51 protein-coding genes and 1 pseudogene (2 of these 52 only partly in view) are annotated in these 57,671 nt (G+C 41.9%); 34 read left to right on the top strand and 18 right to left on the bottom strand.

The window, feature by feature from the left end; genetic code table 11:
* The 7 genes from AACQ38_RS06820 to dld all read left to right on the top strand — a co-directional run.
* Nucleotides 1–488: the final stretch of an ABC transporter substrate-binding protein gene (locus tag AACQ38_RS06820; protein ID WP_165577733.1), read on the top strand. 646 nt of this gene lie to the left of the window's left edge; only the last 488 of its 1,134 coding nucleotides appear in the window; the start codon falls outside the window, past its left edge; it ends in the stop codon at nt 486–488.
* A gap of 24 nt (nt 489–512) precedes the next feature.
* The gene (locus tag AACQ38_RS06815; protein ID WP_041380122.1) at nt 513–1,598 is read left to right on the top strand and encodes a FecCD family ABC transporter permease; all 1,086 of its coding nucleotides are present in this window, start codon (nt 513–515) and stop codon (nt 1,596–1,598) included.
* The gene (locus tag AACQ38_RS06810) at nt 1,595–2,395 is read left to right on the top strand and encodes an ABC transporter ATP-binding protein (protein ID WP_058588469.1); all 801 of its coding nucleotides are present in this window, start codon (nt 1,595–1,597) and stop codon (nt 2,393–2,395) included. Before AACQ38_RS06815 ends, AACQ38_RS06810 begins: the two co-directional genes overlap by 4 nt.
* Complete coding sequence (locus AACQ38_RS06805; protein WP_165577732.1) at nt 2,379–2,573, top strand: hypothetical protein; 195 nt, start codon at nt 2,379–2,381, stop codon at nt 2,571–2,573. Before AACQ38_RS06810 ends, AACQ38_RS06805 begins: the two co-directional genes overlap by 17 nt.
* 77 nt (nt 2,574–2,650) lie before the next feature.
* Nucleotides 2,651–4,630 (top strand): ligand-gated channel protein, encoded by a 1,980-nt coding sequence (locus AACQ38_RS06800; RefSeq protein ID WP_165577731.1) that lies wholly within the window; start codon nt 2,651–2,653, stop codon nt 4,628–4,630.
* 718 nt (nt 4,631–5,348) lie between these two features.
* Entirely contained in the window at nt 5,349–6,731 is a 1,383-nt protein-coding gene (locus AACQ38_RS06795) for an APC family permease (protein WP_011147069.1), read from the top strand.
* 194 nt (nt 6,732–6,925) lie between these two features.
* Nucleotides 6,926–8,641 (top strand): D-lactate dehydrogenase, encoded by a 1,716-nt coding sequence (gene dld / locus AACQ38_RS06790; RefSeq protein ID WP_165577730.1) that lies wholly within the window; start codon nt 6,926–6,928, stop codon nt 8,639–8,641.
* A gap of 127 nt (nt 8,642–8,768) precedes the next feature.
* On the opposite strand, the gene sbcB is transcribed toward dld, so the two are convergent.
* From sbcB to AACQ38_RS06775, 3 genes are all read right to left on the bottom strand, one after another.
* Nucleotides 8,769–10,199, bottom strand: coding sequence for an exodeoxyribonuclease I (sbcB, locus tag AACQ38_RS06785; protein ID WP_165577729.1), 1,431 nt, complete (start codon nt 10,197–10,199; stop codon nt 8,769–8,771).
* Nucleotides 10,200–10,953: 754 nt separating this feature from the next.
* On the bottom strand, nt 10,954–11,205 hold the full coding sequence (locus tag AACQ38_RS06780; RefSeq protein WP_207631798.1) for a hypothetical protein: 252 nt from the start codon (nt 11,203–11,205) through the stop codon (nt 10,954–10,956).
* Nucleotides 11,162–11,392 (bottom strand): hypothetical protein, encoded by a 231-nt coding sequence (locus AACQ38_RS06775; protein WP_207631797.1) that lies wholly within the window; start codon nt 11,390–11,392, stop codon nt 11,162–11,164. Before AACQ38_RS06775 ends, AACQ38_RS06780 begins: the two co-directional genes overlap by 44 nt.
* A gap of 1,026 nt (nt 11,393–12,418) precedes the next feature.
* On the opposite strand from AACQ38_RS06775, the gene tmaR reads away from it, so the two are divergent.
* Entirely contained in the window at nt 12,419–12,736 is a 318-nt protein-coding gene (gene tmaR / locus AACQ38_RS06770; protein WP_011147063.1) for a PTS system regulator TmaR, read from the top strand.
* A 44-nt stretch (nt 12,737–12,780) separates the two neighbouring features.
* Here tmaR and AACQ38_RS06765 read toward each other — a convergent pair whose 3' ends face one another.
* Nucleotides 12,781–13,413, bottom strand: a complete 633-nt coding sequence (locus AACQ38_RS06765; RefSeq protein ID WP_058588536.1) for an NAD(P)-binding oxidoreductase — start codon at nt 13,411–13,413, stop codon at nt 12,781–12,783.
* A gap of 184 nt (nt 13,414–13,597) precedes the next feature.
* On the bottom strand, nt 13,598–16,702 hold the full coding sequence (rne, locus tag AACQ38_RS06760) for a ribonuclease E (RefSeq protein ID WP_165577727.1): 3,105 nt from the start codon (nt 16,700–16,702) through the stop codon (nt 13,598–13,600).
* Nucleotides 16,703–17,261: 559 nt separating this feature from the next.
* Between rne and rluC the strand changes: the two genes are divergently transcribed.
* Nucleotides 17,262–18,221, top strand: a complete 960-nt coding sequence (gene rluC, locus AACQ38_RS06755) for a 23S rRNA pseudouridine(955/2504/2580) synthase RluC (RefSeq protein WP_165577726.1) — start codon at nt 17,262–17,264, stop codon at nt 18,219–18,221.
* Here rluC and AACQ38_RS06750 read toward each other — a convergent pair.
* The gene (locus tag AACQ38_RS06750; protein WP_011147059.1) at nt 18,218–18,808 is read right to left on the bottom strand and encodes a Maf family protein; all 591 of its coding nucleotides are present in this window, start codon (nt 18,806–18,808) and stop codon (nt 18,218–18,220) included. The two genes, rluC and AACQ38_RS06750, sit on opposite strands and share 4 nt — an antisense overlap.
* 142 nt (nt 18,809–18,950) lie before the next feature.
* On the opposite strand from AACQ38_RS06750, the gene yceD reads away from it, so the two are divergent.
* From yceD to AACQ38_RS06650, 20 genes are all read left to right on the top strand, one after another.
* Nucleotides 18,951–19,475, top strand: coding sequence for a 23S rRNA accumulation protein YceD (gene yceD / locus AACQ38_RS06745; protein WP_011147058.1), 525 nt, complete (start codon nt 18,951–18,953; stop codon nt 19,473–19,475).
* 12 nt (nt 19,476–19,487) lie between these two features.
* The gene (gene rpmF, locus AACQ38_RS06740) at nt 19,488–19,658 is read left to right on the top strand and encodes a 50S ribosomal protein L32 (RefSeq protein WP_011147057.1); all 171 of its coding nucleotides are present in this window, start codon (nt 19,488–19,490) and stop codon (nt 19,656–19,658) included.
* 28 nt (nt 19,659–19,686) lie between these two features.
* Nucleotides 19,687–20,724 (top strand): phosphate acyltransferase PlsX, encoded by a 1,038-nt coding sequence (gene plsX, locus AACQ38_RS06735; protein WP_011147056.1) that lies wholly within the window; start codon nt 19,687–19,689, stop codon nt 20,722–20,724.
* 6 nt (nt 20,725–20,730) lie between these two features.
* Nucleotides 20,731–21,684 (top strand): beta-ketoacyl-ACP synthase III, encoded by a 954-nt coding sequence (locus AACQ38_RS06730; protein ID WP_011147055.1) that lies wholly within the window; start codon nt 20,731–20,733, stop codon nt 21,682–21,684.
* 24 nt (nt 21,685–21,708) lie between these two features.
* Nucleotides 21,709–22,641, top strand: a complete 933-nt coding sequence (fabD, locus tag AACQ38_RS06725) for an ACP S-malonyltransferase (RefSeq protein WP_165577742.1) — start codon at nt 21,709–21,711, stop codon at nt 22,639–22,641.
* 7 nt (nt 22,642–22,648) lie between these two features.
* On the top strand, nt 22,649–23,383 hold the full coding sequence (gene fabG, locus AACQ38_RS06720) for a 3-oxoacyl-ACP reductase FabG (protein ID WP_011147053.1): 735 nt from the start codon (nt 22,649–22,651) through the stop codon (nt 23,381–23,383).
* Between the two features lie 154 nt (nt 23,384–23,537).
* The gene (gene acpP / locus AACQ38_RS06715) at nt 23,538–23,774 is read left to right on the top strand and encodes an acyl carrier protein (protein WP_011147052.1); all 237 of its coding nucleotides are present in this window, start codon (nt 23,538–23,540) and stop codon (nt 23,772–23,774) included.
* 73 nt (nt 23,775–23,847) lie between these two features.
* On the top strand, nt 23,848–25,098 hold the full coding sequence (fabF, locus tag AACQ38_RS06710; RefSeq protein WP_165577725.1) for a beta-ketoacyl-ACP synthase II: 1,251 nt from the start codon (nt 23,848–23,850) through the stop codon (nt 25,096–25,098).
* Between the two features lie 354 nt (nt 25,099–25,452).
* Nucleotides 25,453–26,277 carry an aminodeoxychorismate lyase gene (gene pabC / locus AACQ38_RS06705; RefSeq protein ID WP_011147050.1) on the top strand — a complete coding sequence of 275 codons (825 nt, stop codon included), beginning with the start codon at nt 25,453–25,455 and terminating at the stop codon, nt 26,275–26,277.
* 64 nt (nt 26,278–26,341) lie between these two features.
* Nucleotides 26,342–27,358, top strand: a complete 1,017-nt coding sequence (gene mltG, locus AACQ38_RS06700) for an endolytic transglycosylase MltG (RefSeq protein ID WP_011147049.1) — start codon at nt 26,342–26,344, stop codon at nt 27,356–27,358.
* 5 nt (nt 27,359–27,363) lie between these two features.
* Nucleotides 27,364–28,002: a dTMP kinase gene (gene tmk, locus AACQ38_RS06695; protein WP_011147048.1), complete on the top strand. Its 639-nt coding sequence runs from the start codon at nt 27,364–27,366 to the stop codon at nt 28,000–28,002.
* Nucleotides 28,002–28,991, top strand: a complete 990-nt coding sequence (gene holB / locus AACQ38_RS06690; protein WP_165577741.1) for a DNA polymerase III subunit delta' — start codon at nt 28,002–28,004, stop codon at nt 28,989–28,991. The genes tmk and holB overlap by 1 nt, the downstream gene beginning before the upstream one ends.
* 25 nt (nt 28,992–29,016) lie before the next feature.
* Nucleotides 29,017–29,802, top strand: a complete 786-nt coding sequence (locus AACQ38_RS06685; protein WP_165577724.1) for a metal-dependent hydrolase — start codon at nt 29,017–29,019, stop codon at nt 29,800–29,802.
* Between the two features lie 70 nt (nt 29,803–29,872).
* Nucleotides 29,873–30,229 (top strand): purine nucleoside phosphoramidase, encoded by a 357-nt coding sequence (gene hinT / locus AACQ38_RS06680; RefSeq protein WP_165577723.1) that lies wholly within the window; start codon nt 29,873–29,875, stop codon nt 30,227–30,229.
* Between the two features lie 149 nt (nt 30,230–30,378).
* A complete protein-coding gene (locus AACQ38_RS06675) occupies nt 30,379–30,513 on the top strand; it encodes a hypothetical protein (RefSeq protein WP_267479097.1) in 135 nt (44 codons plus the stop codon).
* Nucleotides 30,514–30,536: 23 nt separating this feature from the next.
* Entirely contained in the window at nt 30,537–31,106 is a 570-nt protein-coding gene (lpoB, locus tag AACQ38_RS06670) for a penicillin-binding protein activator LpoB (protein WP_011147044.1), read from the top strand.
* Nucleotides 31,093–31,956 carry a thiamine kinase gene (gene thiK / locus AACQ38_RS06665; RefSeq protein WP_011147043.1) on the top strand — a complete coding sequence of 288 codons (864 nt, stop codon included), beginning with the start codon at nt 31,093–31,095 and terminating at the stop codon, nt 31,954–31,956. Before lpoB ends, thiK begins: the two co-directional genes overlap by 14 nt.
* Before the next feature lie 122 nt (nt 31,957–32,078).
* Nucleotides 32,079–33,101, top strand: coding sequence for a beta-N-acetylhexosaminidase (gene nagZ, locus AACQ38_RS06660; protein WP_165577722.1), 1,023 nt, complete (start codon nt 32,079–32,081; stop codon nt 33,099–33,101).
* 405 nt (nt 33,102–33,506) lie between these two features.
* Nucleotides 33,507–34,811: an NAD(P)/FAD-dependent oxidoreductase gene (locus AACQ38_RS06655; protein ID WP_011147041.1), complete on the top strand. Its 1,305-nt coding sequence runs from the start codon at nt 33,507–33,509 to the stop codon at nt 34,809–34,811.
* Between the two features lie 8 nt (nt 34,812–34,819).
* Nucleotides 34,820–35,002 carry a hypothetical protein gene (locus AACQ38_RS06650; RefSeq protein WP_165577721.1) on the top strand — a complete coding sequence of 61 codons (183 nt, stop codon included), beginning with the start codon at nt 34,820–34,822 and terminating at the stop codon, nt 35,000–35,002.
* Between the two features lie 20 nt (nt 35,003–35,022).
* On the opposite strand, the gene AACQ38_RS06645 is transcribed toward AACQ38_RS06650, so the two are convergent.
* The 6 genes and pseudogenes from AACQ38_RS06645 to mfd all read right to left on the bottom strand — a co-directional run bounded on the left by AACQ38_RS06645 (nt 35,023) and on the right by mfd (nt 45,161).
* Nucleotides 35,023–36,699 (bottom strand): S8 family peptidase, encoded by a 1,677-nt coding sequence (locus AACQ38_RS06645; protein WP_165577720.1) that lies wholly within the window; start codon nt 36,697–36,699, stop codon nt 35,023–35,025.
* A 271-nt stretch (nt 36,700–36,970) separates the two neighbouring features.
* Nucleotides 36,971–37,165: pseudogene (locus AACQ38_RS06640) on the bottom strand (IS30 family transposase); the annotation flags it as partial.
* Nucleotides 37,166–37,495: 330 nt separating this feature from the next.
* A complete protein-coding gene (locus AACQ38_RS06635; RefSeq protein ID WP_011147039.1) occupies nt 37,496–38,083 on the bottom strand; it encodes a non-canonical purine NTP pyrophosphatase in 588 nt (195 codons plus the stop codon).
* A gap of 1,078 nt (nt 38,084–39,161) precedes the next feature.
* Nucleotides 39,162–40,007, bottom strand: a complete 846-nt coding sequence (locus tag AACQ38_RS06630) for a TauD/TfdA family dioxygenase (RefSeq protein WP_165577719.1) — start codon at nt 40,005–40,007, stop codon at nt 39,162–39,164.
* Nucleotides 40,008–40,018: 11 nt separating this feature from the next.
* A complete protein-coding gene (gene pvcA / locus AACQ38_RS06625; RefSeq protein ID WP_165577718.1) occupies nt 40,019–40,996 on the bottom strand; it encodes an L-tyrosine isonitrile synthase in 978 nt (325 codons plus the stop codon).
* Nucleotides 40,997–41,714: 718 nt separating this feature from the next.
* Complete coding sequence (gene mfd, locus AACQ38_RS06620; protein ID WP_165577717.1) at nt 41,715–45,161, bottom strand: transcription-repair coupling factor; 3,447 nt, start codon at nt 45,159–45,161, stop codon at nt 41,715–41,717.
* A 197-nt stretch (nt 45,162–45,358) separates the two neighbouring features.
* Between mfd and lolC the strand changes: the two genes are divergently transcribed.
* The 5 genes from lolC to pepT all read left to right on the top strand — a co-directional run bounded on the left by lolC (nt 45,359) and on the right by pepT (nt 50,769).
* Nucleotides 45,359–46,561, top strand: coding sequence for a lipoprotein-releasing ABC transporter permease subunit LolC (gene lolC / locus AACQ38_RS06615; RefSeq protein WP_165577716.1), 1,203 nt, complete (start codon nt 45,359–45,361; stop codon nt 46,559–46,561).
* Nucleotides 46,554–47,258, top strand: coding sequence for a lipoprotein-releasing ABC transporter ATP-binding protein LolD (gene lolD, locus AACQ38_RS06610; protein WP_011147033.1), 705 nt, complete (start codon nt 46,554–46,556; stop codon nt 47,256–47,258). Before lolC ends, lolD begins: the two co-directional genes overlap by 8 nt.
* A complete protein-coding gene (lolE, locus tag AACQ38_RS06605) occupies nt 47,258–48,505 on the top strand; it encodes a lipoprotein-releasing ABC transporter permease subunit LolE (RefSeq protein ID WP_165577715.1) in 1,248 nt (415 codons plus the stop codon). The genes lolD and lolE overlap by 1 nt, the downstream gene beginning before the upstream one ends.
* 91 nt (nt 48,506–48,596) lie before the next feature.
* Nucleotides 48,597–49,448 (top strand): Sir2 family NAD+-dependent deacetylase, encoded by an 852-nt coding sequence (gene cobB, locus AACQ38_RS06600; protein WP_011147031.1) that lies wholly within the window; start codon nt 48,597–48,599, stop codon nt 49,446–49,448.
* 55 nt (nt 49,449–49,503) lie between these two features.
* On the top strand, nt 49,504–50,769 hold the full coding sequence (gene pepT, locus AACQ38_RS06595; protein ID WP_011147030.1) for a peptidase T: 1,266 nt from the start codon (nt 49,504–49,506) through the stop codon (nt 50,767–50,769).
* Nucleotides 50,770–50,947: 178 nt separating this feature from the next.
* Here the strand turns inward: pepT and AACQ38_RS06590 are convergent, their stop codons facing one another.
* From AACQ38_RS06590 to mnmA, 6 genes are all read right to left on the bottom strand, one after another.
* Nucleotides 50,948–52,069: a ribosomal protein uL16 3-hydroxylase gene (locus tag AACQ38_RS06590; protein WP_011147029.1), complete on the bottom strand. Its 1,122-nt coding sequence runs from the start codon at nt 52,067–52,069 to the stop codon at nt 50,948–50,950.
* Between the two features lie 83 nt (nt 52,070–52,152).
* On the bottom strand, nt 52,153–53,616 hold the full coding sequence (gene phoQ, locus AACQ38_RS06585; RefSeq protein WP_011147028.1) for a two-component system sensor histidine kinase PhoQ: 1,464 nt from the start codon (nt 53,614–53,616) through the stop codon (nt 52,153–52,155).
* A gap of 19 nt (nt 53,617–53,635) precedes the next feature.
* Nucleotides 53,636–54,304: a two-component system response regulator PhoP gene (gene phoP, locus AACQ38_RS06580; RefSeq protein WP_011147027.1), complete on the bottom strand. Its 669-nt coding sequence runs from the start codon at nt 54,302–54,304 to the stop codon at nt 53,636–53,638.
* 357 nt (nt 54,305–54,661) lie between these two features.
* The gene (purB, locus tag AACQ38_RS06575; RefSeq protein ID WP_011147026.1) at nt 54,662–56,032 is read right to left on the bottom strand and encodes an adenylosuccinate lyase; all 1,371 of its coding nucleotides are present in this window, start codon (nt 56,030–56,032) and stop codon (nt 54,662–54,664) included.
* A gap of 23 nt (nt 56,033–56,055) precedes the next feature.
* On the bottom strand, nt 56,056–56,682 hold the full coding sequence (hflD, locus tag AACQ38_RS06570; RefSeq protein WP_011147025.1) for a high frequency lysogenization protein HflD: 627 nt from the start codon (nt 56,680–56,682) through the stop codon (nt 56,056–56,058).
* Nucleotides 56,683–56,684: 2 nt separating this feature from the next.
* On the bottom strand, nt 56,685–57,671 hold the 3' portion of the coding sequence (mnmA, locus tag AACQ38_RS06565) for a tRNA 2-thiouridine(34) synthase MnmA (RefSeq protein WP_165577714.1). Its footprint extends 117 nt past the window's final position; the window shows 987 of its 1,104 coding nt (coding positions 118–1,104); its start codon lies off the right edge, out of view — the gene reads right to left on this strand; it ends in the stop codon at nt 56,685–56,687.

Raw genomic sequence — 57,671 nt, 5'->3', positions numbered from 1 at the left:
CGGGTGCTTTTGAAGACTGCTGTGCGACTGCCGGTGATGGCAATATGGGTAACTTTATCGATTTGGCTGGCGGTAAAAACATTGCTAAAGGTGTTCTGCCAGGCGCACTTGGTAATATGAACCTCGAAAAAATTATTGCAGTTGACCCTTATATTTACATTGCTAGTGGGGCAAAAGCGCCAGACAATAATGAACCTGGTGTAAAACTGGGTGCGCAATCTACGTCTGAATTAGCAAAAGCCAGCCTGAAACAAATGACTGAACGTAAAGGTATTAGCACGTTGACTGCGGTCAAAGAGGGCAGAGACTATGCGATTTGGCATAACTACTACAACTCTCCCTATAATGTGGTAGCGACTCAGGTATTTGCTAAATGGTTCTATCCTGAGAAATTTACAGATTTAGATCCACAGAAGACACTGAATGAATTACACAGTAAATTCCTGGCAGTTGATCCATCAGGGGTTTATTGGGTCAGTGAAAAGTAATCAGTAAGTCAGGTAACGGGAATAATGAGTGCTACTACCGAGCCGATGCCAATGGTGAAACAGCAATTAGATGACAGCAGTGTAAAAGCCCATTACCAATATATTTTACGCCGCCGTATTGTGATGATGGTTTTCATCGTGCTGATTATCGGTGTTTCACTGGTATTAGATTTTACGATAGGTCCATCAGGTTTATCTTTGTCATCTCTCTGGCAGACTTTAGTGTCGCCAGAGAGTGTGGATGCGGGGACTCGGGTAATTGTTTGGGATATCCGTTTACCCTATGCCCTGATGGCGGTAGTGATTGGCCTGTCCCTTGGGCTGGCTGGCGCGGAAATGCAGACGATCTTAAATAACCCATTAGCCAGTCCCTCTACTTTAGGGGTTGCTCAAGCGGCTGCATTTGGTGCTGCGTTGGCGATTGTATCTGGTATTGGTATCCCAGGCGTGCCTGATCAGTGGTTCATCTCTGCGAATGCTTTCATTTTCGCTTTGTTGGCTGCATTGGTACTGGATACGATCACTCGTTGGACACGCGTTGCTACGTCTGGGGTCGTATTATTTGGTATTGCATTGGTCTTTACCTTTGAAGCATTGGTTTCCATGATGCAGTTTATCGCAACGGAAGATACCCTTCAGGGGCTGGTACTTTGGACAATGGGGAGCCTTGCCAGAGCAACCTGGATAAAACTGGGTGTGATGTTATTGGTGTTTGCAGCCATTTTTCCTATTTCAATGATGAATTCCTGGAGACTGACAGCGCTGCGTTTGGGTGAAGATCGTGCAATCAGTTTTGGTATTGATGTTCGTCGTCTGCGCTTGGGGACATTATTGCGTATCAGTATTCTTGCCGCTTTAGCAGTTGCATTTGTTGGGCCAATTGCTTTTATCGGTTTAATTGCGCCACATATTGCCCGGATGATGTTTGGTGAAGATCATCGTTTCTATTTACCAGCCAGTGCTCTAATTGGTGCATTGGTGTTGTCTATGGCGTCCATCGCCTCGAAGAACCTGATCCCAGGTGTTGTTATTCCTGTTGGGATCGTTACTGCGTTAGTTGGGGTTCCATTCTTCCTTAGCATAATTTTACGTCATAGGGCGAATATATGAATCCGGGATTAACCATTAACAATTTTTTTGCAGGTTATCCGAAACATTCGGTTATTGAAAATCTGAATATTGCTCCGTTGCCTCGTGGGAAAATTACGGTACTGTTGGGGCCAAATGGGAGTGGTAAATCAACACTTTTGCGTTCTTTGGCGGGCTTAAATCGTGCAAGAGGTCAGCTTTGGCTTGATGGTCAAGATTTGATGAAGATGAGTTTTGTCCAGCGATCGGAAAATGTGGTTTATTTACCACAGAGCTTACCTGCTGGTGTTCATTTGCATGTACTGGAGTCAATTATCGTTGCTCAACGGGCATCTGGAGGGCGTCATTCTGAAACCAGTGAAGAAGAAGTGATGTTGCTGTTACGTCAGTTGGGGATTGAGCACTTGGCGTTATGTTATTTAGATCAATTATCTGGCGGTCAAAAACAATTAGTCGGATTAGCACAATCATTAATTCGTAAACCAACATTATTATTATTAGATGAACCACTTAGTGCGCTGGATTTAAATTATCAATATCACGTAATGGCGTTGGTGGCACAAGAAACTTATCGGCGGAATATGATTACTGTGGTCGTTGTGCATGATATTAATATCGCTTTGCGTCATGGTGACCATGTATTAATGTTGCAAAAAGGGCATTTAATTGCCGAGGGAATTCCTGAGCAGGTTATTACGCCAGATAGTCTGGCACAGGTTTATGGTGTCAAAGGCAGAATTGAACGTTGTTCTCAGGGCATTCCTCAGGTATTAGTTGATGGGTTGGTTTCAAAGCTAGCGAGTGAGAATTCATTTTAACTTATATACCCTATTGATTTCAAGATGCATCGCGGCGGCAAGGGAACGAATCCCCGGGAGCATAGATAACTATGTGACCGGGGTGAGTGAGTGCAGCCAACAAAGAAGCAACTTGAAAGATGACGGGTATAAAATAATAAAACTACACAGAGGTAAATATTTTATCCTCGTTATTTGAGCACATGTTGATTATCCATTTTTATAGATAAATTTATAGATAAATAAAGTGTAATTATATCTCTTGGAGAATCGGGAATGGGTGTTTTTAATAAAAGAAAAATCGCGTTAGGTATTATTGCTACAATCTCATCTGGCTCAGTTTTTGCGGCTAGTAGCAGTAATGACACTATTCTTGTTACTACGGCAGCAGGTTTTCAACAGAAGATTGAAGATGCGCCAGCGTCTATTTCTGTGGTGAGCCGTGAGCAATTGGAAACTAAGGCTTATCGAGATGTGACTGATGCACTGAAAGATGTACCGGGTGTCGTTGTTACAGGTGGTGCTAGCAGCAGTGATATCAGTATTCGCGGTATGGCGTCTCAATATACAATGATTTTGGTTGATGGTAAGCGTGTTGATACCCGAGGTACTCGCCCAAACCGTGATAATTCGGGGATTGAACAGGGGTGGTTGCCGCCATTGGCCGCGATAGAACGTATCGAGGTTGTTCGTGGTCCTATGTCTTCTCTTTATGGTTCTGATGCGATGGGCGGGGTGATTAACATCATTACCCGTAAGGCACAAAAAGAGTGGAAAACCAGCTTCCGCGCTGATGGCACTTTGCAGGAGCGTTCTAAATCAGGTAATAGTCATCAGAGTAGTGTGTATACTTCAGGTCCAATTATTGATGGATTATTAGGGCTGAAAGTGAGCGGCCTGTATTCTCACCGTAATGAAGATAAATTTATCGGTGGTTTTAACAAACAGGAAATGCGTAATGGTTCAGCCACTTTCTCTTTCACTCCGGATGAGCAGAATACTTTTGATTTTGAAGCGGGACGTTATGAGCAAGATCGTGATTCTACTGTAGGGAAAACAAAGACAAGTAGTTGGCGATCTCCAGGTAATAGTGAAAGTCGATATAAAAGGAATAATTACTCTATCACCCATAATGGCGTTTACGATTTTGGAACGTCGACAACGTACTTCCAGCGTGATGAATCACGTAACCCTGGTCGTGATATGAAATATTACGATAATCTGTTCAATACTCATACCGTATTTATGTTGGATGATCATTCATTGAGTATAGGTGGTCAGTATCGTTATGAAGATTTACGCGATGAAGGGAATCAATTAGCTTCTGCTAAAAATATCAATAAGCTGAACCGTTGGAGTTGGGCGTTATTTGCTGAAGATGAATGGCAAATGACCAATGACTTTGCTCTGACCGGTGGTATCCGCATGGATAAAGACGAAAACTTCGGTGACCACTGGACTCCACGTTTGTACGGTGTATGGCATGTTGATGAACAATGGACGATTAAAGGTGGCGTTTCTACAGGATATCGTTCACCAGAATTACGTCAGGCGGCATCTAATTGGGGGCAGATTACGGGTGGCGGTGGTGATCCAGCGATTATCGTCGGTAATCCAGATTTGAAACCGGAGAAGAGCTTCAATCAGGAAATTGGTGTTATCTGGAACAATCGGGATAACTTTAATGTCGGTTTAACAATATTCAACACTGAATTTAAAGATAAAATTACTGAATTACGTCGTTGTACCGATCCAAGTGGTAAATCTCAGGGCAAATGTGTTATTGATGGCACTGCTTATAAATTTATCAGTGACCGTGTGAACATTGATAAAGCCAACATGCGTGGTGTAGAAGCGACAATGAACTGGGATATTGTTGATAACTGGGTATTGGCTGCAAACTATACGTATACTGATTCTGAGCAAAAGAGCGGTAACTTCAAAGGGAAGCCGTTGAATAAGATGCCTAAACATATGGCGAATGCCACCTTAAACTGGCAGGCTTCACCAGAAATGCAAGCTTGGACCCGTGTTAACTACCGTGGTAAAACGTCGAATTATTTATCACGTACCTCTATGGGGACGGGAACACCGTCTTATACCTTTGTGGATATCGGTGTCAGCTATTATCTGGCTGAAGGTTTACGCTTGGTAGGGGGGGTATATAACGTCTTTGAAAAACAAGTGACTGAAGACACCCATGATATAGTCTTGGATGGCCGTCGTTATAACATTGGTATCAATTACGACTTTTGATAATGCGTTCTAACTAACTATCCCCTATGGATTTCAAGATGCTTCGCGACGGCAAGGGAGTGAATCCCTGGGAGCATAGATAACGATGTGACCGGGGTGACCGAGTGCAGCCAACAAAGAGGCAACTTGAAAGATAACGGGTATATTTTATAATCCTCCTTGTTTGTCGCTGATAAGGGGGATTTTTGCTTTTTTGCTTATACCTGTAAAACTGAATAGAAATCCGTTTTGTGTTGTGTTAAAACTTAGCCATGTCAAAGAAATGTATATGACACCGTTAAATTCCATAGCGTCATCAATAAGTGTGGTAAAAAATAATGAACTTTTAGTGCGGCGAGTATTGCTATTTCAGGTCTTCAAGTGCAGAATTCGCCCACTGGAAAATAACTGATGCGTTTATATGTGTCGGTTATTTTTTTTGCTTTGACTTATTTTTTACTATACCAGAGGCCGGACTCTGAGCCGGATAGATAATTGGCCCACGATCAACCGCGACGAGAATCGGTTGCCGTAATGAGGAACGCTAATATGGAGCAATTATTTCCTTTCGCACTTGTGCCAATCGGCACATGCTGCTGCATCGATGACTATGGAGCATTGAGCTCTGCATATAATCCAGCCTCTAATTCTACTGCCTATAGGCAGAAGCGAAGTCTTCCCAGTAACTATCGATTAAGTAGTGTTATAACACGAATCGGAGTTATGGGAGGTTTCGCTCATGTCTCATAATACTGTAATCACTCTAGGCACCAACCAGACGGGTGCTAACAATCGTGTTCAGCTCAGAAAAACACTGACCTTGGTTCAGGTAGTGATGATGGGTCTCGCTTATCTGCAACCTATGACTATCTTTGATACTTTCGGCATTGTTTCTGGTTTGACTGACGGCCATGTAGCGACATCCTACGCGATTGCTTTGATCGCAATTCTGTTTACCGCTGTGAGCTACGGAAAGTTGGTAAAACGTTTCCCATCTGCTGGATCTGCATATACTTATGCGCAAAAATCCATTAGTCCGCATGTTGGCTTTATGGTGGGTTGGTCATCGCTATTGGACTATATGTTTATGCCGATGATTAATATCTTGTTAGCGAAAATTTATCTTCAGGCCATTTTTCCTAGCGTAGATCCGTGGATCTTCGTTGTGGGTTTTGCATTACTGATGACAGCTTTTAACCTGCGTGGCATTAACGTTGTTGCTAATCTCAACACGGCTATTGTCATTGTTCAGGTAACCGTTATGGTTGTATTTGTGGGTTTACTGATCCACGGTGTGTACAACGGAGAAGGAGTAGGAACTTTATGGAATGCGAAACCATTCGTTTCTGAAGATGCCCATTTAATCCCAATGATTACTGGGGCGACGATTTTGTGTTTTTCATTTCTAGGGTTTGACGGCATTAGTTCGTTGTCCGAAGAGACTCCGAATGCTGGTAAGGTGATTCCGAAAGCGATTTTCCTGACAGTATTAATTGGTGGTGTTATCTTCATTGCGGTTTCTTATTTCTTGCAGCTCTATTTTCCGGATATTTCTCGGTTCGAGAACCCGGATGAATCTCAGCCAGAAATTATGCTGTATGTAGCAGGTACTCTGTTCCAATCCATTATTTTGGTGTTCTCTTGTGTCACTGTTTTGGCTTCTGGTATGGCGGCTCACGCGGGGGTTTCCCGTTTGCTCTATGTTATGGGGCGCGATGGTGTATTTCCTGAGAAAATATTTGGCTATGTTCATCCAAAATGGCGGACTCCGGTAATCAACGTATCGCTGGTAGGCATCATCGGGTTATCTGCGATTACCTTTGATCTGGTTACTGCAACAGCTCTGATTAACTTTGGTGCGTTGATAGCGTTCACCTTTGTAAACTTATCAGTCATTTCTCAATTCTATATCCGTGAACGTCGTAACCGTACATTAAAAGATACCATTAATTTCTTGGTATTACCTGTGATAGGGGCTTGTACTGTTAGCGTGCTATGGATGAATCTGGAGCAAAGTTCTATGGAATTGGGGCTAACTTGGGGAGCAATTGGTCTGGTTTATATGGTATTCCTGACTCGTCGCTTCCGTCAGCCGATGCCTCAATGCTCTGAAATGGTTTAATATTTAGCAAAAGAATAATGGCGCCGAATTTGGCGCCATTATTTTTGCTATGCAGCTAATTTTACCGTAATAGTTAAGGAAAAGGAGCCCAAGAAAAAAAACAGCGAGGTCGCTTACAGATAAGAAAAATTTCAAGGTAAACGGAGAAAAACAATCTATGCTCTGAGAGGTGATTGTATATTAAGGAAGAGACTATGAATGATGCAAAGACCTCTCAAAATCAACAACTCATTACTACCCTGACCAATATTGTCGGTAAATCTCATATCCTGACTGCTCCCCATAAAACTGAACGTTATCGTAAAGGCTTTCGCTCCGGCCAGGGAGACGCTTTAGCCGTTGTATTTCCCGGCTCGTTGGTGGAACAGTGGCATGTGTTTAAGGTCTGCGTTGAAGCAGATAAAATCATCTTAATGCAGGCGGCCAACACGGGTATAACCGAAGGTTCTACCCCGAATGGTAAGGGTTACGATCGTGACATAGTTATTATTAGTACGCTGCGCATGAATAAAATTCAGATTTTAAAACAGCGTAATCAGGTAGTTGCGTTACCTGGCAGTACATTATGGCAACTTGAACGTGCGCTCAAGCCGCTGGGACGTGAACCTCATTCAGTTATCGGTTCTTCCTGCATTGGCGCTTCCGTGATTGGGGGCATCTGTAATAACTCAGGCGGTTCTTTAGTTCATCGTGGGCCGGCTTATACCGAAATGGCATTGTATGGGCGTGTTAATGAGTGTGGTAAGCCAGAATTGATTAATCACCTGGGTATCTATTTGGGAGAAACACCAGAAGAGATTCTCTCTTGTCTGGAAGAACAGCGTTACAGTGATCAGGATGTAGAACAGGGTCAGCGTAAAGCATCTGATCATGAATATACCCAACGAGTACGTGACGTCGATGCTGATACTCCATCTCGTTTCAATTCTGACGAGCGCCGTTTATTCGAAGCTTCAGGTTGTGCAGGTAAGTTGGTTGTGTTTGCTGTCCGGCTCGATACTTTTCCGGCAGAGCCTTTGTCTCAAGTATTTTATATTGGTACCAACCAAACGGGCGTATTGACGGAATTGCGTCGCCATATATTAGCAAATTTTCATAATTTACCGATGGCGGGTGAATATATGCACCGGGATATTTTCGATATTGCGGAAATTTATGGTAAAGATGCTTTCATCATGATTGATAAGCTTGGCACTGATAAGATGCCGACTTATTTTACTTTGAAAGGGAGAATGGACGCTATTTTCAACCGAGTTCCATTTTTACCTGTCAATCTTATCGATAGCATTATGCAGGGGTTAAGTCGTTTACTTCCTTCCCACCTGCCTAAACGTTTGAAAGAATATCGTAATCGTTTTGAGCACCATTTGATATTAAAAATGTCAGGTGATGGGGTGGAAGAGGCTAGAAGCTGGTTGGAAGACTATTTTAGCCGGGTGGAAGGGGATTTCTTTGCTTGTACGCCGGAGGAAGGTGCTAAAGCGTTCTTGCATCGTTTTTCCGCTGGTGGTTCAGCGATCCGTTATCAAGCGGTGCATAGCAACGAAGTAGGGAATATCCTGTCACTTGATATCGCTCTGCGCCGCAATGATCGTGAATGGTTTGAACAATTACCCCCAGAGTTTGATGATGTATTGGTACATAAACTTTATTGCGGACATTTTATGTGCTACGTGTTTCATCAGGATTACATTGTGAAAAAAGGGGTGGACGTACAGGCATTGAAAGCAAGAATGATAGAGCTGCTTGATAAACGAGGAGCGGAATATCCCGCAGAGCATAATGTGGGTCATCTATATCAGGCTAAACCTCAACTTAAGGCTTTTTATCGGATGTCTGACCCTACTAATACTCTCAACCCAGGAATTGGAAAAACATCCAAGCTGAAAAATTGGGGCGAAGGATCTTAATGTCAATATTCTCAGTAGTGACAATGCTATGCTAGTACTCAGTGTAAAGATTGATGAGAAAGTTACTCTTATCAAAAAGGCGAGTATATATGACTCGCCGTTTTATATTTATTCACGCCCCGCTTAATTATCCAGCCAGTTGCACTGCATATTCCATGAGTGCTTTAAGCTGACGACATTTTTCTTCGTTGCCTTGATATTCAGTAAAGAGCTGTTCAATTATAAAGAAATATTCACTGAGTTTATCCTGAGTGAATATATCTTGACGATGACGTAACCAGTGTTGTTGTTCATCATAAGTCAGAGTCGTAGGGTAGTTTCTGGCTCTATAGCGGAATAACAGCGTTTTAATCCGTGAGTCTTGAAAAGTCAGATCGAGTGCCGGTAAATTCTGAGGCAGAGTCTCACGGATAATATTCATTGCTGCTTTATCGGCACTGCTAAAAAAGCCATCATACAGCTTAGTGTCAACATTATTGGATTCAGGGAAAGGTTCTGCCTCTGCAAATAGCTCTACAACTTTTTCTCTGATTTGTGGATTATTTTGCAGAATAGCTAGATTTCTTCCACAATAATCACGATCCAAACCGATACGTTCAGCGTCTTCTGTGCGCAAAGTATTATCGGGGGCGACTATCGGGCACTTATTAATATGAACCAGTTTTATCGGGACTGGTGGTTGATCTGGTTGCAATTCATCATGGCGGGTATATAGACGTTCACGCAATGCATCTGCATCCAGTTCCAATAATGGTGAAATATCCCCAGCTAAATCGCACACAATAACGGCATTCTGATTGACTGGATGCCAGGCAAGAGGTGCAACCAAACTGAGGTTGCTGCGAGCAGCGCCAAACATCCCGGAAACATGAACCAGCGGTTTCATTTGGGGGATATCGATGAGAGCGTTAATTTTCTGCTTATTTCTTAACTGAAAGAAATAATTGAACATCCTTGGCTGTACTTCTTTGAGTAATTTTGCCATTGCAATTGTGGCGTAGACATCGGACATAGCATCGTGGGCATGTGAATGTTCAACGCCATTTGCCTTGGTCAGATGTTCTAGTTTAAAGCTGGGCAGACCCTCTTCATTCTCGGGCCAGACAATACCTTCGGGACGCAAGGCATAACAGGCACGTAATACATCAAGTAAATCCCAACGGGAATTACCTTTTTGCCAACTATAAGCGTATGGATCATAAAAATTACGGTAAAAAATATTCCGGCTGACTTCATCATCAAACCGAATGTTGTTATAACCGAGGATACAACTGTTCGGTACACTGAATGCATTATGAATCTGGCGGGCAAATTCCGCTTCATTGACCCCTTTTTCTAATGCAATTTGAGGTGTAATACCTGTAATCATGACAGCTTCTGGTTGTGGCAGATAATCATCAGCAGGTGAACAGTAAATAACTAATGGCTCTTCAATAATATTGAAATCCATATCAGTACGAACACCAGCAAACTGAGCTGGTCTGTCTAGGGCCGGATGTTGACCAAAAGTTTCGTAGTCGTGGATGTAGAAAGTGGGTTGTTCGCTACTATTTTTCACTGTTGTTCAATGTCCAATGATGTTAATTGTTTGTTTCTTCTGCTTTTTCAAAGAATGGATGACATTTTTGCCATAAACATAAAATAGAGACAATTGTTGCTTACTATCTTAGAGAATCTAGGTAATTGCAATCAATATTGTATACCCGTTATCTTTCAAGTTGCCTCTTTGTTGGCTGCACTTACTCACCCCGGTCACATCGTTATCTATGCTCCCGGGGGTTCGCTCTCTTGCCGCCGCGATGCATCTTGAAATCCATAGGGTATATACATGTTTTCCTGCTTTTTGTTTTGCGATTGGAGGCCGATTATTAACATTTTGGGTACTTGGAATAAAAAATTGTCTGTTTTAAGACCATTTACCCTTGACAATATTGACCTGCCTACCGCAGCATGCGTTGAAGTATTGAAATAATAAACGAGGTGAATATGTCAAGTTTAATTTATTTAACAGTTGTCAAAACCAAGGGTTAATTTCTGCTGGTTGTTTCACATCATCCGGTAATTATCACTAAACCTATTGATAAAGCTTCTCTTTTATTAGTTGAGAGTAAAATGGAGCCATATGTCAGAGCATTGGAAGCGTATGATGAAAATCGAGATTTATTTAATGAAATATTTGATGAATTCTCTGTAGGGTTAGATCAATGAAGATAGTAAGTATATTAATGAAAATCGTGATGCATATAACCCAAGGGATAATTGGTGCGGTGAGTGTATTTTCAGTTATAGGATTAGTTTATTTTACCTTGATGTCAACATTGGAGAATCGATATCAGTATGCAATAGTTGCAGGTATATGTTTGGCACTTTCTGCGTTTTTTACTATATCCGTCATCTTTCAAGTTGCCTCTTTGTTGGCTGCACTCTCTCACCCCGGTCACATAGTTATCTATGCTCCCGAGGATTCGTTCCCTTGCCGTCGCGATGCATCTTGAAATCAATAGGGTATATTTGTCTTTATTAAGGATAATTAATCTCTTGAAAATGCTTATTAATAGATCCAATATATTGATCACTTAAACCAGTTTCATATTGAATTCTTTCAAGTAAATTTATTCTATTGACACTATAAAATGGTTTAATAGAAATCCCATTTTTGGGATGAGTTATTTTTATAATTGGAATTCTTGTTCTACGTGCATGGCCAAAATAAATTTCGTAACCATTCAAATCAAAAGGAATTTTTTTCATCATCTAACCTAATCATAGTTATATTTTTCGTCAATTTTAATTATGTTTAAATAATAAGAAATTTTTTATTTCATTATTAAGATGAGTATCACAAATATAGCCATTTTTAACATACATTTAACTAATAAACTAATAAACTAATAAACTAATAAACTAATAAACTAATAAACTAATAAACTAATAAACTAATAAACTAATAAACTAATAAACTAATAAACTAATAAACTAATAAACTAATAAACTAATAAACTAATAAACTAAATGTTTTCTCTATTTGATGTGAATTTTATTTAAAAAAATCTTCTGAAAATCCTATTTTACAAAGAGTTGAAAAGTAAAATAATGAAGACAGTTTAAGATATATAGAATGTTGGTGGAGTATTAATATTTTATTCAAGATTTTATCATGTTCTATATAATTAATTGTCTTTATTTGGTTTGTCTATTAGTGTCTGATTTAATTTCCAAATAGGATTAGCTTTATAATTTTTTATTTATTTTGCATGAAATAATAGTTGAATTATTATCATATGCAAATATATAAATTTTTTCTCTGACAGATATATAATTACGTTTGTTAGATAATCATGGAGATCATAGTGATTAATGATAGTACATTTGAAATCTGAAAAAATTGTAGAGTAAGAGATGGAAGATGAACGATAGGGAAGGGAAAATGGTGCTTCTGCCAGTGGAAGGTTGGTGATTTATTATTCATTCGCATTGGCCGATTGTTTCCGATTGAGTCAATATTATGAACCTTTAGTAAAAAGTTAATAGATTCATACCCAATGGATTTCAAAATGCATCGCGACGGCAAGGGAGTGAATCCCCGGGAGCATAGATAACGATGTGACCGGGGTGACCGAGTACAGCCAACAAAGAGGCAACTTGAAAGATAACGGATATATGTAATTAATGAGAATCAATAAATAACGGAAACTGACTTGTCTATTAATGGTTTTAGTCTTATTGTGTAGTCAGATTGGATAATTTGTATGTTTAAATTGAAGATAAGGTATGAAAATGGATAACGTAAATAAGCCGTCATTCCACAATGTGCTGGAGTTTGTACGTATGTTTCGTCGTAAGAATAAGTTGCAGCGTGAAATCGCAGATAATGAGAAGAAAATACGCGATAACCAGAAGCGTGTTTTATTGCTTGATAACTTGAGCGAATACATTAAACCTGGTATGTCAATTGAGGATATTCAGAGCATCATTATGAATATGAGAAGTGATTATGAAGACCGTATAGATGATCATATAATTAAAAATGCGGATCTTTCTAAAGAGCGTCGTGAATTGTCTAAAAAGCTTAAAACAATGGGTGAACTCAAATAGCATTATTAGATAACCACGCACGAATGCGTGGTTATTCTTACCGACTACGCAACAGCCCAATCAGGTTTAAGCTCTGGATCAACTAAGGTATAAATCTGCTGATATGAAGATTCTTCTTCTGCCATAGTTGCCAGTTGATGTGCTACATCTTGGCGACTAACTGCACCATGAATTTCATGCTGATATCTTTGACAATGGCCTGTTCCCGGTTTATCTGTTAATCCTCCTGGACGAATAATTGTGTAATTCAAGGAGCTTGTCTGAAGGTAGCTTTCTGCCATTGATTTACGCCTGACAGATTGGCCAAACAATAATTTAGCTCTGGGTGACAGGGTTTTCCAGCCTTCTCCACAACCTATTGAGGTAACGAGTAACATACGTGTTATTTCAGTTTTCTCAATAGTATCAATGATAGTCATATTGCCAAAGAGATCTGAATCAATTCCACCAATAGTAGAAAAGACGATTGCTTCTGAACTTACATGTTGTACCGTTTTTTCAACATCTTCAGCATTACAGGCATCACCTTGTATCACTTTGACACCCAAAGCACTCAGTTCAGTAGCCTGCTGAAAATTGCGGATAAGCGCAATGACGGGACGTTTTTGTTGCAGTGCGACAGTCACGAGATGACGTCCAATGCCACTACCCGCACCAAAAATAAGCCACGGTTTCATAGGTTATTCTCCTGGTTAAATAAGAAATCGAATGATAATTAATTGAACAGGGTCACGGTAATGACTGCTCAAACTAACCCTTATGTGGGGAGAATAAAATTAACGGTGAGTATTTTTGTGGGGTTAGTAGCAAAAAAAATGGCTCCCTAAAAAGAGCCATTCTGCTAATATTAAATAATGTTGTTTATTCAAAGAATTGCGGTTTAGCCATTGGTGAAGTAGCCGCATTAGTGGCTGAATGGCCCCCAGCTCCGCCTTTCCCTTCAAAATGAGAAAAAGGTCGTTGCCATTCGTTGATAACAATAGGTTTTTCAATCATCTCAGGGGCTGGTGCTTTGGTCATTGGCGCATAAGAATGATGAACTTTGGCTATAATAGCAACAGGTTGTTTAACCATTTCATCTTTACTCTCTTCAATAATCATCACTGCTGCAATTTCTTTAGAAATAACAATGTTTTCAGAAACAACAACGTCTTCAGAAACAACAATGTCTTCGTCTGCTTCAGATTGCTGCTCAAATTCAGGAATAATCGGTGTTATTGCAACCAGTTCAATAACTGACCGCTCTTCCTGCACTGGTTTAGTTTGCTGTAGAACAATGTCATTTTGTTCTGTAATGCCTGTTGCAGATTTGATTCCGTTCTGGTGAGCTGCTGGCGTCTCTGCTACCTTCGGAGATTCAATAATGGTTTGTTCAGATTCTGCAACAACGATGATTGCAGGTACTGTTTCTGCTGCTATTGCCGGCAATACCTCATTTTGTTGTTCTTGCTGTTCGATCATGGAAATTTCCTCAGGCATTTCTATGGAAATCGGAACCACCGGATAGCGAACCCAAACTTTACCGGAAGCCATTTCTGGTGATGCAACAGCCATAGATAATGGTGCCGGTGATTGAAGTAGATTTCTCTCATCGCGGTAACGGCGGCGGCGCTGACCACTAACGCGCAAATGACGAGGTGAGCGACGAGAGCGGCGTGGCATAACATTATCTTGTTGCTCTTTATTTTCAGTCAATTGTTGCGGCTGAGTTGTTTCTAGCGGTATTTCAACAGGTACTGGTAATTGCTCTTCGGTAACAACAGGTATGGGCAGCGAGGCGACAGTTGTAACTTCTTTCACTTCATCTATGATGCGAATTTTTTGTTCAAGCTGACGACGTTGGCGACGTGGTATAACCGGTAGACGTTCTTCAACCTCATTTTCAACAATTTCTGGTTTCTGGGTTTCAGGTTGCAGTTGGCGTTTTTCTTCCTGACGACGGCGTTGACGTTCTGCACGTTGCTCGCGACGTTGCTGCTGTTGGGTTTCACGAGCAGCAGTGTCTATCGTCACGCTGTTATCTTGAGTGCCATTTTTCTGTTGAGTATTTCGATTTTTCCGCTGTTCGTCACGATCACGGTTATTACGTTGTTCATCACGCAGATTATTATCATCACGATCTTTACGTGAATTTTGGCGGCGTTGATTGCGTCGTTCAGAAGAGCGACGGTTATCATGACCGGATAATTTGTTCTCTTTTTTCTGTGCCAGTTTTTCTTCTTCTGCTTCTGTACTGAACATTTTTTTCAAAGCAGTCAAGAAGCGGCTTAAGAGACCCGGTTGTTCCGTTATAGTCTGAGCAGTGTGGTTTGGCTTTTTCTCTTTTGCTTTATGTGATGGTTGCTGTGCTGGCGTATCGGCTGGCAAAGCAAAAGCAGAAATAGCGGGCTGCTCAGGACGCTTACGTTCAGGTTGAACATCTTCTTGAGGATTTATCGCGCCAGCTTCATGAAATTGAGGAAGCAGATAGCTCAGTGCAGAAATTTCCTCACCCTTACGCACACGTAGAACAGAGAAGTGAGGAGTCTGCATTTGATCGTTAGGCACGATCACTACGCCAACATCTCCCTGACGGCGCTCAATTGCACTGACTGCCTGGCGCTTTTCGTTCAGTAGATATGAGGCGATTTGTACTGGAACAATAGCATGGACTTGATGCGTGTTCTCTTTCAGTGCCTCTTCTTCAATCAGACGCAAAATGGATAGCGATAGGGATTCATTGTCACGAATAGTCCCTGTGCCGCTACAGCGTGGGCAAACGTGGTGGCTGGATTCACCGAGTGATGGACTCAGGCGCTGACGGGACATTTCCAGTAGACCAAAGCGGGAAATACGGCCAATTTGAATACGAGCACGATCCTGACGAACAGCATCACGTAGTCGGTTTTCCACTTCACGTTGATGACGTACTGGTGTCATATCGATAAAATCGATAACAATCAAACCACCAAGGTCACGCAGGCGTAATTGACGGGCAATTTCATCTGCGGCTTCAAGGTTGGTATTAAAAGCCGTCTCTTCGATATCTCCTCCGCGTGTTGCTCGGGAAGAGTTAATATCGATCGCAGTTAATGCTTCTGTGGTATCGATAACCACAGCACCGCCTGATGGCAGGCGAACTTCACGCTGAAATGCAGATTCAATCTGTGATTCAATCTGATAGTGGCTGAACAGAGGAACCTCACCACTATACAGCTTAATTTTACTGGTGAAATCTGGGCGGCCAAGTGCGGTGATATGTTGCCGTGCCAGATCGAGAACCTTGGGATTGTCGATTAAGATTTCACCGATGTCTGGGCGCAAATAGTCGCGGAAAGCCCGGACGATAACATTGCTTTCTTGATGGATTAAGAAAGGAGCCGAGCGGTTTTCGGCGGCTTTTTTGATCGCTTCCCAGTGTTTAAGGCGGAATGATAAATCCCACTGTAGTGCTTCTGCGGACTTACCGACGCCCGCAGTGCGGACGATCAGTCCCATTCCTTCTGGCACTTCTAACGATGCCAACGCTTCTTTCAGTTCTGTGCGGTCATCTCCTTCGATACGGCGGGAAATACCGCCTGCGCGAGGGTTATTAGGCATGAGTACCAGATAACTGCCCGCCAGACTGATAAAAGTGGTTAAGGCGGCCCCTTTATTACCACGTTCTTCTTTATCGACTTGAACGATAACTTCCTGGCCTTCCCTTAAAACATCTTTGATATTAGGGCGACCGTGAGGATGGTAGTTATTGGGAAAATATTCGCGGGCTATTTCTTTAATAGGAAGGAAACCATGCCGTTCAGCGCCGTAGTCAACAAAAGCAGCTTCCAGACTAGGTTCAATTCGGGTGATTTTACCTTTGTAGATATTTGCTTTTTTCTGCTCGTGTCCTGGGCTTTCGATATCCAAATCATAAAGGCGTTGCCCGTCAACCAGAGCAACACGCAACTCTTCTTGCTGAGTTGCGTTGATTAGCATTCTTTTCATTGTAACTTACTCATTATTTTTTACATTAGTTATAGAGCTACGGGCAAATATAGATGAGCGACTGGTAACCGATGGTCTCGTGTCTTTTACAAATCCGCCAACCTCCCGGTTGTCGTTTGTATAGAGACGCATATTTTCGGCAGGTCTGAATTTTCACTTAGAAAACAGTACCCTTTTCTAGGAATAATCTGCAAATATAAATGAAGCTGATTTGATCCGATTCCAGTAATCTGCTACCCGTAGCCCGCTAATTATTTGATTTCCCAGTACGTCTTACGCCATTGCTGCGTTTTTGTGCAATCAAATGAAGAACAAACGTTTAACTTCGCCATTCAGGATTAAAAAACTGATGGTGGCTACGTATTATTCCATTGCTGTTGGGGTGATAGCAAGGTGACTTTATGTCTTTAAGCGGTTTTTCTGATGAAATAGGAAGAAATAGTTAATATTTAATCTTTATCTTAAAGTAGCGAAGGTAACAACCGGAAAGTATGCGTGATTTTTACACATATTTAAAAATGAGTAGCACTCTGCTTGAGTGATAATTAAAATTGCTATCATGAAAACGAATAATCAAGTTGTACAATTTGTCACTATTGATGACGATGAAGCTGGACAGCGAGTTGATAATTTTTTATTAGCGCGTTTGAAGGGTGTTCCTAAGAGCATGATTTACCGGATTGTGCGTAAGGGGGAAGTGCGGATAAATAAAGGCAGGATAAAACCTGAGTATAAATTGTCTGCGGGGGATGTTGTCAGAATTCCACCGGTTCGGGTTGCAGAACGGCAAGCAGTGCCAGTTTCAGCTAAACTGGATAAAGTCGCTGCATTAGACGATTGTATCTTATACGAAGATGACCATATTCTGGTGCTCAATAAACCTGCTGGTACGGCCGTTCATGGCGGTAGCGGTTTAAGTTTTGGTGTTATTGAGGGATTGCGGGTTTTGCGTCCGGAAGCAAAATTCCTCGAATTAGTGCATCGTTTAGATCGTGATACCTCTGGAATTTTGTTAATTGCTAAAAAGCGCTCAGCTTTACGGGCCTTGCACGAGCAATTACGCCTTAAACAGATGCAGAAAGATTATCTGGCTTTAGTACGAGGACAATGGCCATCACATTGTAAGGTTGTTCAGGCTCCATTGCTGAAAAATATCCTGCAAAGTGGTGAGCGGATTGTTAAAGTAAACAGTGAAGGTAAGCCTTCTGAAACGCGTTTTAAAGTAGAAGAGCGTTTTGCCAATGCAACGTTAGTGAAAGCCAGTCCGGTAACGGGTCGGACTCATCAAATCCGTGTTCATACTCAATATGCTGGGCATCCGATCGCTTTTGATAATCGCTATGGGGATAAAGTTTTTGATTCGCAACTGTCAGCTACGGGTCTTAACCGCCTATTCTTGCATGCCAGTGCGATAAAATTTACTCATCCCTCGACGGGGGAGACATTACGTCTTGAAGCACCGATGGATGAGCAATTGCGCTATTGTATAAACACGTTACGTCAGAATCACAGTAATTAACCTATCGCCGTCAGTGGGTTTACCCCCTGGCGGATTAATAATTCAGTCAATGTAATTAATGGTAAACCGATGAGCGTATTCGGATCTTTCCCTTCAAGTCGTTCAAATAAAGTGATTCCTAACCCTTCGCTTTTAAAGCTTCCGGCACAATTAAGCGGGTTTTCCGCGGTTAAATAAGCCCGGATTTCATCATCAGCCAGCTCTCTAAAATAGACATTGAATAATTCACAACGGGTATCGGTTATTCCTGTTTTGCTGTTAAAGAGAGAAATGCCGGTATAAAAGGTGACGCAATGACCACTGGCTTGCCGCAATTGTTTAAATGCATGTTCGAAACTGTGGGGCTTGCCGGTGATTTCGCCATTAATAACACAAACTTGATCAGAACCAATAATCAAATGCTGAGAATATTTTGTTTGTAATGCCTGTGCCTTGGCTTGCGCCAAACGCATAACGAGCTGTTCTGCATTTTCATTCATTCGAGGTGTTTCATCAGTATTAGGAGCTGCACATATAAAGGGTAAACGAAGTTTTTCCAGTAACATGCGGCGGTAAGCTGATGTGGAAGCTAAAATGATTTGTGTCATAATTTTTCCAAAAGACATGGCGAAATAATTGCAGGCATTTTAAACTAGGCACAGCTTAATAAGCGAATATTTGGCGGAAAGGTGCAGATGTGTGGCCTTTTTCTTTGACTATATCTCATTACAAAGATAATATGCGCGCCTTATGCAAAAAGTAAAATTACCCCTGACCATTGATGCGCTTCGCGCAGCTCAGAAACGATTAGACTACGCAGGTAGTTATTCACCTGAGCAAGTTTTGCGTATCGCGGAATCTGTGGTTAGCGTGGACAATGATGTAGACAGCGTTTTATCGTTTCAGATAGATAACCAACGTCTGGCGGTTGTGCGTGGGCATTCCGATGTGGATGTTACGCTTGAATGTCAGCGTTGTGGCGGTAATTTCAGCCATCACGTTCACATAACATATTGTTTTAGCCCGGTCGTCAATGATGAACAGGTTGAAGCATTACCGGAAGAGTATGAGCCAATTGACGTTAACGAATTTGGCGAAATAGATTTGCTGGCAATGATTGAAGATGAAATAATTCTTTCTCTGCCGGTGGTTCCGGTACATGATTCTGAACACTGTGAAGTGTCCGAAGCGGACATGGTGTTTGGTGAATTACCTCTAGAGGCTGAAAAACCAAACCCATTTGCCGTATTAGCCAGCTTAAAGAAAAGTACTTAAGGAGTAAGGTCAATGGCCGTACAACAGAATAAACCAACTCGTTCTAAACGTGGTATGCGTCGTTCTCATGATGCACTGACTGCACCATTACTATCTGTAGATAAAACTTCTGGTGAAACTCACCTGCGTCACCATGTGACTGCTGATGGCTACTACCGTGGCCGCAAAGTCATCAACAAATAATCTCGCCAGTCATTAGCAAGTTGATACCTTGACTAATCTGACTTTAGCGTTAGATGCTATGAGCGGGGACTTTGGTCCTCGCGTTACGGTGCCTGCTGCATTGCAGGCACTGGCGTCTAACCCTAGACTTAAATTATTGCTGGTCGGAATCCCCGATATCATTTCTCCGATGCTTGTAAATAGTGATACTGAGTTGCTCAGTCGTTTACAATTGGTTCCTGCTGAACGGGTTGTGGCTAATGATGCGAAACCGTCGCAAGCGATTCGTAACAGCCGAGGAACATCAATGCGCATTGCTCTGGATTTAGTGAAATCAGGTGAAGCGCAGGCGTGTATCAGTGCAGGAAATACCGGAGTATTGATGGGGTTATCTAAATTGATGCTAAAATCGATAGAAGGCATTGAAAGACCTGCTTTGATGACCGTGTTGCCAAACCTGAAACAGCGGCAAACTGTCGTATTGGATTTAGGTGCCAATGTTAATTGCGATAGCCGCATGTTGGTACAATTCGCCATTATGGGTTCAGTGATGGCCGAGGAAGTCGTGGGGGTGGTTAATCCCGCGGTGGCGTTGCTTAACATTGGTACGGAAGAGAGTAAAGGGCTGGATAATATCCGCGAAGCCGCCACTATTTTAAAGCGTATTCCGACGATAAATTACATTGGTTATCTGGAAGGTGATGAATTACTGACAGGTAAGAGTGATGTATTGGTATGTGACGGCTTCGCAGGTAACGTGACGTTAAAAACGATGGAAGGGGCGATCAGAGTTATCTTATCCCTGCTTAAATCATCGGATGGACAAAAGAAAAAATTTTCCTGGTTGTTGAGAATAGTCAAGAAGTGGTTGCAAAAACGGATGACAAAACGCTTCGGTCACCTGAACCCTGACCAGTATAATGGCGCATGTCTGTTAGGATTATATGGAATTGTAATCAAAAGCCATGGGGCGGCTAATGAGCATGCGTTTAAAGCCGCAATCGAACAGGCTGTTCAGGCCGTTGAAAGGCAGGTTCCTGATAGAATTGCTGCACGCCTGGAAACAGCATTACCCAAGAGTGACTGAACATACATGTATACAAAAATTTTAGGTACAGGTAGTTATCTGCCTGCGCAAGTGCGTACTAATGCTGATTTAGAAAAAATGGTGGATACTTCTGATGAGTGGATTGTTACCCGTACAGGTGTCCGCGAACGTCGTCTTGCTACTGATGATGAAACTGTTGCGGTTATGGGGTTCCGGGCTGCAAAGAAAGCAATTGAAATGTCGGGCATTGATAAAGAGCAGATTGATTTAATCATTGTTGCAACAGCTTCATCCACCCATGCTTTCCCCAGTTCTGCGTGCCAAATTCAGCACATGTTGGGTACCCAAAATTCAGCGGCTTTTGATATTTCTGCTGCTTGTTCTGGTTTTGTTTATGCACTGAGTATTGCTGATAAGTTTATTAAAACCGGTGTGGCAAAACATGCATTGGTTATTGGTTCTGATTCTATTACCAGAACACTTGATCCAGAAGATCGCGGAACACTTGTCCTGTTTGGCGATGGTGCAGGTGCTATGGTGGTAGGGGCTTCTGATGAGCCAGGAATTCTTTCAACTCACCTTCATGCAAACGGTAGCTATGGTGAATTGCTGGTATTGCCTTATCAGGAGCGTCAGAATCTAAAAGAGCCCGCATATGCTAGTATGATCGGTAATGAAGTATTTAAGATTGCAGTCCGTGAATTGGCTAACATAGTTGATGAGACTTTAGAAGCAAATAACTTACCATATAGTGAGTTGGATTGGCTGGTACCTCATCAGGCTAATTTGCGTATTATCGCAGCGACAGCTAAAAAATTAAACATGACAATGGATAAAGTAGTGGTAACGCTAGATCGTTACGGTAATACTTCTGCGGCATCGGTACCCACAGCATTTGATGAAGCAGTACGTGATGGCCGGATTAAGCGTGGTCAGTTAATCTTAATTGAGGCTTTTGGTGGTGGCCTTACTTGGGGTTCGGCACTGATACGTTTTTAATTTGACAGGAAGATGAACATGTCTATGTCTGAATTTGCAATGGTATTTCCTGGTCAGGGTTCTCAAGACCTTGGTATGTTGGCCGATTTGGCTACAGCGTTCCCAGTTGTCGAGCAAACTTTTGCTGAAGCGTCTGATGTACTGGGATATGATCTCTGGGCTCTGGTTCAACAGGGGCCAGAAGAAGAACTGAATAAAACATGGCAAACTCAACCCGCGTTGTTGGCCGCATCGGTTGCTATTTGGCGGGTTTGGCAGGAAAAAGGTGGAAAAGCACCATCACTGATGGCTGGACATAGCCTTGGTGAATATTCTGCACTGGTTTGTGCGGGTGTCATTGATTTCAAACAAGCTATTAGACTTGTTGAACTGCGTGGCAAATTGATGCAAGAAGCTGTACCTGAAGGCACTGGTGCAATGTATGTTATTATTGGTTTAGATAATGAATCCATTGATCGTGCTTGTAAAGAAGTAGCTCAGGGGCAAATTGTTTCTCCTGTTAACTTTAACTCACCTGGTCAGGTTGTTATTGCCGGTGAGAAAGAGGCGGTAGAGCGTGCTGGAGATGCATGTAAAGCCGCAGGGGCGAAACGTGCGCTGCCTTTGGCAGTCAGTGTACCGTCGCATTGTGCACTGATGAAACCCGCCGCAGATAAGCTGGCAGTTGTTTTGGAAGGAATTGAATTTAGCTATCCTCAGTTCCCGGTGGTAAATAATGTTGATGTGAAAATAGAACAATCTGCTGAAGCTATCCGTCATGCACTGGTACGACAACTCTATAACCCTGTTCGTTGGACAGAAACAGTTGAATTTATTACTGAACAGGGTGTTGGTCAGCTATTAGAAATAGGGCCAGGTAGAGTTTTGACAGGTTTAACTAAACGAATTGTCAATACCTTAAGCGCAGCAGCAGTTAATGACACAGCTTCACTAATAACTGCATTGGAAAATAATTGAGGGCAATATGAGATTAGATGGAAAGATTGCATTAGTAACAGGCGCTAGCCGTGGGATCGGCCGTGCAACTGCTGAGCTATTAGCAGAGCGTGGAGCCTATATCATTGGTACAGCAACAAGCGATAAAGGCGCTGAAGTCATTAGTGCTTACCTCGGTGAAAAAGGTAAAGGTTTTGTACTGAATGTCACTGATCCGGAATCGATTGAACAGCTTATGTCTACCATCCGAACAGAGCATGGCGGGCTTGACATTTTAGTGAACAATGCGGGTATCACCGGTGATAATCTGGTGATGCGCATAAAGGATGATGAGTGGCAGCATGTTATTGACACTAATCTTTCATCTGTTTTCCGTATGACAAAAGCGGCAATGCGCTTCATGATAAAAAAACGTTATGGTCGTATCATCTCTATTGGTTCTGTTGTTGGATCGATGGGGAACGCTGGGCAGGCAAGCTATGCAGCGGCGAAAGCAGGGCTTGTTGGTTTCAGTAAGACATTGGCTCGCGAAGTGATTTCCCGTGGTATTACTGTTAACGTTGTTGCGCCAGGGCTTATTGAAACTGATATGCTAAGAGCGTTGCCAGAGGAGCAGTTGGCGAACTTTTCGAATGATATCCCCGCTAAACGGCTTGGGGATGTAAAAGAAATTGCTAGTGCTGTGGCTTTCTTCGCTTCTGATGAAGCGGCTTACATCACAGGCGAAACATTACATGTCAATGGCGGCATGTATATGAACTAAAAAATGAGCGAACCAGTTGCATTTTTTGTGTCAAATAACGCAAAATAGAGCAAGTTTGTGGTTCGACCAGCCGGGATTGGGTTGCATCTTTTCCTGTATTTTATAAACTACGAAAACCATCGCGAAAGCGAATTTTGATAGGAAATTTAATAGCATGAGCACTATTGAAGAACGCGTTAAAAAAATCATCGTTGAACAACTTGGTGTTAAAGAGGAAGAAGTTGTTAATTCAGCTTCTTTTGTAGATGACTTGGGCGCTGATTCTCTTGACACAGTTGAGCTGGTAATGGCTCTGGAAGAAGAGTTCGATATCGAAATTCCAGATGAAGAAGCAGAAAAGATCACTACAGTTCAGGCAGCTATTGATTACGTCCAGAACCAAAGCGAATAAGTGAACACACCTAGGCGGTCATTCGACCGCCTATGTTTCTGCCCTAAATAATTTCCCTCCCTGGAGGATAAGCGTGTCTAAGCGTCGAGTAGTTGTGACCGGACTAGGCATGTTATCTCCTGTCGGTAATACAGCTGAATCTTCTTGGAAAGCTGTTTGTGCCGGACAGAGTGGTATCAGCCTTATTGACCATTTTGACACCAGTCACCATGCAACTAAGTTTGCTGGTCTGGTTAAAGATTTTAATCATGAAGATTTCAATATTTCGCGCAAGGATGCACGAAAAATGGATGATTTCATTCAATATGGTATTGCAGCAGGTGTGCAAGCCATTGAAGATTCTGGAATTGAAGTAACAGAAGCCAATGCTAGTCGTTTTGGTGCTGCTATTGGTTCTGGTATTGGTGGTTTGGGTCTGATTGAAGAAAATCACGGGGCGTTGGTGGCGAGTGGTCCTCGTAAGATCAGCCCGTTCTTCGTACCTTCTACGATCGTAAACATGGTAGCAGGTCATCTGAGTATTATTTACGGTTTGCGTGGCCCAAGTATTTCTATCGCCACAGCATGTACGTCAGGTGTACATAATATTGGTCATGCTGCCCGTATTATTGCTTATAATGATGCTGACATTATGCTGGCCGGTGGTGCAGAAAAAGCCAGTACTCCTCTGGGGGTTGGTGGTTTTGGTGCTGCCCGAGCTTTATCTACCCGTAACGGTAATCCACAAGGTGCAAGTCGTCCGTGGGATAAAGACCGCGATGGTTTTGTTCTGGGGGATGGCGCAGGTATCCTGGTACTGGAAGAGTATGAGCATGCGAAGAGACGTGGTGCGAAAATTTACGCAGAAATCGTTGGCTTTGGCATGAGCAGCGATGCTTATCATATGACGTCACCACCAGAAAATGGTGCAGGTGCTGCGTTGGCGATGGAAAATGCACTGAGAGATGCCGGTATCACTACCAAGCAAGTGGGATATATTAATGCTCACGGTACTTCAACATCTGCTGGCGACTTAGCGGAATCCCATGCAGTTGAGTCTGTGTTTGGTGAAGGCACTGATGTTTTAGTGAGCTCTACCAAATCAATGACGGGTCATTTGTTGGGTGCTGCGGGGGCAGTTGAATCTATTTTCACTATCCTGGCATTGCGTGATCAAGTTGTTCCGCCGACTATCAACCTGGAAAATCAGGATGAGAACTGCCGTCTGGATTTCGTGCCAAATGAGTCCCGTAAGGTAGAGGGGATGGAATATGCATTGTGTAATTCTTTCGGTTTCGGTGGCACTAACGGCTCACTGATTTTCCGTAAGATTAAACCTGATTAACAGCTAGAGCCTGATATTACAGAAAAATACGGTTGAGCTCCGCTTAGTATACCCAATGGATTTCAAGATGGATCGCAACGGCAAGGGAGCGAATCCCCGGGAGCATAGATAACGATGTGACCGGGGTGAGAGAGTGCAGCCAACAAAGAGGCAACTTGAAAGATAACGGGTATATGATTTTGTAAATACTTTAAGGCGATAGTATAGAGAGCTCCAATAGTTAATAATTATTGGAGCTTTTTTTGTGGCAAGAATCATGGACATTTTTGCACTCGTATCAGCGATATACTATGATACCGCTTGTTGATAAATTGCATTGAAATGCCTTTTTTGAGTAATTAAGAACAAAATTATATGTATTGGATTAATGGGGAGCGGTGCGACTATTTACCTGCCAATGATCGTTCAGTTCAATTTGGTGATGGTTGCTTCACAACAGCAAAAATAGAACAGGGGCAGGTTGCTTTGTTGTCGCTGCATATCCAAAGATTACAAAAAGGCGTTGAAAGGTTATATCTTCCACAACCCGATTGGCAACGGCTTGAAAGCCATATAAGACAGATTGCTTCCACGACTGAACAAGGTGTACTTAAAGTTATTATTTCCCGTGGAACCGGAGGACGTGGCTATAGTGCTCAGGGGTTTACGCAACCTAATCAGATCTTGTCTCTGAGTCCTTATCCCGACAAATATTTGAAACAGCGTCAGAAAGGTTTATCTATGGTGCTCAGTCCGGTAGCGATGGGAATAAACCCCTATCTTGCTGGAATTAAACACCTTAACCGATTAGAACAGATATTGATTAAAACATTTATCGAAAAATCGAATGCTGATGAAGCTCTGGTACTTGATACTGATGGCTTGCTGGTTGAATGCTGTACTGCAAACATTTTCTGGCGTAAAGGAAAAGGTGTGTATACTCCTGATTTACGAGGTTGTGGTGTCGAAGGTGTGATGCGGGAAAGAATAATCGCGTTATTATCGGAAAGCGATTATCACTTTTCTTGTGTAAGCTGTTATCCCGAAACATTGGCTGATGCAGATGAAGTGATAGTTTGTAATTCTTTAATGCCGGTGATAGCTGTCAAAGAAATTCAAGCTCATGAAAATCAGCCCAGATGGCAATATCAGTCAAGGGAACTGTATGAATATTTGCTTCCTGAATGTTTGAAGTTGTAATTCACGATGCATTTAAGTGAACCGTGTGTTTCAGTGAACTGTGTTTAAGTGATTAGATTAATTGATGAAATGGAAAAAACGCCTTTTTGCCCTATTGGCTTTGATTGTCATTACGGCAGCAATATTACTCTATGCTGGCTATGAAAAAGTTGAAAAATTTGCGGATCAAACACTAACAATTAAACAGAATCGAATATTTACCCTGCCAACAGGTATTGGTCGTCATGGTTTGGAAGCGTTACTGGTTCGGGATAACCTGATTGAAGATAGTCATATTTTCCCTTGGTTATTAAGATTGGAGCCAAAACTTGCCGAGTTCAAAGCGGGAACTTACCAATTAACACGAGAAATGACTTTACGGGAAATGTTGCAATTATTCTCTAGTGGTAAAGAAGCGCAATTTACGGTCCGTTTTGTTGAAGGTAGCCGTTTATCTGATTGGTGGAGAATACTACAGCAATCTGAATATCTTAAACATGAATTGGATAATAAAGATGCTCAGGAATTGGCTGAAATACTCGATATTAAAGATACAGATACTCTGGAAGGGTGGCTTTATCCTGATACCTATCACTATACGGCAGGCACAAGCGATGTAGCATTGCTGAAACGAGCATATCGACAGATGAAAATGACGCTGGAAGAGGAATGGGAAGGTCGCGACAAAAATCTGCCCTATAAGAATGCTTATGAAATGTTGATTATGGCGTCGATTATTGAAAAAGAAACTGGTGTTGAGGCTGAGCGGACAAAAGTTGCTTCTGTATTTATTAATCGTTTACGGTTGAATATGCGACTTCAAACTGATCCGACAGTGATTTATGGTTTAGGTGAAAAATATACAGGCACTATTTTTCGTAAAGATTTAACAACATTGACGCCCTACAATACTTATATGATTAATGGTCTGCCACCTACACCGATTGCAATGCCTGGCCTTGCTTCTATAAAAGCGGCTGCACACCCGGCAAAAACCGAATTTCTCTATTTTGTGGCGAATGGCAAAGGTGGTCATACTTTTACGACCAATCTGGCTGCGCATAACAAGGCGGTAAATATTTACCGTCAGAGGTTAAAATAGGACAAATGAACAGCAAATTTATTGTTATTGAAGGGCTGGAAGGTGCAGGAAAAACGTCAGCAATGAAAACAATTGTTGAAATGTTGCAGCAGCACGGTATTCAGAATTTAATTTTTACCCGTGAACCGGGTGGAACACCTCTGGCAGAAAAATTACGTGGGTTAATTAAACAAGGTGTTGAAGGTGAACCTCTGACGGATAAAGCAGAGGTGTTAATGTTATATGCAGCCAGAGTTCAATTAGTCGAAAATGTGATTAAACCTGCTTTGGCCCGCGGTACATGGGTTGTGGGTGATCGTCATGACCTCTCTTCCCAGGCATATCAAGGAGGGGGACGTGGTATTGATAAAAACTTGATGACTTCACTACGTGATACTGTGCTGGGTGATTTTCGTCCTGACCTGACTATTTATCTCGATCTTCCTCCTCAAATTGGTTTACTGCGTGCCCGTGAACGTGGAGAGTTAGACCGAATTGAAAAAGAATCGATGGATTTTTTTGATCGTACGCGCAGCCGTTACCTGGAGTTTGCAGCACAAGATAAGAGTATTGTGACCGTTGATGCAGCTCAACCAATAGAGCAAGTACAAGCAGATATTTATCAGGTACTTGAGCAATGGCTAAAGCAGCAGGAAAATGGCTAATGAATTGGTATCCTTGGCTTAATCAGGCATATCGTCAGTTGGTGGAATCTCATCAGCAAGGGCGAGGCCATCATGCTTTATTGGTTCATGCTAATGCAGGTACTGGGGCCGATGTGTTGATCTATGGATTAAGCCGATGGTTAATGTGTCGGAATAGACAGGGGATGAAAAGTTGTGGGAAGTGTCATAGTTGTCACCTGATGATGGCAGAAACTCATCCTGATTGGCATATTATGTCGCCGGAGAAGGGCAAAACCAGTGTTGGTGTGGAAGCGGTACGGCAAATTACGGAAAAGCTCTATAGCCGTTCTCAGCAAGGTGGGGTAAAAATTGTTTGGTTACCTTTGACCGAATGTCTGACCGATGCTGCTGCCAATGCATTATTAAAAACGTTGGAAGAGCCACCGAAACATACCTATTTTCTTTTGGAATGTCGGCAGCCGTCCAGTCTTTTGGCTACTTTACGCAGCCGCTGTTTTTACTATTTTCTGCCGGTACCTAAGACGGAAAGTAGCCTTTACTGGTTGCAAAAACAGTTGCCTTTAATTTCTTCGGTCGATGCAATGACCGCGTTGAAACTGTCTCAGGGAGCGCCTGTAGCAGCAGAACAATTGTTGCAACCGGAGCAATGGCAGATACGGGAGCAGTTTTGCCAGGCTGTTAAACAGGCTTTGGATAAACATGATGCTTTGTCACTTTTACCCCAACTGAATCATGAAAATGCGCCACAACGCCTTCATTGGCTTATCAGTTTGTTATTTGATGCGGTGAAGTGGCAACAGCAGTTACAGCGTCATTGTATCAATCAGGATCAACAAACGCTGATTTATCAATTGAGTTCCATGCATACCCTGGCTGTTTTACTGCAAGGCGTTGATGACTGGATGTCTTGTCGTCATCAGTTGCTTTCAGTCGTGGGCGTAAATTGGGAATTGTTACTGGTAGAACAGTTGCTCAATTGGGAAAAACAGTTTACTTCATCACCCTGAAATCTTTTTGTATACGAGTTTAAATATGTTGTTAGTTGATTCGCATTGTCATCTCGATTGTCTCGATTATGAAAACCTACATAAAAATGTAGATGATGTTGTTGCAAAAGCGGCAGATCGGGAGGTTAAATTTATGCTGGCAGTAGCAACGACGCTACTTGGTTTCCAGCAAATGAAAACCTTAATTGGTGAACGGGAAAATATCGTATTTTCCTGTGGTATTCATCCACTTAACTTGGATGAAGGTTATAATTTTGATGAGTTGGCGTGTTTAGCTTCCGGGAATGAAGTTGTTGCACTAGGTGAAACTGGGCTGGATTACTATTATCAACAGGATAATGCTGAATTACAGCGAACCTCATTTCGTGAACATATCCGTATCGGGCGCAAACTCAACAAGCCTGTTATCGTTCATACCCGTAGTGCTCGTGATGATACTTTGAGGGTATTACGAGAAGAACAGGCACGAGAATGTGGTGGTGTTTTGCACTGTTTTACCGAAGATAAAGATACCGCTAGAGAATTACTGGATTTAGGCTTCTATATTTCATTCTCTGGTATTGTTACTTTCCGTAATGCGGAGCAGATTCGTGAAGCGGCAAGATATGTACCATTGGATCGTATTCTGATTGAAACCGATTCTCCTTATCTTGCACCTGTGCCTCATCGTGGTAAAGAGAACCAGCCTGCCTATGTGCGTGATGTTGCGGAATATATGGCTGTACTTAAGGGAGTGAGTATTGAGGCATTGGCAGAAGTGACCACACAGAATTTTTGCAATTTATTTCATGTTGATGTAGACAAAATTTGATTTATCAACTTGAATCTTTGGCTTGTAGGCGCTCATATATCTGTTATTTTTTGAATATAAGGAAAATGTAATGGCAGAAGAAACTATTTTCAGTAAAATTATTCGCCGTGAAATACCTTCTGATATTGTTTATCAGGACGATCTGGTCACTGCATTCCGCGATATTTCTCCACAAGCACCGACTCATATTTTGATTATTCCCAATGTTCTGATCCCAACAGTGAACGATGTTAAACCGGAGCATGAAGCAGCATTAGGTCGAATGATGACGGTTGCAGCAAAAATTGCTGAACAAGAAGGCATTGCTGAAGATGGATATCGTTTGATTGTGAACTGTAATCGCCATGCGAGGCAGGAGGTTTATCATATTCATATGCATTTGGTTGGTGGTCGCCATTTAGGGCCATTGTTGATGAAGTCAATATGAAGTACTGAAATTCATGGACATCGGCAGATATTCGGGGGGATGTTTATTCTAAACTGGCTCCGAATATCTCGATTTTGTAATATACCCTATGGATTTCAAGATACATCGCGACGGCAAGGGAGCGAATCCCTGGGAGCATAGATAACGATGTGACCGGGGTGAGTGAGTGCAGCCAACAAAGAGGCAACTTGAAAGATAACGGGTATAAATGCTGCAAATTTATCATTGGAGTTGAACCGATAATATGTTGCTGGTGTCACAGCAAAAACTTATCTGTTTTTTAAAACTCTGTAATTGGAATAGGTTGATGAGAAGAATTCTTTTTGTAGCACTATCGGTTATGTTTTTGGCGGGATGTCCATCCTTGCCACCGGAGCAGCCTGAACCTCCGACTCCGGTTGTACCAGTGACCCCATCGGAAAAACCGACACCACCATCTGAAAAGGTACCAGAGCCTCCTAAAATGAGTGCGATTGACTGGGAAAGTACCGTGCAACCATTAGTAGAGCAACTCGTTAAGGCTCATGGGTTGGAAAACGCGAAGTTACTATTAGTTGATACAGTGAAAAACAATACTAACGGCGCATTACAAACCATGCAAGCAACCGATGCTTTGCGTCAAGCTATCAGTAGCGAGCATGTTTTTGAATTAATACCCCAAAATCAGGTGCAAAATGCCCGTCAATCTCTGGGCTTATCTGAAGAAGATAGTTTGGGATTGCGCAGTAAAGCGATTGGTCTGGCTCGTTATTTGAATGCGGAATATGTTCTCTATTCCATAGTTTCAGGTAATAGCGATAAGCGTGATATCGTCATGCAATTGATGCTGGTAAAGACGGGCGAGATTCTTTGGTCGGGGCACGGTGACGTTAAATAATCATAATTGTTTATTGCGGGCATTGTGCAAACAATGGCCGCATACCGCAGTAAATGATTGGAAGATAAGACCGTTAAGTGGGCTGACGAATGAGAGTTATTATGCCACCAATGGTGAATATCATATTGTCGGCCGCAGGCAGGGGCAGCAGGGGAAACAGCTTGGCGTTAATCGTCAGCGTGAAAATGCCATTCTGCGCCATCTCAGCCAGGTAAAAATTGCTCCGCAAGTCATAGCAATGGTTCCTCACTGGCTGTTGTTGGAATGGCTGCCCGGCCATATTATTGGGCAAAATGAGTTTTCTCAGCCTGATTTGTTGCAAAAACTGGCGGCATTATTGGCTATTTTGCATCACCAGCCTCTGTTTGGTTACCGGCTTCAATTGAGGCATCAGCTAGAAAGCCATTGGTTGCAAATTGATAAAGCGCGTCTTACTCCCTGTTGGTTGCGGCTGCATAAACGTTTTATGTCGTCTCCGATGCCTTCAATACTAAAATTATCACCCGCTCATATGGATGTGCATTACGGTAATTTGCTTAATACCTCTCAAGGGCTGAAACTTATTGATTGGGAATATGCAACTGATACTGATATTGGATTTGCGTTAGCGGCACTGTTTCGCACTAATCATTGGGATGAGCCGCAGCAGCAGGATTTTTTGAATTACTATTGTAGCCAGTCATCAGGATATTCAAACCGGACACTATTAGAACGCCAAATTAAACGTTGGCTACCTTGGGTTGATTACATGATTTTAATGTGGTTTGAAGTGCGTTGGAAACAGAGTGGTGATCCACAATTTTTAGAATTAGCGCAACCGTTACGTCTCTCTTTTGGTCTAACGTTTTAAGCTGCATTGATTGCAGTAATATGAATATATACCCAATGGATTTCAAAATAGATCGCGACGGCAAGGGAGCGCAGCCAACAAAGAGGCAACTTGAAAGATAACGGGTATAAGCGAGGAATGTTATGGGTCCGGTTATGTTAGATGTTGTTGGTTATGAATTGGATAATGAAGAAAAGGAAATTTTGCAACATCCATTAGTGGGCGGATTAATTCTGTTTACCCGCAATTTCTATGATGTTGAGCAATTAAGAGAATTAGTCCGTCAGATTCGTAAGGCTTCTCGTGATCGTCTTGTGATTGCTGTTGATCAAGAAGGGGGCAGAGTTCAGCGTTTCCGCGAAGGTTTCACTTGCTTACCGGCGGCCCAATCTTTTGCTGGATTGAGTGACAATCTCAATGGTACTCAATTGGCGGAAGAGGCGGGCTGGTTGATGGCGTCTGAAATGATTGCTATGGATATCGATATCAGCTTTGCGCCGGTTTTGGATTTAGGTCACCAGTGTGCGGCTATTGGTGAGCGTTCATTCCATGAAGACCCTGAACAAGCCAAGATGATGGCAGAGCATTTTATCAAAGGCATGCATTCTGCCGGAATGAAATCGACAGGTAAACATTTTCCGGGGCATGGTGCTGTTAATGCTGATTCTCATAAAGAAACTCCCTGTGACGATCGCCCGTTGGAAGTTATTTGTCATCATGATATGTCTATTTTCCGTGATTTTATCCAGCGTAATTTATTGGATGCGATTATGCCGGCTCATGTGATCTATCCTCAGGTAGATAAGCATCCCGCCAGCGGATCGTCATACTGGTTAAAATCAGTGTTGCGTCAGCAATTGGGCTTTAATGGCGTGATATTTTCCGATGATCTTTCTATGGAGGGAGCCGCGATGATGGGAAGTTACGTTGAACGCGGGCAGACTGCACTCAATGCAGGTTGTGACATGATTTTGATATGTAATAACCGTGATGGCGCGGTTAGCGTGCTTGATAATCTGCCGTTGACCAAAGTGGAAAAATTATCAGAATTGTACCATCGAGGTGGTCAATACAGTCTGAATGAGTTAAAGAATTCAGAACGTTGGCAGCAGGCTAACAAAGCACTAACGGCTTTGTATGAACAATGGCAGGATTGCGCACGGTAATTTGTAAAGTGTTTGTGTTACTGCCAAATAGATGACCTTTAGCGTTAATTGTGCGGGAAAATATCCCGCTTTTTTGTATACATAGCATGGTCACATTCCTGAAATTTCTTTGATATCAGGCTCTTTAATGCCTCTTTTTTGAGGCATATTTTATTTTCTATGTAAATAAGAAAATGAAATAAATCAGAGCTGAATCCAACCAACTGAAAATAAATTGACAAATTTTGTGATTGATGTTTATTTATTCAAAAGAATTTGATGTTGTTCAATTTTGGTATGACCCACTAACCAGTCATGATATTCTGTAATTATCACATCGGTTATTTGTATAAAACTAAATGTTATTTAAAGGTATTATTTTACTGCCCTTAAATAACATTTGGTTTACATTTTAGTGGGGTAGTCATGACAACACCAAAGAAGAGAATTGTTATCATTGGTGGAGGTGCCGGTGGTTTGGAACTGGCAACCAGTCTGGGGCATAAGTTAGGTCGTAAAAAGAAAGCAGAAATTGTGCTGGTGGATCGTAACCAAAGTCATTTATGGAAGCCGTTATTACATGAAGTGGCAACAGGCTCCCTTGACGATGGAGTTGATGCGTTGAGTTATCTGGCTCATGCCCGTAACCACTATTTCAGTTTCCAATTAGGGGCATTGACTGATATTCACCGTGATAGCAAAAAAATTACTTTGAATGAGATCAGGGATGAATATAACGAAGTATTGGTTCCTGAACGTGAATTGAGCTATGACATTCTCGTTATGGCCTTGGGAAGTACATCTAATGATTTTAATACACAAGGTGTGAAAGAGCACTGTATCTTCCTGGATAACCCACAGCAGGCTCACCGTTTCCATAATGAAATGTTGAATCTATTTCTTAAATATTCTGCAAACTGTGGTCAGCAAGATAAGGTTAATATTGCTATTGTTGGCGGTGGAGCGACAGGTGTTGAGTTATCAGCGGAATTGCACAATGCGGTAAAACAGCTTAACAGTTATGGTTTTGAAGGGCTGAATTCAGAAGCGTTGAACGTGACGTTAGTCGAAGCAGGGGAGCGAATTTTGCCTGCATTGCCGGCACGTATTTCTGCTGCGGCACATCAGGAACTCACAAAACTTGGCGTTCATGTATTAACCAAAACTATGGTGACCAGCGCTGATGAACATGGGTTGAATACTAAAGAAGGTGAGCTGATTAAAGCTGATCTCATGGTATGGGCTGCCGGTATTAAAGCACCTGATTTTATGAAAGATATTGCCGGTCTTGAAACTAACCGGATTAATCAGCTAGTGGTAAAGCCAACTCTGCAAACGACACTTGATGATCATATTTTTGCCATTGGTGATTGTGCATCATGCTCGAAGAAGGAGGGGGGTTTTGTTCCACCAAGGGCACAGGCGGCTCATCAAATGGCTAGCCGCTGTTACAGTAATATTATTGCCTTGTTGCATGATAAACCGTTAAAAGAGTATACCTACAAAGATCATGGCTCATTGGTATCATTGTCTAAATTTAGTACGGTGGGTAGTTTGATGGGCAATTTGATGCGTGGTTCAATGATGATCGAAGGGCGTATAGCCCGTGCGGTTTATATCTCTTTATATCGTATGCATCAGGTGGCTTTACATGGTTATATTAAAACTGGCTTGATGATGCTTGTTGGCGGAATTAACCGTGTTATCCGTCCGCGATTGAAACTACATTAATGATTTAATTGATATATACCCTATTGATTTCAAGATGCATCGCGGCGGCAAGGGAGCGAATCCCCGGGAGCATAGATAACTATGTGACCGGGGTGAGCGAATGCAGCCAACAAAGAGGCAACTTGAAAGATAACGGGTATAAGGCCACCCGTAGAATAACAGGTGGCCCTGATAAAGCATCACTACTTTAATCTGAAATCATTTACCTTAATTAAGAAAACAGGCGATCAACTAATTTGAAAGCATTTGCGACATTTGGTCGCGTGCCGACTCCTTGTAGTTCACCTATTGTAAAACCACTACTTCTAACCAGTGTTGCTATTTGAGTGCAATTAAGATATTTATGATATTTTAATTTTATATAGGACTGAATAAGCGCTAATGCACCTGAGACTAAAGGTGTCGCACTGGATGTTCCATTATAACTGCGCGTATAATTTCTCTTATTTCCTGGTAGGTACTGTAAGTTTGTATATCCAGTCGTTGTGACATTCTCACCCCAGGAATTTAAACTGGTGTGAAGATTATGATTGGAAAAACCTAACCTGTGTCCATTAATTGATGTACAGGCACCAATCATAATACCGCCAGGATCGCCATAATTAGGGAAAGTGAAGTCATAGGCTAAATTAATACCACTATTACCAGAAGCGAAAATAATTATTGCCCCTGCATCAGCACAACTTTTTATTCTTTGCCAATTAGATTTGAGATAGGTAAAAGGATAATATCTATTATTGGCTACAGTTTGAATATTTAAACTAATAATATCTCCCGGTAAAAAGCTATATATTATTCTATCAAAGTCATCGACGTCATAAAAACGGAATTGACATTCGTGAGCAATACCTGTCACACCGAATGTATTATCTTTTGCAGCAATACAGCCGGTGGCGGCTGTGCCGTGATTACAATCTTGTGTTTCTGGGCGGCTGTTGATAACCGTAATATTACCAACTAAATCTTCATGGTTTCTATAAACACCAAAATCAAGATGGTGTACAGTGACACCTTTGCCTTTATAACCTTCATCCCAGGCTTTTCTAATATTCATACCGCTGTGTTCGTCTAAATATCCTTGTAGATGTGAAAAATCAGGTGTAACGATATGAGTAGTATCAAATTCAGGAATTATCGTTTCCTCTTCGGATAGAAGCAAAGGTGGCGGCGGCAGCTCTTTCAAAATCGGCATAAGAGAGCAAAATTCGACATAATCCAGTTTCTCCAGTTCATTGGCTAACTTGACTAAATCAGCATGATTAATATCAGCATCTATCTTGTAAAGATGAATTAATTTACTGAATTCTGGTGTTTTCCAGGTTTTCTTATCTAAATCTTCTTGATTAAAAACAGGTTTTATCTCTATTGAATGTTGAGATGAATTAAAAGCAGGTAATAAATTATCTTTTTCTATTTCAAATTTTTTTAATCCATCAGGGGAAAACATAATCTCAAGGTTATATTTCAAATTCTTATTTGGGATATCATTGTTTCCTTTTAAAGAAACAGTATTTCCTTTGGAAGGTATCTGTTTCGATGGTATATGGTTAATGTTGATATTATCAGTTTTGTCTTTATCTATCTCATCGATTTTTTTATCGATATCAAACAGAAAGTCTGACTCTTTTATTTCTATATCTTCTGGTGTAAGCGTAGCAATTATTTTACCGTCTTTTTTAATGGTTGCTTCTATTGTATAATTTGCGGGTTTAAGTGAAGTCAAACAGACGAGTTGATTATCTTCACTATAACATTCATATATCTCTTTTGTTTTTGAATTGGTTACGGTGTATTTTGTTTCTGTATCGTTACTAATTTCACCGTGACATTTAAGATATAAATTACCGTCAAATTTTGCAGATTGAAAATACTCAAGGGATATGGACATTGTCATTCTCCTCTTTGGTTAATTACCTCTTGAGTATAACTATAATTTGGTATCTCATATTATTATTATTTCTCAGTCCATTGTTCTGTTAGAGAGTTACTGGATTATTTATACTGATTATTACTGAATGTGATTTATAAATTAATTTATAATCGCTTTGGTGAGGAAGTTATTTTTCTTAAAATAAAAAGTGGGTTTTTATTAAGGTGGGTAAGTTTGAATGACCTTAGTAATAGAGTGGGATATATTCGCATAATCAAGCGCAACATCGTTACTCTGTAAGTAAACATATCCGTATTCCTTTAAATAATTCATTGAATATTTTACCACCCCAAGTTTTTCAAGGGCGATTACTTAATCGGTTTACCAAAAAATCTATTTCCTGCGCAGGGATTTCATTAAAATTGGTTTCCTTTGGAAAGCACTGCTTGATTAACCCATTGATATTTTCATTGATCCCCTTTTCTCAAGGTGAGTAAAGTCTTTAAAGAAACTTTCCAATTACAGAGAATGACGCCAACAAATCATGCTATTTATCCCATATAATTATGAAGAATTTAGATTAAGTGATCTTCTGGTAGATCGAGTGGCAGGTAAAAAGCAAGGCTGGCATAGATAAATCCGCACTAGAGATCTTTGTCTCCTTAGGATTCATGAGCTAAACAGTTCGATAATCGTTTAGATAACTTCTTTGACATTCATCCAGAGTTTGTATCTAAGATCGTTATTGTGAGCGATAGTCGTTCATGTATTGATAAAATTAAAAAACACCTAATGTAACGTGAATAAACTAGTTTTATAACTCTATCTCAGTAAGGTGATCCCTGAGTAGTTGAAAAGCATCAGTATTGTTATTCTGTTGGTTGAAAAGGTGCTTATCTCCTTCAATTAATTGACTGTAGAACTGCCCACCATCTGTTACTTTTAATATTTGCCAAAGATCAGACCAGCTTGTCTCATTACTGCGCTCTAAAGGAGAGAGAGAAATAGATAACCCTCTTGTAGTGCCTGAAAAAAAGACTACCTTATTATTTTCTGTTCTGAGCGCCAAGTGATTGATGAAATAACACTCACGGTTACCTTTTTCTGCTAATAGGTTAATAATTCCCTGAACGCCTAATGAAGATAAAATGTATTTAGTATACAGCGAGGGGAAACCATTAAGAGCATTTATATGGAAGGTGCTGTCCTCAATAAAAACATAGGAAGAAGGGACGTGTGGAACCTGATTTAATTTAAATAGTAGGTTTTCTTGAGGATCATTAGTTTGTAACTCTTTAAAGTCGAAGCTTTTATGAACCAAGTTTATGTCAGCATGACTGGAAAAAATAGATTCGGCATAAGTGTATTTCTTTGAGTTAGACGTGTAAAAATAAAGGTTCATAATCAAGTCACAATTTCATCTATTTTATGTTTGGCATGAAAACCATTTAATCCAACAGAGAGCGACAATAAGCGCTCACTCGCAGGCAGTTAAGTTTCTCAGTTTATTCCTTTTCAGCATATTATAGTGCACTTAAAAGGTCAAGCCAGTACGCGAATTGTTGCCAATTCGAATTTATAAAATAACGTATTAGAATAGGCTTAATTATCTGGGAGGTTTCAGGTTTGAGACTCACCCTGGTGGAATGGAAGGAAATGGATAAAATCGGTAATCATATTAGATAATATCAGTTTGTATAAAAAACAAGCTTAATGTGGGGTATTTTCCGTTTTCCAAGCGAACCCAGAATAGAACCAAAAGACTCATTGAAATTTTTTGAAAACTCAATTCCAAGCTCCAAAAATTATGATAATAAAGAAGTTAGGTTCTCTAAGGGTGAAAAAGGTAATATTCATCGGTTCGAAGAAACTAATGGGAAGTATCACTGGAATAGAAGTACCAGTGATGTAAAGAATCCGTTGAATAAAAATGACATTCCTAATGTTTTATTTTCTTTTCAGGAAAATAAGACATTGTTTGAAAAGGAACTAATTAATTAGTGTGGGAGCCAACACCGGTATTCAATATTTTGCTAATAGCAGTGTTGATCTCAATGATATCGTTTTTGTGCACTGGGCTGGCGTATTAACGGCCAATTCTGGTCAGTAGGCACAATACTTTGGAATGTGACCTGTAGGGCTGGCTCAAGCTATGTAAAATGTGATGGTTCAAAGAATGGTTGAGTAAAATTTTTCTTTATTAAAAACATTATATGGATATTGGTTATATTTTTATGAATATAACTATTTCTTTATTATCAGATGGTTGTGTCGGATTTTTATAGATGAAATGTTTCTTTTTTTACTTGGAGATGTAAATAAGGCTATTAAAAATAGGGGTATTTATCGGGATAATAAATTATTGGGAAGGATTCGACTAATAAATACAATTTTTCATAGGGCTGGATCGTTTGACTCCCAATATATGATAATGGGAGTCAAAATAATAATCTTTCCAGTCCTTCGGTTATATAATAATACTATGCTCTTAACGCCTGATTATTAAATGCCGGATTAGATTGAATATGGATTCTCTGTAAATGCCGTTCTGATTTGGAAGTAAATCCTTCACGGCCATGTAGCAGAGAGAAATTATCCACAATCACCAGATCACTTTTTTTCCATGCATGAGCATATAAATGGCGCTTATCATATAATATATTGATAAAATCTTGTTGAAATTCTGCTACTTGATCGGGGTTGATATTATGATATTCAATAGCATGTTTATTTAGGAATTTTTCTCCATCTACTGCCGGTTCGTTATATCTGATAACGAATCCATTTCTGTCCGGATGTTCTTCCACTAAAGGAGAGTGAACTTCCCCGCCATAATGAGTGACTTTATTAATGCGATAAGTAATCGATATATTCTTCCACTGTTCTAATTGCTGTTGAGTAGCATTAGCAACAACACGGCGAGTATTGACAAAGGTTGTCCTACCCCCTTGATCGCTTTCAGGTGCGTGGGCGCAATGGAACATAATAAATTCGGGAATTGTTGGTTTGTACATGCCATCCCAGTGCAACGGCATATAGCTATTATCAAAAACGTGATCGGTAGCATCTTGGTGTTCACGAACATCTAAAATAGCACCAAACGGCCACATCATTATTTCTCCCCAATTACGGGCATATTTTTCATATTTCTCGTGATCAGATAAATCAGATTTAAAACCACGTAATATAAGCAGATGGTGTTTTCTTGCCAGTTCTTTCAGTTGTTCCACTGGTAATGTATCAATATGTTGATCGGAATATTGAGGCGTAATTTTTAAACCAAAAGGGGTTATTTCTTCTATCTGAAAGCTATTTAATTCTGTCATGCTATTTTCCTTCAAATTACATAGTGACTGGGTTTTCCATGAATATTTACTAATTTTCCGCCCATCATCTGAACTTCTTTGTGTTTCATAAGTATAAATTGCCCATTTACATTGGCTGCGACACCATGCCAAGGGGTTAACCAATCATCCCGGGTTGGCATCATATGAATACCAAATTTAATACTGTCTGCTGGTTGAGGATGAATAGACAGACGTATGGCTTTGGGGAAATGAGTATCTAATAAACTTCCCCATGCCCAACTTCGTTGAATAACACCGATAGCTCTTTGTTTGGCATCTTTCTGTAGGGCATTGTTTGATCCGGTGTAACCAGGTAATAAGCTGTCTTCATATAAAAAGCGGGTGACTGCACGGTATAATTGTAATCCGTTATTATTTTGCAACAGTTCGTCTTTGATAGATGCCTCTGAGCGGGCATAATGTTTTACTAACATCTGTCTCTGTAAATTAAAATCATCACTATGTTCGCAGAGTTCCTTATCGTCATTGAGGTTAAATGTACTTAAATTGATAGCACCCACTTCATGAAGTAATTGTTTAATATCTTCATGGTATTGGCTGATAACTTCATCACTGACATGAATGAGATCACCGAAAACATGTCCATCAGAGCAAATAATAATGCGAGCACCAGGAGGATAATAAAGCTGGATACGTTGGCAAAAAGAATTAAGAAAAATCAAAGATAAGCGTTCTGCCATATCAGGGGCAGTACCAAGTACTTTATTTATGTTTGGTGACTTGGTTGGGAATGCCGGTAGAATGAATTCGATAGGCTTTTTATTCTTGATAAAGTATTCAATTCTGGGTAATTGTACAGTTTTAATAATTTCTTCTTCTTTAGCTGAATTTTTCACTGGATCAGTAAGGTGCCTACGATATTGCAACAATTCGCGCAGAATCTGCATGGAAATATTATTCAAGGAAATATTTTCGGATGTAATATTATTGTAGGTGACACTTTGCATAATTATGGTTTCTCGTGCTTGTTGTAAATATGTTTATTATTTAATTTATCAAAAAATAGACAAATAGAGATTTAGTTAACTGGTATAGACGAAGTGTAAGATAACGCAATTAAAAGATAATATAATAATTAAGAATATCTAATAATCTATTTTATAATAAGCAATATGTTTGAATGTAATTTATATAGTTAATCAATATATTTGATTGATTGTTACATTAAGGCAAAATTTGACGGGGTTATTAAGATACCAAAAAACTGGTTCGATCACTTTAATGAGTGCTGGTTAAGGATAAATAGGCGTATGTAAATGGATAATTTATCTTTTTCTTTTCTAGAATATATTGTTGCTAATTATATGAAATGATTGTTGTATAATGAAAAATTATTATTACAACAGGAGAAATATCATTCAGATAAAAAATAAATTTTTGTATCAGATTAATAATACAGGCTGTTATTACTATTGTACCCGTTATCTTTCAAGTTGCTTCTTTGTTGGCTGCACTCACTCACACCGGTCACATAGTTTGCTATGCTTGTTATCTTAGAATAAATATTGATGAATAAATCACAGCATAATTATTCAATAGTGCAGATGAAGATGAGTCTTGATTTTGACAGATTTACGTGGAAGAGACAGATAGCTGTACAGTGTGAATTAAATCACAGTACTTCCCCACAGACTGATGATCAATCATAGGGGAAGTGAAAATGACTTAAGAGCAGATCTGATGATGTTCAAAAGTATCAAGTAATTGCTGAATGAATTCCAGGCGTGCCGTTCTTTCGTTCAGATCAATGATGAATTTAAGTTTAGCGGGGCCATCCAACCGATAAATTTCAGGTTGTTTTTGTAACAGGCCGATCAGATAAGTTGGATCAACTTTATTTTTCTCACTAAACTCAATGAACCCTCCCTTTTCATGGGCTTCTATTCGTTTAATACCTAATTTCTGAGCTAACAGGCGAATGGCTGCTGAGTGTAATAAGTGACGCCCCGGATCAGGTAATGTGCCGAACCGGTCTATCAATTCAACCTTCAATTCTGCTAATTCTGATGCGTCTTTGGCGCTGGCAATACGTTTATAAAAAGACAAACGCATATTGACATCAGGAATATAATCATCAGGTAACAAAATAGGCATCCGCAATTCAACGTCAGTTTGACTATTGGTCAAGTCTTCAAGTGAGGGTTTGCGGCCTGCTTTTAGTGCATCGACAGCGCTTTCTAACAGCTCCATGTAGAGAGTGAAGCCGATTGTTGTCATCTGACCGCTTTGTTCTTCACCTAGGAGTTCGCCGGCTCCACGGATTTCAAGATCGTGAGTTGCCAGTGCAAAACCCGCCCCTAAATCTTCAAGGGAGGCGATGGCTTCCAGACGTTTGTGTGCGTCGGTTGTCATTGCTTTCGGATGTGGTGTCAGCAGGTAAGCATAAGCCTGATGGTGAGAACGTCCGACACGTCCCCGCAATTGATGCAGTTGGGCCAGGCCAAAATGGTCAGCACGTTCAATAATGATGGTATTGGCGCTTGGAATATCGATGCCTGTCTCAATAATTGTGGTACAAATCAGAACATTAAATCGTTGATGATGGAAATCGGTCATCACCCGTTCCAAATCCCGTTCACGCATCTGCCCATGACCAATGGCGATCCGTGCTTCTGGTACTAATTCTTCAAGACGCAGCTTCGCTTTCTCAATATTTTCAACATCATTATAGAGGTAGTAGACTTGACCACCGCGCAAAACTTCACGCAGTATGGCTTCTCGCACCAGCAAACTGTCATATTCGCGCACGAAGGTTTTGACTGCCAGACGGCGAGCGGGCGGGGTCGAAATAATTGAGAGATCCCGCATACTACTCATTGCCATATTGAGCGTTCGTGGAATTGGGGTTGCGGTGAGGGTCAGAATATCGACATCGGCACGCATGGCTTTGATCTGCTCTTTGTGGCGAACACCAAACCGATGCTCTTCATCCACAATTAACAAACCCAGGTCTTTCCAGCGCAAGTCGCTTTGTAACAACTTATGCGTACCAATAATAATATCGACTTTACCTTCGGCTGCCATTTCAACGATTTGTTGCTGTTCCTTGGCGCTGCGGAAACGGGATATCATCTCAATACGTACAGGCCAATTAGCAAAACGGTCGCGGAAATTATCAAAATGTTGCTGAGCCAACAGGGTTGTCGGAACCAGGACCGCCACCTGCTTGTCATTATGGACTGCCAGAAATGCGGAGCGCATTGCAACTTCGGTTTTGCCAAAGCCTACATCACCGCAAATTAAGCGATCCATCGCGATTGGCTGACACATATCATTCAGAACTGCGTTAATTGCCTGTTCCTGATCTGGCGTTGTTTCAAATGGAAAGCTTTGACAGAACAATTGGTATTGTTCCCAATCATGTTTAAACGCAAATCCTGGTTTTACGGCGCGGTGAGCATAAATGTCAAGCAACTCCGCAGCGACATCGCGTACTTTTTCGGCAGCTTTCTGGCGGGCTTTGTTCCATGCCTCTCCGCCCAATTTATGTAATGGGGCATTTTCATCAGCACCCCCTGCGTAGCGGCTGATCAAATGCAGGGAAGAGACCGGAACATAAAGTTTGTCGTTACCGGCATAACTTAAGATCAGATATTCAGCTTTGATACCACCTGCTTCCAGCGTAGTTAGCCCCTGGTAACGACCAACGCCATGTTCCAAATGGACCACTGGCTGACTGGGGCGTAATTCTGCAAGGTTACGGATCAGGGTATCGGTATTAATCGTGCGACGGGTATCTTGACGGCGGCGGACAACACGTTCACCAAGCATGTCGCTTTCACAGATTAGAGCCAGTTCATTCTTTGTATCGATAAAACCATGTTCAGCGGCACCAATCATCAAAAAGTGACCTGGCTGTTGTGCTTGATGCAATTTGCTGATTTTAATGGGTTTAATCTTTATTCGTGACAATAATTCCTGTAACGTTTCTTTCCGTCCTTCGCTCTCAACAGAGAAAATAACGCGGCCACTGAATTGTTCAAGGAATCGGCGAAGCTTATCCAGAGGTGCCTTATTTTGCGCAACAACGGAGAGATCAGGCAGCAGTTGATAATCAAGATTTACGTGACTCGCTTTTTTGCTCAATTCCTCTGTTTTAAGTTGAATGCGGGGCCAGTTTTTTAGCGCTGAGAATAAATTGTCAGCCGGAAGCCAAAGCTCTTCTGGGGGTAAGAGAGGGCGCATTGGGTCAATTTTACGGCTCTCAAAGCGTTGTTGGATGTCTTGCCAAAAACGTTCGGCGGAATGGTTTATTTCTTGACTGATAAGCAAAGTGTTGTCGGGTAGATAATCAAACAATGAAGGCAAGGGTTGGTTAAAAAACAACGGTTGCCAGTATTCTATCCCGGCCGGTAACGTGCCTTTACTGACTTGCTGATAAATATGCTCATTGTCACGACGGACTTCAAAACGTTCCCGCCACTGGCTGCGAAACAGTTCAATTGTCTCTTTATCGGTTGGGAATTCATGAGCAGGCAGTAGGTTGATTTGTTTAACTTCAGTCAGCGTGCGTTGGCTGTCAACATCGAAAATGCGTAAGCTGTCGATTTCATCATCGAAAAAATCAATACGATAGGGATGCTCACTTCCCATAGGGAAAAGATCAAGTAGTGCGCCACGAGTAGCGAATTCGCCGTGTTCAAGAACTTGTTCGACACTACGATAGCCAGCCTGTTCTAATTCAGTACGGAGTTTATCCCGTGAGAGTCTCTGATCTTTGTGCATAACGAGTGCATGCCCTTTAAGGTACTCATGAGGGCAAACCCGTTGCATTAAGGTATTTATCGGCAGGATTAAAACACCTTTGGTCATCGTCGGCAGACGGTAAAGTGTAGACAGACGGTTGGAAATGATCTCCTGATGAGGAGAAAAACTGTCATACGGTAGTGTTTCCCAATCGGAAAGGAGATCAACGGAGCAGTCGGTAAACTGATGGATTTCATCATGCAGACGTAAGGCGTTTTGCATATCCTTGGTTATCAGTACGACAGGGCCTTGATGGCGTTCGATAATTTCAGCACACTCTACCGCGCAAGCGGCACCAGTAAGTTGGCCTAATTGACGGTTATCACCGCGACGTTCGGGAAGTTCATAACGATATTTTGAGGACATAGGCGTCAATGTGTTCTCTATGATTCAGTCCATTCCCAACAGGCTTTCGACACATAATGGTCTTCAAGTAAACACGCTGGCGGGTTGAGAGAAAATAAAAAAACCACAGAATCTGGATGTTGGTGGTTCCATAAAATATAACTACCCTTTATTATCCCCGAACACTTTGCTTTGGCAACAGGGGCGTAACAGATTTCATGTTTCAATCTGTCTCATTATTTATAGGGTTGCGGTATATGCGTGGTCGGGCGGCTGATAAATTTGGTCGGTTTGTTTCCTGGCTGTCAACCATTGGCATTACTCTCGGTGTTGCCGCATTAATTACAGTATTGTCTGTGATGAATGGTTTTGAGCGTTCACTGGAAACCAGTATTCTTGGCTTGATGCCACAGGCGGTTGTGACGTCGGCAAACGGCTCGCTAGACCCAAAAGCGCATCCTGCCAGTGAACTTGCGGCTCTCAAGCAGGTTGACAGGATGACGCCATTGGTGATGGGGGATGTTGTATTGCAAAGCGCCCGGAATGTCGGTGTTGGTGTGATGTTGGGTATCGCTTTTGATGAATATGAGCCGCTGACTGAATATTTAACCGGCGCTTATCGTCATCAACTTGAACCCGGTAGCTACAATGCTATTTTGGGCGAAAAACTGGCCGGGGAGCTTGGGGTAAAACGCGGTGATCGCATTCGCCTGATGGTGCCTGGTGCAAGTCAGTTGACACCAATGGGGCGTATTCCTAGTCAGCGTCTATTTACTGTTATTGGCACTTTTGCGTCTAATAGCGAAGTCGATGGCACACAGATTCTGGTTAATCAGCAAGATGCAGCCCGTCTGATGCGCTATCCGCCAGGTCACATTACTGGCTGGCGTCTCTATCTCTCAGAACCATTGGCTGTAGATAGTTTGAGCTTACAAACCATGCCGGAAGGGTTGTTATGGAAAGATTGGCGCGAACGTAAAGGTGAGTTTTTCCAAGCGGTCAGGATGGAAAAAAATATGATGGGCTTATTGTTAAGCCTGATTATTGCCGTGGCTGCGTTCAATATCATCACTTCGCTTGGTTTACTGGTCATGGAAAAACAGGGAGAAGTGGCGATTTTGCAGACACAGGGACTGGTACGTCGTCAGGTTATGGCGATTTTTATGATCCAGGGAGCGGGAGCCGGGATCATCGGCACTTTACTGGGAGCTGGGCTTGGTGTTCTGCTTTCCAGTCAGCTTAATAACTTAATGCCACTGATTGGCTTATTGACCTCAGGTGTTGAGCTGCCTGTTGCCATTGAGCCGCTACAGGTTGCTACAATCGCAATTTCAGCGATGGCGATTGCTCTATTGTCTACGTTATATCCTTCCTGGCGTGCTGCTGCCATTCAACCTGCTGAGGCTTTGCGTTATGAATAATCAACCACTATTGTTGTGTAATAATCTGTGTAAAAAATACCAGGAAGGGCAAGTACTGACCGAAGTGCTGAAAAATGTCACTTTTGCTATCAATCAGAGTGAAATGATGGCGATTGTGGGAAGTTCCGGTTCAGGTAAGAGTACGCTTCTGCATTTGCTTGGTGGGTTGGATACACCGACTTCTGGTGAAGTCCTTTTTAAAGGGCACTCTTTGAATAAAATGTCCTCCGGAGCCAGAGCAGAACTGCGAAATCATGAATTGGGCTTTATTTATCAGTTTCACCATCTGTTGCCAGATTTTAATGCGGTAGAGAATGTCGCTATGCCACTGTTAATTGGTGGTAAAAATCGCGGTCAGGCACAGAAGAAAGCATTCGAAATGCTGGCGGCTGTTGGTTTGGAGAAGCGTGCTCATCACCGTCCATCAGAATTGTCAGGGGGAGAACGCCAGCGTGTGGCAATTGCCAGAGCGTTGGTTAATGAACCTTCTTTAGTTTTAGCGGATGAACCTACCGGTAACCTCGATTTACGTAATGCAGATAGCATCTTTGCATTATTGGGTGAGCTTAACCGGCAGCAAGGCACGGCATTTCTGGTTGTCACCCATGATTTGAATCTCGCCGGCAGGTTAAATCGTCAGGTGGAGATGCGTGATGGCTATTTACAGGATGAATTGACCGTGACGGGAGCGTTGTAATGGCGAATTTGCCTCTCTCTTTGGTCACTGCCTTGAGATTTAGTCGCGGGCGTCGCCGTGGCGGTATGGTATCTCTGATTTCGGTGATTTCTACGTTAGGGATTATGCTTGGTGTCGCTGTTCTCATCATTGGTCTAAGTGCCATGAATGGTTTTGAACGAGAATTGAGAAACCGCATCCTTTCTGTTGTTCCTCATGGTGAAATTTATACGGTTCATCAGCCTTTTGAACAGTGGCAGCCTGCATTGGAACGGGTAAAAAACACCACCGGTGTGGTTGCGGCTTCACCTTATATTACTTTCACTGGATTGATGGAAAAAGGTGCCAGCTTGCATGCTGTTCAGGTGAGAGGGGTTGATTTAGTCACTGAATCTCAGGTCAGCTCATTACCACAATTTGTCCAAGATAATGTCTGGCAAAATTTTCAGGCGGGTCATCAACAGGTCATTCTGGGGCAGGGAGTTGCTAATGCTTTAAAGGTTAAGCAGGGGGATTGGTTGACTGTCATGATCCCGAACAATGATCCCGAAATGAAACTGTTGCAACCAAAACGGATTCGTTTACAAGTTAGCGGGATTTTTCAATTGAGTGGTTTGCTTGATCATAGTTTGGCTTTGGTCCCTTTGGCCGATGCTCAACAATATTTAGATTATGGGCAAGGGATCACTGGCATTGCGATCAAGGTTGATGATGTATTTGCCGCTGATCAACGAGTAAGGTCTGCCGGGGAAGCATCACAGGAATATGTCTATATCAGTAGTTGGATAAGAAATTATGGCTATATGTATCATGATATTCAGATGGTACGTAGCATTATGTATCTGGCGATGATTCTGGTGATTGGCGTGGCATGTTTTAATATCGTTTCTACCCTGATTATGGCGGTAAAAGATAAAAGCAGTGATATTGCTATCCTGCGAACCCTCGGCGCTAAGGATAGGCAAATTAGAGCAGTTTTTCTCTGGTATGGGTTATTGACGGGGATGACGGGCAGTATTGCTGGTGCTGTAGCTGGCGTGTTGGCATCACTGAATCTGACAGCGCTTATTCATGGGCTGGAAGAGCTGATCGGGCATCAATTTCTTTCCGGTGATGTTTACTTCATTGATTTCCTGCCATCTGAGTTGCATGGCATGGATGTTCTGTATGTTCTGGCGACGGCTCTGATTCTGAGTTTATTAGCCAGTTGGTATCCGGCAAGGCGGGCAAGTAGACTTGATCCGGTACGAATTTTAAGTGGAAAATAATTAATCTATTATTGGCATGAGCTAATCAAAACGTTATGGTATAAAAAATAGAAACCTAAGCAACATTTAAGAAATCTTGAAGGAAATCAGTATGCGAGTTCGTCGTCGGCTTAGTCGGCTTGGCCGGCTTCGTAAGGTTAAGCGTTTGAGGCATCAGAGATTTCGTAGCCGGATTTTTTATAGGGACAATCGATTGGCGCTTAATATGAAAAAACCTTACATCGTGGTATTGACAGGAGCCGGTATTTCGGCCGAATCGGGTATTCGGACTTTCCGTTCCTCTGATGGGTTGTGGGAAGAACATCGGGTGGAAGATGTTGCTACACCTGAAGGTTTTCAGAAGGATCCAGAATTGGTGCAGGCATTTTATAATGCTCGGCGTCATCAACTTCAGCAATCAGAGATAAAACCGAACGTAGCGCATTATGCTTTAGCCGCGCTGGAGCATGAACTTGGCGATAATTTTTTGTTGATTACTCAGAATATCGATGATCTTCATGAGCGGGCGGGTAGCTATCGCACGGTGCATATGCATGGTGAGTTGTTCAAAATTCGTTGTTGCCAATCTGGGCAAGTGTTTGAGTGGACAGACGATTTAACGACAGATGAACGTTGCCATTGTTGTCAGTTCCCTTCACCATTGCGCCCACATGTTGTTTGGTTTGGTGAAATGCCTTTGGAGATGGAACAGATCTATTCTGCACTGGCTCAGGCAGATATTTTTATCGCTATTGGCACTTCTGGCCATGTTTATCCTGCGGCTGGATTTGTACATGAAGCTAAATTGGCGGGGGCGCACACGGTAGAGCTGAACTTAGAACCGAGTCAGGTAGAAAGTTTATTTGATGAAAAGCATTATGGACCAGCCAGTAAGATAGTCGATGAGTATGCTCGAAGGTTAATTGATAGTATTAAAGAATTTAAAGCTGATTTGACGCAATAATTATTGTGTTTCTCTTCCTCATAATGGGTAACAAAATCCCTGGGGGAAGAGAATAATGGACAGATTACTAGAACGTTTTTTTAAATACATATCTTTTGATACTCAGTCAAAGCCGTCAGCGAAGACGATTCCCAGTAGTCATGGGCAGCTCGAACTCGCCAAAGCGCTGAAACAGGAGTTGATCGAATTAGGTTTTTCCAATGTGGTACAGGATGCTCATGGCTGTGTTATGGCAACATTACCTGCCAATACATCTTGGCCTGTACCTGCTATCGGTTTTATTGCTCACCTTGATACTTCACCTGATTTTTCTGGAAAAAATATAAGTCCACAAATGTTGGAAAATTATCGAGGTGGTGAAATTGCGCTGGGGGCGGGTAATGAAGTGTTATCACCGGTTATGTTTCCTATTTTGCATAATATGTTGGGGAAAACACTGATTACCACCGATGGTAAAACGTTGCTTGGTGCCGATGATAAAGCGGGTATTGCAGAAATCATTACTGCAATGGTTCGTCTGAAAAATAGCAATATCTTACATGGTGATATTCGGATTGCGTTTACACCTGATGAGGAGATAGGTAAGGGAGCACGCTATTTTGATATTAATTCATTTGATGCTGAGTGGGCATACACCGTAGATGGTGGTGGTGTAGGTGAACTGGCATTTGAAAATTTCAATGCGGCGGTAGTAACCGTTAAGATTGTTGGTAATAATGTTCACTCTGGTAGTGCTAAGAATGTGATGATCAATGCCTTATCACTGGCGATCCATATCCATCAAGCATTGCCATCGGAAGAGACACCGGAACATACCGATGGGTATGAAGGCTTCTATCATTTGCAACGTATTAAAGGCACAGTTGAGTGTGCTGAAATGCACTATATCATTCGTGATTTTGATCGGAATAACTTCGAAGAACGTAAAAAGAAGATGATTAAAATTGCTGAAAAAGCCGGTGAGGGATTGCATCCTGGTTGTTATATCGAACTGACTATCGATGACAATTATTACAACATGCATGATGAAGTTATCAAATATCCGCATGTTATTGAGATTGCCAAACAGGCAATGCTGGATTGTAATATTGAACCCATTATTAAACCGATTCGTGGCGGTACTCATGGCGCACAATTGTCGTTTCGTGGTTTACCTTGCCCGAATATATTCATGGGGGGGTATAATTATCATGGCAAACATGAATTTGTTTCGTTGGAAGGAATGGAACAGGCTGTCAGTGTTGTTATGCGCATTGCTGAATTAACCGCACTGTTGTCTAAAAAGTCGGAAATGAGTCAGGCGTTTTGCAGTAGGAGTTAATTTGATCGGATATTAACGGCAAACCCTGGCACTACCAGTTCTTAACAAACTCTGCGGAATTTTCCTTCCTGAATGCTAATTGAGAGCGAAGCGAACTTAAGAAGTCCCCACTATAATCACTTGTGATTTAGTGGGGAGAAAATCAATATTATTGAAATCAACCTCTTGGGATGAGGTATCAATCATTAAAGTACCAGTAACCACTATTGACCAATGCAGTGAGCAGTCTGATAAAACGAACATCATCTATCGCTTCACCAAGCATTTCTGCATTAATTTCATAATGGCAGCAAAGAACATCAGCCGCTTTAATATGAGGTGTATCTATTAATTCACCGTTAACAAAGCACTGATCACCAACCCTGATAACCCGTAATCCGTTAAGACGGTGGAGATTTTCACCTTGTTTCATTAATTCATAAATTTCATCACTTTCATAAGGTGGCTCTGGTGGCGCAATATCAAGTTCATGCCGTGACTGAGAGATGAATTCACCAAACCATTGTTGGAAAGTGTCAGGCTGTGCCAATAACTCGTTCATCATGGTGTGTAGCGCTGATAATTCATGCGGCTGGACCAGCGCCGGATTTTCGCGGAAAGTCAGATCGGCATCGCTATAACGATAGCTGCCTAAATCATTAGCCAGCACATAATCGGCGAAGCTACTGAACAGTTCACGGGAATTGGGGGCGCGGAAACCAACTGAATAATTTAGTGAATCTTCGATGGAATAACCTTCATGAGGAAATCCTGGTGGGATATAGAGGATATCGCCTGGTTCCATCTCTTCGTCAATAACGGCACTAAAGGGATCGACCTGTAATAGATCGGGGTGAGGGCAGCGTTGTTCCATTGGTAGCTTTTCCCCAACGCGCCAGCGACGGCGGCCCATTCCTTGAATGATAAACACATCGTATTGGTCTAGATGCGGACCAACACCACCACCGGGAACGGAGAAGGAGACCATCAGATCATCTATCCGCCAGTCAGATAATACGCGGAATGGTTGCATTAATGCGGCGGAAGGACGGTGCCAGTGATTAACCGCTTGTACCAGCAGTGACCACTCTTTTTCACCTAAATGATCGTAACTTTCGAATGGACCATGAGAGACATCCCAACGGCCATTTTTCTGGCTGACCAGACGGCAGTCAACTTCATTTTCCATAGCCAGCCCCGCGAGTTCATCGGGAGTGAGGGGATCAATGAATTGACGGAAGCCTTGTTTAATCAGTAAAGGCCGTTTTTGCCAATGATTATGCAAAAATGCCTGCCAGTCCAGATTCAACTGATAGTCCATAGTGACATCCTGAGTGTGAAGTGAATTTCAGGGTATTATAACGAATAGTTAAACTCAGTATCAGACTACACTGGCATATTTAACTAATCATCATCATTAATTTGCTGGCATCGGAATATAACGCAAATTCTGGCACCACCAAGTGGACTGTCACTGATACTGATATCACCTTTATATTGTTCGATAATTTCAGAAGCAATTGACAATCCAAGCCCTTGACCAGGCTTCAAAGTATCAACACGTTGACCTCGTTGGAAAATGATGTCCCATTTTTCAATTGGCACCCCTGGACCATCGTCGTCGACAATAATCATTACCGAATCGTGATCAATCGTCACAGAGATCTCAACAAATTTAAGGCAGTACTTACAGGCGTTTTCCAACACATTACCCATGACTTCCATAAAGTCATTTTTCTCACCAAGCCAGGTGATCTCCGGTGAGACATCTAACGTGAGACTGACACTTTTACGCTGATAGACTTTTGTTAAAGCGCTGCATAGGCTATCTAGTAAAGCAGGAACAGAAGAGACTTTCCGCATAATAGTACTGTGTTCACTGCGCATACTGGCACGATGCAGATAATAGCCTATCTGCTGAGAAATACGGCCAATTTGCTCAAGCATGATAGGTTCTGCCTGTTGAATAGTCATTTGTTTGCTGTCACGCAAAGAACGGAGAGTTGATTGTAAAACAGCCAGTGGCGTTTTCAAGCTGTGTGTCAGATCAGCCAGTGTTGTTCGGTATTTTGTATAGCGATTGCGTTCATTATTGAGCAACACATTAAGGTTACGAACTAGCCCCCGCAGCTCTGTCGGTGGATTTTCATCCAATTTTTCCCGCTCACCTTTTTCTAATGAACTGATCTGATGAATAAGCGATTTAATTGGCCGTAAACTCCAGTGTGCGGCCAGCCAGATTAATGGGATAACCAGAATAAGATTGGCAATCAATACATAACCGAACCATTCCCACACTAGAACTGTTTTTTGTAAATCCTGTGGAATGGTATCGATGACGACAATGGTTAACGCTGGCAAATGAGCTGTTGCACTATATCTGTTGACAGAAACGGAGTGAGTTAGCTCATTATCTTCATTTTCGTCAAGTGAATTAAGTTTACCTAATTGTCCTTGTGTGTTAGCCGAGTTTTTTAGCAAATCCCGGCTGCTTTTTAGGTCAGTATCCAGTTCATATAAACCGTCTTCTTTTAACCATTCACTAGGAATAGAGTTTTCGACTTTTGGGATATGGTGTTGACGCCAGAGGATGGCACCTTTGTTGTTATAAATCAGAACCAATGATGGGTTATTCAGTGTGAAATTGGGGGGGACTGAAATATCTAGCTGATTGTTATTCCACTGAGCAAGGCTGAAAAATAGATTACTCTGACTACGTAGCAGTGTATAAGCAGTTTTATCAAAACTGACCAGGTAACCGACAATGGCAACAATACCGTAAGACATGGTAAGAGCAAGAATAACCGCAGCAGTTGCCATTAAAAACCGGGTACGGAGTGAGAAAGGCTGCTTTTTGTGCTTAAGCACTTTTTTACCTATGAAAGTTTTACACATCGAAGCGATAGCCTTGGCCCCGGACAGTCACGATAGCTTCATAAGGCCAAATATCTAATATTTTTTTTCTTAGTCGGCCGATTAAGACATCGATGGAGTGACCTTCGCGCAGTTCAGCATCGGGATATAATTGGCGCATTAATGACTCTTTAGTGACAACTTTATCGCTATTACACATCAGTATTTCAATGATTCGGTATTCAAACGCCGTTAGTTTGACGCTCTCCCCGTAAACTGTAAATTCCTTGCGTGACAGATCGATTTTGAAAGGTGGGAATTCAATAATCTGAGAAACCAGCCCATTATTACGGCGTAGGAGTGCCTGCATACGGGCAATAATTTCCTCAAGATGAAAGGGCTTGGTAACATAATCATCTGCTCCTGCATCAAGAACCGTGACTTTTTCTTGCCAGCTTTCGCGGGCGGTCAAAACAAGAATGGGGAGTTTTTCATCTTTTTGGCGCCAGCGACGGATCAAACTCAAACCATCTTCTCCGGGCAAACCAAGATCAACAATGGCAATATCGGGTTCGCTCTCGACCAGATAGTAATCGGCTTCTTTGGCGTTTGCAGCGGCATCAACTAGATGACCGGTGTCACGAAGCTGTACCGTTAGATGGTGACGCAGTAACATGTTGTCTTCAACGATCAATATCCGCATGGAATAATTCCTCTCAACTCCAGCAGGCAGTTATTGTAATAATCAATTCATTCGGACTATTATATAGACAAAACTGCCGGTAAAAAATTCAATGTCATGGTTCTGCTGAGTATGTTAGATACATGGATCTGTAACAGCAAGACGTTAAGTGGAAATAGATTAAGGTATGTTTGGGATTGGTTTATATAAGGATATACCTGTTATCTTTCAAGTTGCCTCTTTGTTGGCTGCACTCGCTCACCCCAGTCACATAGTTCGCTATGCTCCTGGGGATTCTCTCCCTTGCCGTCGCGATGCATCTTGAAATCCATAGGGTATAGCAACAGACGGATGTTGTATCCGTCTGTTGAATATCAACTACTTCAATTCATCAACCAGTGTGATTGCACGGCCAATATAATTTGCTGGCGTCATGGCTTTCAATCGTATTTTCTCTTCTTCCGGTAAATCCAGTCCATCGATAAAGGTTTTCATTCCTTCACCGTTGACGCGTTTACCGCGGGTAAGTTCTTTGAGTTTTTCATAAGGCTTTTCGATACCATAGCGACGCATCACTGTCTGGATAGGTTCAGCCAGCACTTCCCAGTTTTTATCTAGCTCATCCAGCAGGTGCTGCTCATTGACTTCTAACTTATTTAAGCCTTTCATCGTAGATTGATAAGCGATCAGAGCATATCCCAGGCCAACTCCAAGGTTACGCAATACAGTTGAATCAGTCAGATCTCGTTGCCAACGGGAAATCGGTAACTTGCTTGCCAGATGACCAAATACCGCATTTGCCAGCCCCAAATTGCCTTCCGAGTTTTCAAAATCAATTGGATTGACTTTGTGTGGCATAGTGGAAGAACCGATTTCACCGGCAACCGTTTTCTGTTTGAAATGGTTAAGTGCGATGTAACCCCAAATGTCACGGTCAAAATCGATCAGAATCGTGTTGAAACGGGCGATAGTATCGAACAATTCAGCAATATAATCATGGGGTTCGATTTGGGTCGTGTATGGATTCCATTTGATGCCGAGCGAAGTCACAAAAGTTTCACTAAACTGATGCCAATCAACCTGTGGGTAAGCGGCTATATGGGCATTATAGTTACCTACGGCACCATTAATTTTACCGAGTATTTCGACTTGTTCCAGTTGGCGATATTGACGTTCCATCCGGTGAGCAACATTGGCAAACTCTTTACCAACCGTGGAAGGTGTGGCTGGTTGGCCGTGAGTGCGAGATAACAGTGGTAAGTCTCGATATTCACTCGCCATTTTTTTGATGGTATCAATCATCTGACGCCATTGGGGTAAAAGTACTTCTTCTCGGGCGGTTTGTAGCATCAGCGCATAAGCTAGATTGTTAATATCTTCAGAAGTACAGGCAAAGTGAATAAACTCAGAAACTTGATGTAGTGCAGGAATATGTGCAACTTTCTCTTTCAGAAAATATTCCACTGCTTTGACATCGTGGTTAGTGGTGCGTTCGATAGTTTTAATACGCATTGCATCCTGTTCATTGAAATTTGCGATAATTTCATTCAGGTAAGCGTTTGCGTCTGTATCAAACGCGGGAACTTCTTTAATTTCAGCACATTCTGCCAGTTTTTGCAGCCAACGTACTTCAACCTGTACGCGGAATTTCAGTAAGCCAAACTCACTAAAAATGGTACGTAATACGCTGACTTTATCGCCGTAACGGCCATCGATCGGAGAAACAGCAGTCAGTGAGGATAATTCCATTGGTAGCAACTCCCGGATTTTATTTAACAATGAGAAAGAATATCTTTCGCCTGTTGGATCAGACGTTGACGAGAAAACATTAATTGCAAGCGACCACCGCCAACTTGTTGCCATAAGACCGCGCAACGGACGCCAGCCAGTAAAATAGCCCGGACTTTCGCTTGTACCAGTGGATTGCGCAGGATATCAGGGGAACCAGTCACTTGGATACGTGGACCTAATGGGCTGATAACATCGACATAAATACCGGCCAACGCGTTGAACATCCCTTCTGACATGGGTTCGAAATATGCCTGTTGACGTTCAAGTAAACTGATACGGTTACCCAATGCATCGGAAGCTGCCTGATTTTTCATTAGCCGGCGCTCCAATGCTATCAGACTCAAGATATAGCGGGTAAGATCGGCAGAAATACCATTGTTAGAGCTATTAAACATCCCTAGCATTGCGTTCAGCCCAATTTTCAGATTGCGTTCATGATTGCCGAACACATCTAAAACAGATGCCGGGTTGGTGTTTAAAATGCTATTAACCATGGTGGTAACAGCATCAGTATCACACTGGTTTTCATGAGACAGTTGTTGTACCAAGCGACCTGACTGGCAAATTCCCGCCAGCGCTAGTGTAATGTTGTAATGATTCTTTGCCACAATTACTCCTGCAAACGTTGTTCGATCACTCCACCGCCAAGACAAACTTCACCCTGATAAAAGACGGCTGATTGGCCGGGGGTGACTGCGGCGACAGGATTAGCAAAATGGACTTCTATTTTATCTTCGCTTATGGGGGTGACAGTGCAAGGAATATCTTGCTGACGATAGCGTGTTTTGACGACGCAATGGATTTTTTCAGTTAATGTCTGTCTGTCAACCCAGTAAAGTTGCTGAGCAATAAGGCCGGTAGACATTAAACGGGGGTGTTCATGCCCCTGTGCCACGATCAGGATGTTGTTCTGAACGTCTTTATCTATGACATACCACGGCTCTTCGCTGCCTTCTTTCGTTCCACCGATTCCCAGACCTTTACGTTGACCCAGTGTGTGGTACATCAGCCCCTGATGTTCACCAAGGGATTCTCCATCTACTGTCATAATCGGGCCAGGTTTGGCGGGTAAATAACGGCCAAGGAAGTCACGAAATTTGCGCTCGCCAATAAAACAGATACCGGTGGAATCTTTTTTCTTTGCCGTCACCAGACCGATTTTTTCAGCGATACGACGAACCTCTGGTTTTTCCAGTTCACCGACCGGAAATAGGCTTTGAGCAATTTGCTGGTGGCTTAACGTGTATAAGAAGTAGCTTTGGTCTTTATTATTATCCAGCCCACGCAATAATTGGCTTTTACCGTTAATATCTCTGCGGCGAACATAGTGACCTGTTGCGATGTAATCCGCGCTTAAATCCTCAGCAGCGAATTCCAGAAATGCTTTAAACTTAATTTCTTTGTTACATAGAATATCTGGGTTAGGTGTTCTGCCTGCTCGATATTCAGCAAGAAAATGTTCGAAAACATTATCCCAATATTCGGCAGCAAAATTGACGGTATGAAGTTCGATGCCCAACTTATCGCAAACGGATTGGGCATCAGCCAGATCAGTCGCGGCTGAACAGTACTCTTCATCATCATCTTCTTCCCAATT

The organism is Photorhabdus sp. RW14-46, from assembly GCF_963887965.1.
In the GTDB taxonomy this organism is placed as follows: domain Bacteria; phylum Pseudomonadota; class Gammaproteobacteria; order Enterobacterales; family Enterobacteriaceae; genus Photorhabdus; species Photorhabdus laumondii.
Note: the sequence above shows the minus strand (reverse complement) of the source record. Positions and strands in the feature narration are given on the sequence as shown.

Bases quoted from the DNA above. Each gene is read 5' to 3' on its own strand.
- pvcA (WP_165577718.1), bottom strand. From the start codon at position 40,996: ATGCAAAGTGTCACCTACAATAATATTACATCCGAAAATATTTCCTTG.
- AACQ38_RS06635 (WP_011147039.1), bottom strand. From the start codon at position 38,083: ATGAACCTTTATTTTTACACGTCTAACTCAAAGAAATACACTTATGCC.
- lolC (WP_165577716.1), top strand. From the start codon at position 45,359: ATGTTTCAATCTGTCTCATTATTTATAGGGTTGCGGTATATGCGTGGT.
- AACQ38_RS06810 (WP_058588469.1), top strand. From the start codon at position 1,595: ATGAATCCGGGATTAACCATTAACAATTTTTTTGCAGGTTATCCGAAA.
- acpP (WP_011147052.1), top strand. From the start codon at position 23,538: ATGAGCACTATTGAAGAACGCGTTAAAAAAATCATCGTTGAACAACTT.
- fabD (WP_165577742.1), top strand. From the start codon at position 21,709: ATGTCTGAATTTGCAATGGTATTTCCTGGTCAGGGTTCTCAAGACCTT.
- purB (WP_011147026.1), bottom strand. From the start codon at position 56,032: ATGGAATTATCCTCACTGACTGCTGTTTCTCCGATCGATGGCCGTTAC.
- dld (WP_165577730.1), top strand. From the start codon at position 6,926: ATGAATGATGCAAAGACCTCTCAAAATCAACAACTCATTACTACCCTG.
- rne (WP_165577727.1), bottom strand. From the start codon at position 16,702: ATGAAAAGAATGCTAATCAACGCAACTCAGCAAGAAGAGTTGCGTGTT.
- lpoB (WP_011147044.1), top strand. From the start codon at position 30,537: ATGAGAAGAATTCTTTTTGTAGCACTATCGGTTATGTTTTTGGCGGGA.
- AACQ38_RS06815 (WP_041380122.1), top strand. From the start codon at position 513: ATGAGTGCTACTACCGAGCCGATGCCAATGGTGAAACAGCAATTAGAT.
- tmk (WP_011147048.1), top strand. From the start codon at position 27,364: ATGAACAGCAAATTTATTGTTATTGAAGGGCTGGAAGGTGCAGGAAAA.
- lolD (WP_011147033.1), top strand. From the start codon at position 46,554: ATGAATAATCAACCACTATTGTTGTGTAATAATCTGTGTAAAAAATAC.
- AACQ38_RS06800 (WP_165577731.1), top strand. From the start codon at position 2,651: ATGGGTGTTTTTAATAAAAGAAAAATCGCGTTAGGTATTATTGCTACA.
- lolE (WP_165577715.1), top strand. From the start codon at position 47,258: ATGGCGAATTTGCCTCTCTCTTTGGTCACTGCCTTGAGATTTAGTCGC.
- holB (WP_165577741.1), top strand. From the start codon at position 28,002: ATGAATTGGTATCCTTGGCTTAATCAGGCATATCGTCAGTTGGTGGAA.
- AACQ38_RS06730 (WP_011147055.1), top strand. From the start codon at position 20,731: ATGTATACAAAAATTTTAGGTACAGGTAGTTATCTGCCTGCGCAAGTG.
- AACQ38_RS06685 (WP_165577724.1), top strand. From the start codon at position 29,017: ATGTTGTTAGTTGATTCGCATTGTCATCTCGATTGTCTCGATTATGAA.
- pepT (WP_011147030.1), top strand. From the start codon at position 49,504: ATGGACAGATTACTAGAACGTTTTTTTAAATACATATCTTTTGATACT.
- fabG (WP_011147053.1), top strand. From the start codon at position 22,649: ATGAGATTAGATGGAAAGATTGCATTAGTAACAGGCGCTAGCCGTGGG.
- phoP (WP_011147027.1), bottom strand. From the start codon at position 54,304: ATGCGGATATTGATCGTTGAAGACAACATGTTACTGCGTCACCATCTA.
- AACQ38_RS06765 (WP_058588536.1), bottom strand. From the start codon at position 13,413: ATGAAACCGTGGCTTATTTTTGGTGCGGGTAGTGGCATTGGACGTCAT.
- mltG (WP_011147049.1), top strand. From the start codon at position 26,342: ATGAAATGGAAAAAACGCCTTTTTGCCCTATTGGCTTTGATTGTCATT.
- AACQ38_RS06750 (WP_011147059.1), bottom strand. From the start codon at position 18,808: ATGACACAAATCATTTTAGCTTCCACATCAGCTTACCGCCGCATGTTA.
- AACQ38_RS06590 (WP_011147029.1), bottom strand. From the start codon at position 52,069: ATGGACTATCAGTTGAATCTGGACTGGCAGGCATTTTTGCATAATCAT.
- AACQ38_RS06655 (WP_011147041.1), top strand. From the start codon at position 33,507: ATGACAACACCAAAGAAGAGAATTGTTATCATTGGTGGAGGTGCCGGT.
- hinT (WP_165577723.1), top strand. From the start codon at position 29,873: ATGGCAGAAGAAACTATTTTCAGTAAAATTATTCGCCGTGAAATACCT.
- AACQ38_RS06795 (WP_011147069.1), top strand. From the start codon at position 5,349: ATGTCTCATAATACTGTAATCACTCTAGGCACCAACCAGACGGGTGCT.
- nagZ (WP_165577722.1), top strand. From the start codon at position 32,079: ATGGGTCCGGTTATGTTAGATGTTGTTGGTTATGAATTGGATAATGAA.
- yceD (WP_011147058.1), top strand. From the start codon at position 18,951: ATGCAAAAAGTAAAATTACCCCTGACCATTGATGCGCTTCGCGCAGCT.
- AACQ38_RS06775 (WP_207631797.1), bottom strand. From the start codon at position 11,392: ATGAAAAAAATTCCTTTTGATTTGAATGGTTACGAAATTTATTTTGGC.
- mfd (WP_165577717.1), bottom strand. From the start codon at position 45,161: ATGTCCTCAAAATATCGTTATGAACTTCCCGAACGTCGCGGTGATAAC.
- AACQ38_RS06630 (WP_165577719.1), bottom strand. From the start codon at position 40,007: ATGACAGAATTAAATAGCTTTCAGATAGAAGAAATAACCCCTTTTGGT.
- rpmF (WP_011147057.1), top strand. From the start codon at position 19,488: ATGGCCGTACAACAGAATAAACCAACTCGTTCTAAACGTGGTATGCGT.
- pabC (WP_011147050.1), top strand. From the start codon at position 25,453: ATGTATTGGATTAATGGGGAGCGGTGCGACTATTTACCTGCCAATGAT.
- tmaR (WP_011147063.1), top strand. From the start codon at position 12,419: ATGGATAACGTAAATAAGCCGTCATTCCACAATGTGCTGGAGTTTGTA.
- cobB (WP_011147031.1), top strand. From the start codon at position 48,597: ATGCGAGTTCGTCGTCGGCTTAGTCGGCTTGGCCGGCTTCGTAAGGTT.
- AACQ38_RS06645 (WP_165577720.1), bottom strand. From the start codon at position 36,699: ATGTCCATATCCCTTGAGTATTTTCAATCTGCAAAATTTGACGGTAAT.
- rluC (WP_165577726.1), top strand. From the start codon at position 17,262: ATGAAAACGAATAATCAAGTTGTACAATTTGTCACTATTGATGACGAT.